This is a genomic window from Roseovarius salincola (assembly GCF_026891095.1).
Taxonomy (GTDB): domain Bacteria; phylum Pseudomonadota; class Alphaproteobacteria; order Rhodobacterales; family Rhodobacteraceae; genus Roseovarius; species Roseovarius salincola.
On sequence record NZ_JAPTNL010000002.1, the window covers coordinates 451,831 to 505,038 of the forward strand.

A 53,208-nucleotide genomic window follows, 5' to 3' on the forward strand; every position below is an offset into this window, starting at 1 on the left:
CCCGAGATGATGCGCGACGGCATGGAGAACCTTGAAATGACCGAAGAGAAGATGGCCGGACTGGGCCTGCCCGGCTTTGGCCCCGAGTTCAAGGTCACCTGCGAGAACCACGGCGGCAACGGCTTTGGTGCGGTGTCGCAATGGGATGCAGAGGCTGGTGAGTTCAAGCTGATCACCGAGTATTTCCAGTCCGATGAGGAGATCCTCGGGCCGCTCATCGAAGCCGATTCCGAGGCCTATGCCGCGGAAAACGGCATCGAGATGCGCTGCCAGTAAGCGCCGCCACATGAAGCGGGCGCGGCGGTCGATCCGCCGCGCCCGGACCCGGCCCCGCGACGGGGCGAACGAGCGAGCGATTTGGAGAGACACATGCCCGACGCAGCAGCACGCACCGACGAGATGATTCTCGAGGTCAACAATATCGAGGTGATCTACAACCACGTGATCCTTGTGCTGAAAGGCGTCAGCCTCAGTGTGCCCAAGGGCGGGATCACCGCGCTTCTGGGCGGCAACGGGGCGGGCAAGACAACCACCCTCAAGGCAATTTCGAACCTGCTCAAATCCGAGCGCGGCGAGGTCACCAAGGGCTCGATCCATTATCGCGGCAAGCGGGTGCAGGACCTGATGCCCTCGGACCTGGTGAAGAAAGGCGTGATCCAGGTGATGGAGGGGCGCCATTGCTTCGAGCACCTGACCGTCGAGGAGAACCTTCTGACCGGCGCCTATACGCGCGGCTCCAGCCGGGGCGAGATAGATGCCGACCTGAACATGGTCTACGACTATTTCCCCCGACTCAAGGAACGCCGCCGCAGCCAGGCGGGCTATACCTCGGGGGGCGAGCAGCAGATGGTCGCCATCGGGCGCGCCCTGATGAGCCGCCCGGAAACGATCCTGCTCGATGAACCCAGCATGGGGCTTGCACCGCAGTTGGTCGAACAGATTTTCAACATCGTGAAATCGCTCAACGAGAAGGAAGGCTACACCTTCCTTCTGGCCGAGCAGAACACCAATGTCGCGCTGCGCTTCGCGCATTACGGCTACATCCTGGAATCGGGGCGTGTGGTGATGGACGGCCCCGCCGACGCGCTGCGCGAGAACCCGGATGTGAAGGAATTCTACCTAGGCATGTCGGACGAGGGGCGCAAGAGTTTTCGCGATGTGCGCAGCTATCGCCGCCGCAAGCGCTGGCTGAGCTGATTTTCGACCCCGTTTCGGGGACATTTGACAGGGGCCGCGCGAGGCGGCTTTCAGAGGGATACGGGATGTCCGAATATTTCGACGAACTGGAAACGCGCAGCAGCGATGAACGGCAGGCGGCGATCGCCCGCGCCCTGCCCGAACAGATCGCCCGCGCCAAGGCGCTGCCCGGCTATGCGGGCCGCCTCGACGATGTGGACAGCGCGGCAATCCGCGCGGTCGCGGACCTGGCGGCATTGCCGGTGCTGCGCAAGTCCGATCTGGGGCGCGCGCAGGCGGGGGCGGCGCCCTTTGGCGGGCTGACCACGCGCAACGCCGCGCAGTTCGCGCATATCTTCCAGAGCCCCGGCCCGATCTACGAGCCGGGCAGCGACAGCCACGACTGGTGGCGCATGGGCCGGTTTCTCCATGCCTGCGGCGTGGGCAGGGGTGATATCGTGCAGAACTGTTTCGGCTATCATCTGACGCCCGCCGGCATGATCTTCGAGAACGGCGCGCGCGCGGTGGGGGCGGCGGTGCTGCCCGCCGGCACGGGGCAAAGCGAGCTTCAGGCGCGCGCGGCGCATGATATCGGCGTCACCGCCTATGCGGGCACGCCCGACTTCCTCAAGGTGATCCTTGATAAGGCGGATGACATGGGCCTTGCGCTTTCGATCACGCGCGCCGCCGTGGGGGGCGGGGCGCTGTTCCCGTCGCTGCGCCAGGAATACGCCGATCGCGGCATCGCCTGCCTGCAATGCTACGCCACCGCGGACCTGGGCAATATCGCCTATGAATCCCCGGCCCAGGAGGGGATGATCGTGGATGAGGGCGTGATCGTCGAGATCGTGACCCCCGGCACCGGCAACCCGGTCGCCCCCGGCGAAGTGGGCGAGGTCGTTGTGACCACGCTCAACCCCGATTATCCGCTGATCCGCTTCGCCACCGGCGATCTGAGCGCCGTGATGGAGGGCATCAGCCCCTGCGGGCGCTCGAACCTGCGCATCAAGGGCTGGATGGGGCGCGCCGACCAGACCACCAAGATCAAGGGCATGTTCGTGCGCCCCGAACAGGTGGCGGCGCTGGTCGCGGGCCATGACGGGATCGCCCGCGCCCGCGTCATCGCCAGCCGCGAGGGTGAAATGGACGTGATGACGGTGCAGATCGAAGCGAATGGCGGCGACGCGGACGCCTTTGCCGGGTCCGTCGCCGACGTGCTGAAGCTGAAAGGCAGGATCGAGATCGTCGCCCCCGGCAGCCTGCCCAATGACGGCAAGGTGATCGAGGACCAGCGCAGCTACGACTGATCGCGGCGTGAACCGGGCGGCCACCCCGGCGCGCGATTGGCGGGCCGGGGTGCTGGTGGCTGGCCGGGGATGCCTCCGGCGGGGATATTTCAGAACAGAAGAAGCCCCGGTCAGTCCGGAAAGGCGGCGGCGAGGGCGATTTCGACCATGTCGGCAAAGCCGGTTTCGCGCGCGTTGCTGTCGAGTGCCTCGCCGGTTTGCAGATGGTCGCTGACCGTCAGGACGGAGAGGGCGCGCGCGCCGTGGCGGGCGGCGAGGGTGTAGAGCTAGGCGGTTTCCATCTCGACCGCCAGCGTGCCGTGGCGGGTCATCTCTTCGTTGAGGTCGGGGCGTTCGTCATAGAAGGTATCGCTGGAATAGATGCCGCCCACATGCGGGGCGATACCGCGCGCATCGGCGGCGCGGGCGGCGGCGGAAAGCAGGCCCCAATCGGCGCAGGGCGCGAAATTCAGATCGCGCATGATCGTTGAGGAGGGCGTCGAGACCGCGCTGGCCGTCATGGCGAGGACCACGTCGCGCAGTTTCACATGCGGCTGCATCCCGCCGCAGGAGCCGATACGGATCAGGGTGGTGACGCCGAAATCGCGGATCAGCTCATTGGCGTAGATCGACAGGCTGGCCATGCCCATGCCGCTGCCGTGGATGGTCACGCGCTGGCCGCGCCATGTGCCGGTATAGCCAAGCATCCCGCGGGTTTCGTTGATGCAGCGCGGCGCGTCGAGGAACTGCCCGGCGGCCCACCTGGCGCGCAGGGGATCGCCCGGCATCAGCACGGTGTCGGCGATATCGCCCGGCTGGGCCGAGATATGGATGGTCATGGGGCGCGGCCCTCAGCGTTGATACTTGATGAAGGGGGTGAGGGTGGCGATCCGGTCATAGAGCCGGCGCGCCTCGGCGTTGAAATCCTGTGTCAGCCAATAGACCGAGGGCGTGCCATTGGCGTCGGCGGCGGCATAGACCGCCTCGATCAGCGCGCGGCCCACGCCCTTGCCGCGCATGTCCGGCGCGGCATAGAGATCCTGAAGATAGCAGACATCCTCGATCCGCCAGTTATGCGGGTGATAGATGTAATGCACGAGCCCGACCGCGCGCGTGCCATCGACTGCGAGCAGGCCGTTCTGATTGCTGCGCGCGGGGTCCACAAGGCGCTGGAACGTGGTGTCATAGACCTGATCCGGGACGGCGGTTTCGTAGAAGTCCAGATAGGCGGTCCAAAGCGCGCGCCAGTCTTCCTTGTCGTCCGGTTCGATGGGGCGGATGGTGATGCTCATGGGGCCTCCTTGACGCTTGCGGCCAGTCTGGACCGAAATGGCGGCCAAGCGCCAGAGGGTTGTCGCGCCCTTGGCGCGGCGCGTTCCGGCATTTTTCCGCCGACCCGATTGCACGCGGGTGCGCCTTGCCCCATGTGCTCTTGGTGGCCCGGGCGCAGGATCCGGGTGAAATGCACTGAAACGGAGATTCCGATTGACCTTTAAAACCATGATTGCCCCCGTCATGACCGCGGCACTGGCGCTGGCCGCACCTCTGGCCACACCTCTGGCCGCGCAAGAGAGCGATGCACCGGCGCAGACCGAGGCGCCGCAGGTTTCTGCCGACTCGCTGAGCGAAGAGCAGATCGACGCCTTCGTCGAAGCCCTGGTCGCGATCGAGGCGGTGCGGGCGGACTACCTGCCGCGCATCCAGGAGCAGGAAAGCGAAGCGGAACAGAAAGCCGTGATCGAAGAGGCCAATACCGCCGCCATCGCGGCTGTTTCGGATGTCGATAACATGACGCCCGAGGAATATATGGCGATCGGCAAGGTCGCGCAGCAGGACGAAGAGCTGAACGCGCGGATCCTCGCCAAGCTGGAAGACGCCCAGGGCGAACAGTGATCCGAAACCGATGAAACCGCTGCTCGGGGCCCGTCTGTTGCAGGCGGGCCCTTTTGCTATTCGGCGGCAACGGCCTTGGGATCGGCGAGCGCGACGATATCCGTCATGATCGTGTTGAGCTCGAAATCCTTGGGCGTGTAGACGCGCGCGACACCCATGTCGCGCAGGCGCCTGGCGTCGTCTTCGGGGATGATGCCGCCGACGATGACCGGCACCGCGCCAAGCCCGGCGGCGCGCATCCGCTCCATCAGGTCCTCGACCAGCGGGATATGGCTGCCCGACAGGATCGAAAGGCCCACCACATGCGCCTCATCCTCGAGCGCGGCGGCGACGATTTCCGCGGGCGTCAGGCGGATACCCTCATAGCTGATATCCATCCCGCAGTCGCGCGCCCTGAAGGCGATCTGCTCGGCGCCATTGGAATGGCCATCCAGCCCCGGCTTGCCCACCAGGAACTTTAGGCGCCGGCCCAGCTTGTCGCTGACCGCGTTCACCGCGTCGCGGATATCGTCCAGCCCTTCGGTCTTGTTCGACGGGCTGCCCGAAACGCCGGTGGGGCCGCGGTATTCACCATGCACGGCACGCATCTCGGCGGCCCATTCGCCGGTGGTGACCCCGGCGCGCGCGGCGGTGATCGAGGCGGGCATGATGTTGCGCCCCTCGCTCGCGGCAGCGCGCAGATCCGCCAGCGCCGCCTTGACGGCGGCGTCATCGCGCTGCGCGCGCCAATCGTTCAGGCGGCCGATCTGTTCGGCCTCGACGGCGTGATCCACCACCATGATGCCGCCATCCTCGCCCATCAGGGGGCTGGGCTCGCCTTCGGTCCATTTGTTCACGCCCACGACGATCGTCTCGTTGCGCTCGATCCGGTTGAGGCGCTCGGCATTGCTGTCGACCAGGCGGGACTTCATGTATTCGATCGCCTCGACCGCGCCGCCCATGCTGTCGATATTGGCCAGCTCGTGGCGCGCGCCGTCCTTCAGCGCCTCGACCCGCGCATCGACCGCCGGGTTGTGATCGAAAAGGTCGTCATATTCCAGAAGGTCGGTTTCATAGGCCAGGATCTGCTGCATGCGCATCGACCATTGCTGGTCCCAGGGGCGGGGCAGGCCAAGCGCCTCGTTCCAGGCGGGCAGCTGGACCGCCCGCGCACGGGCCTTTTTCGACAGGGTCACCGCCAGCATCTCGATCAGGATGCGGTAGACGTTGTTTTCGGGCTGCTGTTCGGTAAGCCCCAGCGAATTCACCTGCACGCCATAGCGAAAGCGGCGATACTTGGGATCCTCGACGCCGTAACGCTCGCGGCAGATCTCGTCCCAAAGATCGACGAAGGCGCGCATCTTGCACATCTCGGTGACAAAGCGGATGCCCGCATTCACGAAAAAGCTGATGCGCCCGACAAGGCGGGGGAAATCCTCGGGCGGGACGCGCGGCTTCAGCTCGTCCAGGACGGCGGTGGCGGTGGCAAGGGCAAAGGCCAGCTCCTGTTCGGGCGTCGCGCCGGCCTCTTGCAGGTGATAGGAACAGACGTTCATCGGGTTCCATTTGGGGATGTTGGTATAGCAATATTCGGCCACGTCGCCGATCAGCTTGAGGCTGGGGGCGGGCGGGCAGATATAGGTGCCCCGGCTCAGGTATTCCTTGATCAGGTCGTTTTGCACCGTGCCCTGAAGCTGGCTGATATCGGCGCCCTGTTCCTCGGCGACGGCGATGTAAAGCGCCAGCAGCCAGGGGGCCGTGGCGTTGATCGTCATCGAGGTGTTCATCTGCTCCAGCGGGATCTGGTCGAACAGGTGGCGCATGTCGCCCAGATGGCAGACCGGCACGCCGACCTTGCCCACCTCGCCCTTGGCCAGCACGTGATCGCTGTCATAGCCGGTCTGGGTCGGCAGGTCGAACGCCACGCTCAGCCCGGTCTGACCGCGCGCCAGGTTCGAGCGGTAAAGCGCGTTCGAGGCCTGGGCGGTGGAATGGCCCGCATAGGTGCGGATCAGCCAGGGGCGATCGGCGCTGCGGGCGGGCGTGGTCGGGTCATTCTGCGTCTGCGACATGGGCGGACCTCGTGAATCAGGATGCGCAATTTTGTTACGTCCCGGCATTTTTATCTGGAATAATGTGGCGCTGTCAATTCGCTGCGTCGCGGCATGAGGGCATTTACCGTACCGTCAAACCCTGTATTGCTTGGACGATGGGTAAGATGATCGAAATGCCGCTTTGGGTACTGCTGCTGTTGATCGCCTTTGCGGCGGTGACCTTTGCGTCGCATTTCCTGTTTCCCTCGGTGCGCTGGTTCTTTCGCCGCCGGATGGAGCGCGTCGTCGCCAAGCTCAACCAGCGGCTCGAGCGCCCGATCCAGCCGTTCAAGCTGGCGCGGCGTTACGACATGATCCAGCGGCTGATCTATGATCCCGAGGTCAGCCGCGCCATAGCCGACCATGCCAGCGCCGAAGGCATCCCCGAAAATGTCGCCTTCGAGAAAGCCAGGCGCTATGCGCGCGAGATCGTACCGGGTTTCTCGGCGACCGCCTATTTCGGCTTCGCGATCCGTGCGGCGAAATGGTTGTCGCGCGCGCTTTACCAGGTGCGGCTGGGGCATTTCGACGAGGCCGCACTGGCCAATGTGGACCGCGACGCGACCATCGTCTTCGTGATGAACCACCGCTCGAACATGGATTACGTGTTGGTGACATGGCTTGCCGCCGAACGCTCGGCGCTCAGCTATGCGGTGGGGGAATGGGCGCGGGTCTGGCCGTTGTCGCGGCTGATCAAGGCGATGGGCGCCTATTTCATCCGCCGCAAATCGCGCAACGATCTCTATCGCCGGGTGCTGGCGCGCTACGTGCGCATGGCGACGGATGCGGGCGTGACGCAGGCCGTGTTCCCCGAAGGCGGGCTGAGCCTTGACGGGGGGCTGACGCTGCCCAAGCTGGGAATCCTGAAATACATCGTCGAAGGTCGGGCGCGCGATGCGCGCGATGTGGTCTTCGTGCCGGTGGCGATCAATTACGACCGTGTTTTCGAGGACCGCATCCTTGTCGCCGCCGATCAGCGCGGCGAGCGCCGTTTTCGCGCCCGTATCAGCGTGGTGGGGCGCTTCATCCTGCATCAGTGTTGGCTCTGGCTGACGCGGCGCTATCATCGCCACGGCTACGCCGCCGTCAGTTTCGGCGCGCCCCTGTCGCTGACCGGTTTTCAGCAGGACCACCCCGGTGCCCCGGTCGAGGCTCTGGGCCAGCAACTGATAAAGCGCATCGGCGAAGAGGTGCCGGTGGTGCCGGTGCCGCTGGTGGCGCGGGCGCTCCTGTCGGGTGGTGCGATGTCGCGCGACGACCTCGAAAAGGCGGTGGCTCAGATGGTCGCGCAGCTGCCGCGCGCCGATATCTGCCTGCCGCGCGCCGACATGGCCGATGCGGTCGACTCCGGCTTGCGCAGCCTGTTGGGCCGCGGGCTGGTCAGCGACAGCGGCGGAATGATCGCGCCGGTGGCTGAACATGAGGCGATTCTGGCCTTTTATGCCCGCTCGATTGCGCATCTTTTCTGCGCGCGCAGCGTGTAGACGCGGAATTTCTGCACCTGCGGGGTCATAAAATTACAAAAAACATCACCTTGGGATTGCATTGTTGCGTGATGGATTATATCCCCATGGTCGGCACCGTGATTCTGCATCGCGGCAATATGGATCGACAAGGAGGCTGGGAATGGCTCTGGATACCGAAACGGGCATCGCGCCCTACGACGCGCCGGAAAAGGATCTCTACGAGATCGGTGAAATGCCCCCGTTGGGCTATGTCCCCCGGCAGATGTATGCTTGGGCCATCCGCCGCGAGCGTCACGGCACCCCCGACAAGTCCTTTCAGGTCGAAGTGGTCGATACCCCGACCCCGGACAGCCACGAGGTGCTTGTCCTGGTGATGGCCGCGGGCGTCAACTATAACGGCATCTGGGCGGGTCTTGGCCAGCCGATCAGCCCCTTTGACAGCCACGGTGCCGATTATCATATCGCCGGCTCGGATGCTGCGGGCATCGTCTGGGCCGTGGGCGACAAGGTCAAAAGCTGGAAGGTCGGCGACGAGGTCGTCGTGCATTGCAACCAGGACGATGGCGACGACGAGGAATGCAATGGCGGCGACCCGATGTATTCGCCCAGCCAGCGCATCTGGGGCTATGAAACGCCCGACGGGTCCTTCGCTCAGTTCACCAACGTTCAGGCTCAGCAGCTTCTGCCGCGCCCGCGTCACCTGACATGGGAGGAAAGCGCCTGTTACACGCTGACGCTGGCCACCGCCTACCGGATGCTGTTCGGCCATCACCCGCATGAACTCAAGCCCGGCCAGAACGTGCTGGTCTGGGGTGCCTCGGGCGGGCTCGGGTCCTTCGCGATCCAGCTGATCAATGCGGCGGGCGGCAACGCGATCGGCGTGATCTCGGAAGAGGACAAACGCCAGTTCGTCATGGATCTCGGCGCCAAGGGCGTCATCAACCGCAAGGATTTCAGCTGCTGGGGCCAGCTGCCCACGGTGAACACCCCCGAATATGCCGAATGGTTCAAGGAAGTGCGCAAGTTCGGCAAGGCAATCTGGGACATCACCGGCAAGGGCAACAATGTCGATATCGTCTTCGAACATCCCGGCGAGGCGACCTTCCCGGTCTCGACCTTCGTGTGCAAGAAGGGCGGCATGGTCGTGATCTGCGCGGGCACCACCGGCTTCAACTGCACCTTCGACGTGCGCTACATGTGGATGCACCAGAAGCGCCTGCAAGGCAGCCATTTCGCCCATCTCAAACAGGCTGCCTCCGCCAACCGCCTGATGGTCGAGCGCCGTATCGACCCCTGCATGTCCGAGGTCTTCCCTTGGGAACAGATCCCCGACGCGCATACGAAAATGCTCAACAACCAGCACAAGCCGGGCAACATGGCCGTGCTGGTCCAGTCCCCGAAAACCGGCCTTCGCACCGTCGAGGACGTGCTGGAAGCCGGCAAGTAAGCCACAGAACCCTCGGGGAGGAGGGGGAGCGCCCGCGAACCGGTATGGCCGGTCGCGGGCGATCTGCTTTTTTCGCCGCGCCTTCTGCCGATGCACTACCCCGGCTGGCGGCCCCTGTCTTGCAGGGCCGGAAAAGGAGGATTCACTGACAACCAATTCGTGCTAAGATTGTATTTTAAAGCCCCTTAACCCGTTAAGCGGAGTTCCGGCATGAAGAATGAATGGATCCTCGACGTGCTCGCCGATCTGGAGGCATTCGCCCGCCAGAACGGGTTGGCCGCTCTTGCCACGCAACTGCACGATACACGGCTTCTGGCGGTGCTTGAACTGGCGCGCGACAGTGAACAGGGCGACACGGATGAGGGCAGCGCGCGCCTCAATGCCGGCACTGGCCTCCCTGCGATCGGCAAGCGCGTCTGAAGGCGCAAGCCCCGGCATCCGGGCGATGCGCCCTGCTGGCGCCCTGTTGCTGTCTCTGCCTCTGGTGCTGCCCGCGCTGCTTGGATAATGTCGCGCCATGTCCGGCAGCGCACTCACATTTTCCCACGATCAGGCCGAAGCCCATGACCGCATCGCCGAGATGCTGCGCGGCGCGGGGGTCGATCTCGACAGCGGGCAGCTCACGCCGCCGCGCGAAGGCGGTTCCAAGGTCATGGCGGTGATCGGCAAGGCGGGTTCGGGCAAGACCCTGCTGCTTGCGGCGCTGTTTCGCGCGCTCGAGGAGGCGGGGGTCGATGTGGTCTCCGGCGACTGGGAGGGGCGGCGGCGGCGCGACCGGCGCACGCTGGCGATCCTCGCGCCCACCAACAAGGCGGCCAGCGTGCTCAGGATGCGCGGCGTGCCTGCCACTACCATTCACCGCATTCTCTATACGCCCGTCTATCACCCCGAATACGCAAAGATCGCCGAATGGCTGGCCGGCAACGGCGAGCGCCCCGATATCGAGGGCCTCAGCGAAGAGGCGCTGAACCGCGCGCTGGCCTTCTTCCAGTCGAACCGCTCGATCCCCGGCGCGCTGGCGGCGGCGGGCCTGCGCGGCAGCGATTTCATCACCGGCTGGACCCGGCGCGAGGAACCGCTCGATATCGGTTTCGTCGACGAGGCCTCGATGCTCGATGACCGGCAGTTCGAGGACCTCAAGGAGATATTCCCCAACCTGCTTCTGTTCGGCGACCCCGCGCAGCTTGCGCCGGTCAAGCAATCGGGCTCGATGGTGTTCGATGCCTTGCCTGCGCCTGCCAAGCTTGAACTGCACCGCATCCACCGTCAGGATGCCGATAATCCGATCCTCGATCTCGCCCATGCGCTGGGCGATCCCGAGGTGGATTTCCACCGCTTCGAGACCCTGGTGCAGGAGGCCGCCCGGCGTGACGACCGCGTGCAATGGGCGCAGCGCGTCGAGGTGGACCTGATGGCGCGCTCGCCGGTCCTCGTCTGGCGCAACGCCACCCGCATCCGCCTGATCCACGCCTTTCGCGCGGTCCACGGCGCGCCCGACGATGCGCTTCTGGAAGGCGAGCCGCTGATCTGCGACGGGATCGAACTGCCCATCAAGCACCGCAAGAAGCGCCTCGACCTCGAGGCGCGCGGGCTGATCAAGGGCGCGCAGGTGATCTATCTCGGGCCGGGCAACAAGCCGGGCTTCTCGCGCCTGCATGTGATCGGCGCCGAAGACCCCCGCGTCAGCGCCGCCAGCATCGTCAAGATCGAGAAACCCGACGAGAAGGAACCCTTCATCCCCTTCGCCGCGCGCATGGGGGCGACCTTCCTGCATGGCGCGGCGGTGACGATCCACAAGGCACAGGGCAGCCAGTGGCGCGACGTTCAGGTCTTCGCGCCTGATCTCGCGATTGCCGCCCGGATGGGGCGCAGCGAGGCGGGACAGCCCCTCTGGAAGCGCCTCGCCTATGTGGCCATCACCCGCGCCGAGGAACGCCTGCACTGGGTCGTGCGCAACCGCCTCGCAAAGCCGACAGGCCCCTTGCGGGTGGATGACCTGCGCAGCGCGCCCGTGCCACTGGAACTGGAGGCCGAAACATGAAGACCATCCTGGTCACCGGCGCCAGCGCCGGAATTGGCGCCGCCACGGCGCGTGCATGTCTCGATGCGGGCTGGCGCGTCGGCTGCCTTGCGCGGCGCGCGCCGGCACTTCACCACATGGCGGATGGCCACCCCAACGCGGTGATCCTGCCCTGCGACGTGACGGACGGACCCGCCGTCGAAACCGCTTTCGATGCTTTCATGGCAAAGGCCGGGCGGCTCGATGTGCTCTTCAACAATGCCGGCACTTTCGGGCGCGCCGCCCTGATCGACGAACTCGATCACGACGAATGGCGACAGGTGATCGATGTGAACCTGCATGGCATGTTCAACGCTGCGCGCGCCGCTTTCGCCCGGATGCGCGCCCAAGAGCCCCAGGGCGGGCGGATCATCAATAACGGCTCGCTCAGCGCCCATGCCCCGCGCCCGCTGTCGGTGGCCTATACCACCAGCAAACACGCGATCACCGGGCTTACCAAAAGCCTGTCGCTTGATGGCCGCCCGCATGATATCGCCTGCGGGCAGATCGACATCGGCAATGCGCGCACCGAACTTCTCGACGGGGTCATCGCCGCCAATCCCGATACGCCGCCCCCCACCATGGACGTGGCCGATGTGGCCCGCGCGGTGCTCTCCATGGCCAGCCTGCCGCCCGAGGCTAACATGCAGTTCATGACCCTGATGGCAACGAAAATGCCCTATATCGGCCGCGGCTGACCGGGGGGCGAAACAGCTCCCCCTTCATCTGGCCTCAAATACCTCGGGGGGTCCGGGGGGCTGGCCCCCCGGCCTTGTCTTCAAAAACCCTCACCCGGCCTTCTGTATTTCCACCGAATGCGGATAGGGGATCGAGACACCGCCCTTGTCGAAGGCCTCCTTCACCGCCTTGGTCATGTCGAACTTGAGGTTCCAGTAATCCGCCGCATCGCACCACAGCCGCGCGGTCAGATCGACGCTGCTGTCGCCCAGATTGGTGACCCTCACCCAGGGCGCGGGATCGTCATGCACCCGCTCATCGGCGCGCGCGAGGTCCAGGATCAGCCCCATCGCCTTGTCGGCATCGTCACCGTAATCGATCCCGAAGGTCAGATCGCAGCGCCGCGTCTGGTAATGCGAGAGATTGGTGATGATCTTGCCCCAGGCCTGCCCGTTGGGCACGATGATCTGCACATTGTCCGGCGTCACCAGTTCGGTGAAGAACAGGTTCAGGTCCTTCACCGTGCCCGCCGTGCCGCCGATATCGACATATTGGCCCAGCTTGTAGGGCCGGAACAGGATCAACATGAACCCCGCCGCCAGATCGCTCAGCGTGCCCTGAAGCGCCAGCCCGATCGCCAGCGTCGCCGCACCCAGCATCGCCACCAGCGATGTCGCCTCGATCCCGAACAGTCCCAGCACCGCGATCAGGACTATCAGCAGGATGACCCATTTGACCATCGAGGCGACGAAACCGCCCAGCGTGTCGTCGATCCTGGGGTTGCTGGTGACCCGGCTGCGGATCACGCTGCTGATGATCCCCGCCGCGATCCAGCCAACAATCAGCACCACGGCGGCCTTCGCCGCGCTGATCACCAGCGGCGCATAGCCGCCCAGCTGCTCCATCAAACCTTCCATCCCGCTTCGCTCCCGTTAACTGTTGCGCATCTCCAAAATGTCTCATGAAAAAAGGGGCCCGCGCAACCGCCAAGCCTCTTACCAGAAGTGTTGAGGAACCACGTAGGATCCCGAGTGCCAAAGGACCCTAACTGGCGAATGCTCTCGCAGAAACCTGCGAGCGCAGTTTCGTCGTCTCGGATATCGGCTTTGCAGACGAAGTGAGCTTTCGCTGCAGCTGCGCTGATGGTTGCGTTCAGGAATCTTCCAAACAGCCATCGTTTTGAATAGTCTGGCCAAGATTGAGACAAAACCGCACGACTTTGCCTCTAACGACAACCTCGAAGCGGCAGTCACTAAAGCGGATCAGCATCAAGCTGCCAGAACAACATTCCACCCGATATCATCAAGCGACCAATCGAGACCGTGATCCGGAAGTCCATAAGCATGCGTTAAAAAAGGCTCTGGATAAGGAGGGCAATAGGCACTCGGTCTTTGCTTGAAGAATTCATACCAAGCACACAATAGTTCGAGCCTTCCGGGTAAGGGAACACCGTAGCCGTCCGCTGCAAACTGCACGGTCGCCATCGCGATACAGTCTGCAATGGTAATTTGAGAGCCCGTCAGGAAGGGCCCTTGGTTTTCAGCCAGTATCAGATCTAGGCGTTCCAGCTGCTTTAGGTAGGCCTTCGCACCGAAACGCGCTGTGGTCGGATTCTGCTCTTCCATACCAGCGAAGACGGGGCTGGCCTTATGAGCCCATATCCCGAACTGAAGCGCGGTCTCATCTGCGATGCTCATGGCTTCTCGTGTTCGGGCCTGCTCGGCAGACGACCGCCCGATCATGTTCGGCTGCGGATACCGATCCTCTAGGTATTCTAGGATTGCGATTGAGGAACGAATCTTGAGGCCATCTTCGGTTTGCAACATTGGGACGGTTCCCAAGGAACTCACTGCCTTCAACTTGCCGATGCTTTCCGCATCCATCGCATCGAGAGCCACCCGGTCTATGTCGGTGATCTCCTTTTCGGAGAGGTAGATTCCGATGCGACGTGGGTAGAGCGCCCAGTTCAGTTCGTAGAGCTTCATGATGTTTCCTTTCAAGAGTCTCAGCTCAGCGCGTTGGCCAAACAAGTGATCTATGCACCTGGGCACCTGCCCAAGCGCCATCGGCCACAGCAAGTGACACCGAGTGCGGAACGCGCGCGACATCACCGCATGCAAATGCGCCGCCAATGGATGTCTCCTTTTCCTCAGAGGTGCGCAGTTGAGAGCCCATGGGCGTTTCCATCACGTCGCAGCCCATGGTTTCTGCCACCGGACTGGTCGGCGAACAGCGAGACGCCGTAAACAACCCGGCGAAGTGAAGGCGGCGACCGTCGGTCAGGACCACGTCGGCCTCGCCTTCGATCCGATCGATTGGCGTTTGCTCCACATCGACACCCCGGCGATTCAGATCGGCAAGAGCGTCGTCGTCCAGAGAAAATGTGGCATTGGTCATAAATGTGATTTTGCCCCAATCCGTCAGCAACTGCGCCTGATGCAAAGACATGGGCCCGGTTGCAATCACGCCGATATTGCCCTGATCCAACTCGTAGCCATGACAGTATGGACAATGAAACACCGATTGCCCCCACCGCTCTGCCAGACCAGGCACCTGAGGCAGCTCATCCGCCACGCCTGTGGCGAACAGCAGGCGGCGCGCGGCGAAGCTTTCGCCAGCGGCCAGTGTGATCTTGAACGCATCGTTTGCCCCGGTTGCGGTGGCGACCTCGCCCACTTTCCATGTCAGCGTCGGATATGCCTCCAGTTGGGTTCTGGCGGTGCGGGCCAGTTCTGCAGGATCGACGCCATCCTGTCCCAGAAAACCATAGGAATGGCTGGCTGTCCTGTTGCGCCGCAACCCGGCGTCGATGACCATCACCGATCTGCGCGCGCGCACCAGCTGCAGGGTGGCTGCCATTCCGGCATAGCCACCCCCGATTACGATAACATCCTGCATTTTCAGTCTTTCTGTTTAAGCGTTTCCGCGTGGCGGCGTTTGAAGTCGGCCACCAGATCGGCAAGGGCGACATGGGCGAAACGGTCCAGCAACAACGCTTCGGCGTCGGCAAACGCATCTTCCATCGCGGCGTTGACCGACTGCTCCACCAGGCAGGAGGGGTTCTCGGTCCGATTGCCGATCGCGAAAATGGCGGGTTCGCCAAGCGCTTCGTGCAACTGCTGCAAGGTCACAACCGTGAGATCGGCGGTGATGCGCCATCCCCCAGCATGGCCACGACCGGACGAAACGATCCCTGCCTCGCGCAAAAATCCCATGGTGCGCCGGACGACAACGGGATTGGTGCCCAAGCACTGCGCAATGGCTTCGGAGGTCATGGGCCCCTCATGCTCTGCCATGTGCAAAAGCGCGTGAAGGACGGAGGAAAGGCGGCTGTCCCTTTTCATGTAACAATAGATGTTATGATTCGACGTGACTGTCAAGCTATAGCGCAGCCATTCTAAGAACGCGCATTTTCACTTCGGAAGCAGCGATCTCTTCGGATGCTCCGCCGAAAATAACCTTTCGTGCCCATCAGCTATTGGACCTTTTTGGTGGACTGTTGAGAGCAGCCATAAGCTGCACAGCAAAATATCGACAAAAAGGGCTCGAAGCCGACAAACGCCCGCGTGATAGTAGCGACGGACCTGATCGCGATTATCAACATAGCTGGTAAGGGGCCCGCGCAACCGCAGGCCCCCGATCCTTGTGCCGCTGACGCGGATTACTTCTTGAGCGCGTCGCGGATTTCCATCAGCAGATCGATCTCGCTCGGCCCGGCGGGCGCGGCCTCGGCTTCTGCCTCTTCCTTCTTGGCGGCATTCTCCTTGGCGCGGTTCACCGCCTTGACCAGCAGGAAGACCACGAAGGCGATGATCACGAAGTTCAGGATCGCCATCACGAAGCGCCCCCATGCGAAAACCGCCGCCCCGGCCTCTTCCGCCTCGCCGATCGAGCCGAATTCGCCTTCGCCCAGCAGGACATACTGACCCGCGAAATCGACGCCACCCATGAACAGGCTGATGATCGGGTTGATCAGATCGCCCACCAATGAGGTGACAATAGCCGTGAAGGCCGCGCCGATGATGATGCCGACGGCCATGTCCATGACATTGCCCTTGGCGATGAAGTCCTTGAATTCCTGAATCATGTCTGTGTTCCCCGATCCCTGTGTCACTCACACGCGCGGCCCTGATGGCGCGCGCTCCAAGCGTGACCCGTTATCCCGGAGAAAAGCCAGCGTTTTGATGGGAAATCGCGGCGCGCCTTCCCATGCCGTTCAGGGCGTTCAGCCCTCCAGCGTGCCCTCCAGCACATAGCGCAGGATCGCGACCACCTGCTCGGGCGCGCGCGCCATCGCCAGCGCGGCGGCGTTCACCTCCTTGAGGGCGTGGTCATGCTCGGGCGGTTGCAGCACGATCAGCGATTTACCAAGCGCCGATGCATAGCCCGCGTCAAACGCCGCGTTCCACTGCTTGTACTTGTCGCCGAAACGCACCACGACCACATCGGCATCCTCGATCCCCTTGCGGGTGCGGATCGCGTTGATCATCGCGCCCTTGTGGTCGTGCCAGTACTTGTCCGCCTCGGCCCCCAGGATCGCCACACCGCAATCGTCGCTGGCGCCATGATCGGTCACGGGGCTGTTGAACCGCACATCCAGCCCCCTGGCGCCCTCGAGGATACGCTCGCGCCAATCGGTGTGAATTTCTCCGGACAGATAAACGTTCAGTGTCATGGCAGTCCCTGTTCCTTCATGTCTCCAACGCGGCGCTCACCCGCGCAGCGTGCCGCCCGTGGCCTTCTCGACCTTCTCGACGATCTTGCGGCTCACCGCCTCGATATCGGCCTCGTTGAGGGTCTTGTCGGTCGGCTGAAGCCGCACGGTCACGGCCAGCGATTTCTTGCCCTCGCCAAGGCTGCCGCCGATGAACTCGTCAAAGACGCGCACATCGTCGATCAGCGCCTTGTCGGCGCCCGCGGCGGCATTGACCAGCGTCAGCGCCTCGGTCCCGGCATCGACCACGAAGGCGAAATCGCGCTCCACCGCCTGCAGGTCGCGCAGCTCCAGCGCGGCGCGGCCCGTGGCCTTCCTGCGCGGCAGCGGGATCTCACCGGGGAACAGGGTGAAGGCCACGGCCGGCCCCTTCACGTCCATCTGCTCCAGCACGCGGGGATGCAATTCGCCGAAAATGCCCAGCACCTTCCTGGGACCAAGGCAGATGCGCCCGTGGCGACCGGGATGGAACCATGCCGGGCCGTCGCGCAGGATCTGCACCTTGTCGGGCGCGCCCATCGCCGCCAGCACCGCTTCGGCATCGGCCTTGGCATCGAACAGGTCGACCGCGCGCGCCGCGCCGTGCACATCCTTGGGGCCTGTCCGGCCAACCAGCAGCCCGGCGACCTGCACATGCTGCTCCTCGGGCTCGCCGCCCTGAAAGGCGTGGCCCACCTCGAACAGCGCCAGGTCCATATGCCCGCGCGCCTGGTTGCGCGCCGCCGCCTGCAACAGCCCCGCCAGCAGCTCGGGGCGCATATGGCTCATTTCCGAACTGATCGGATTGGCCAGCATCGTGGCGTCATCGCCGCCCCCGAACAGGATCGCGCTGGCATGGTCGATGAAACTGTAGGTCACGCATTCATTGTAACCCAGCGCGGCACTGGTGCGCCGCGCGATCTGCTCGCGCTTCTGCATCACCGACAGGATCGGCTTGGGAACACCGGGCTGCGCGCGCGGCAACGGCTTGCCCTCAAGCTTCGTGAGCGACGCGATGCGCGCCACCTCCTCGACAAGATCCGCCTCGCCCATCACGTCGGGCCGCCAGCTCGGCACATGCGCCATGTCGCCTTCCAGCTTGAAGCCCAGCGCCGTCAGCGTGCGGCGCTGCTCGGCCTCGGGAATATCCATGCCCACCAGGGACTGCACCCGCTCCGGGTCCAGCCGATAAGCGCGGCTCACTTTCGGAACCTCACCGGCGACCACGGCACTGGATGCCTCACCGCCGCACAGATCAAGGATCATCTGCGTCGCCAGTTCCAGCCCTTCCATGTTGAAACCCGGGTCGATGCCGCGCTCATTACGATAGCGCGCGTCCGAATTGATCTTGAGCCCGCGCCCCGTCGCCGCGATCTGGATATGGTCCCAGACCGCCGCCTCGAGGAACACGTTCACCGTCTCGTTGGTCGCGCCGGTGGCCAGTCCGCCCATGATGCCGCCGATGCTCTCGACGCCTGCATCGTCCGAGATCACCACCATGCCGGGGGCGAACTCATAGGTCTTCTCATCAAGCCCCACCAATGTCTCGCCGCCCTCGGCGCGATGCACCCGCAGATCGCCGCTCACCTTGTCGGCGTCGAACACATGCAGCGGGCGATTGCGGTCATAGGTGAAGAAATTGGTGATATCCACCAGCGCCGAAATCGGGCGCAGGCCGATGGCGCGCAGCCGGTCCTGCAACCATTGCGGCGAGGCGCCGTTGGCGACGCCCCGGATCACCCGCCCGGCAAAGACCTCGCAGCCGCCCTCGCGCGTGTCCTCGTCGATGGTGACATTGATGGGGCAGGGGAACTGGCCTTCCACATGGGCCTGCGTCGCGGGCTTCATGCGCCCCAGCCCGCGCGCCGCCAGATCCAGCGCAATGCCCCGCACGCCCAGCGCATCGGGACGGTTGGGGGTGATGGCGATCTCGATCACCGGATCGACCTTGGCGGGGTCATGCTCGGCCAGCCAGTCGGTAAACGCCTGCCCGACCTCGCCCGAAGGCAGTTCGATGATCCCGTCATGCTCTTCCGAAAGCTCCATCTCGCGCTCGGAACACATCATGCCATGGCTCTCGATGCCACGGATCTTGCCGACTCCGATCGTGGTGTCGATGCCCGGCACATAGACACCGGGGCTGGCGACGACCACGGTGATCCCCTCGCGCGCATTGGGCGCCCCGCAGATGATCTGCGTCTCGCCATCCGCCGTGGCCACCTGGCACACTTTCAGCTTGTCGGCATCGGGGTGCTTCTCGGCCTTCACCACCTTGCCGATCGTAAAGGCGCTCAGCCGCTCGGCGGGGTCCGAGATCTCCTCGACCTCCAGCCCCAGATCGGTCAGCGCCTCGGCGATCTCGGCCGGGCCGGCTTCGGTCTCAAGATGGTCTTTCAGCCAGGACAGGGTGAATTTCATCGGCTCTCATCCACGAAAGGAACATTGCTCAAAGCGCGTTTAGCCTATCCGGCGCAGGGGGAAAACCCCGCAGCTCGCAAAGCCCCCGCCTTCTTCTGTTTCAAAATATCCCGGGGAGCGCGAGGGGCTGGCCCCTCGCTCCCACCGCGCGCAACCGCGCGCCGCCTACCTGCTCAACCCGCCCCGCAATGTCGGCACGTCCAGCGCGCTGAATCCGTAATGGCGCAGCCAGCGCAGGTCGGAATCGAAGAACGCGCGCAGGTCGGGGATGCCGTATTTCAGCATCGCGATCCGGTCGATCCCCATGCCGAAGGCAAAGCCCTGCCAGGCCGCCGGGTCGATATTCCCCGCCATCAAGACCTTGGGATGCACCATGCCGCTGCCCAGGATCTCCAGCCAGTCATCGCCCTCGCCTACCTTGAGCGTGCCGCCTTCCCAGCTGCAACGGATATCCACTTCGGCCGAAGGTTCGGTGAAGGGGAAATGCGAGGCGCGGAAGCGCAGATCGACGCCATCGACCTCGAAATAGGCTTTCACGAACTCTTCCAGCACCCATTTCAGGTTGGCCATGGAAATGTCCTTGTCCACCGCCAGCCCCTCGACCTGGTGGAACATCGGCGTATGGGTCTGGTCGTAATCGGCGCGATAGACGCGGCCCGGGCAGATCACCCTGAGCGGCGCGCCCTGCAATTCCATCGAGCGGATCTGCACCGGGCTCGTATGGGTGCGCAGCACATGCGGCGGGCGCGTGTCGCCCGTGTCGCGATGCATGTAGAACGTGTCCATCTCGGCGCGCGCCGGATGGTGGCCCGGAATGTTGAGCGCGTCGAAATTGTGCCAGTCGCTTTCCACCTGCGGCCCCTCGGCCACGGCAAAGCCCATATCGGCGAAAATCGCGGTCACTTCCTCGCTGACCTGGCTGACCGGGTGGATCGTGCCGCTCCGGCGCGACCGGGCGGGCAGGGTGACATCCAGCCACTCACCGCGCAGGCGCTCGTCAAGGGCGGCATCCGCCAGCCCCTGTTTCTTGGCCGAGAGCGCCGAATTGATCTCGTCCTTCAGCGCGTTGAGCTTCGGCCCCATGACCTGCCGCTCCTCGGGCGTCATCTTGCCCAGCTCGCGCATCTTGAGGCTGATCTCGCCCTTCTTGCCGACGGCCTGCACGCGCAGGGTTTCCAGCGCGGCCTCGTCACCGGCATCGGCGATCGCGGTCAGGTACTTGTCTCTGAGGTCGTCCATCTGTCTCACCCGTTTGGAGTCACGGGCGGGTTACCGCGCCTGACGCGCCAGCGCAAGTGACTGGCGCGGGTCGTGGCGGCTGCTCAGACGGACGGCTCAGGGCTGACGGGCGCTGCGCACTTCCTGGTCATGCGCCGCCAGCAGGCGGCGGGCCTTCTCGCTCAAAAGCTTCAGAACGGGCTGTTGCGGGGTGCTTTGCATCTGCATCTCCATCCAACGAGCGGCCGGGCGGGCCGCGATCCAAGGGCAGGATGCCTGAAAAACGCGCCGGGATCAGGGCAGGGCCGTGGCCATTTCGGGCACGCCCGCAGGCGGCCCATCACGAAAAACGCCGCCGGCGCGGGGCCAGCGGCGTGTCTTGTCGTGTCTTGACGTTCTGTCCCTCGAACGCGGCTGGCTTATGTTGCCAATGCGCCTTTCGCCTGATCGACGATGGCGCCGAATGCCTCGGGCTCGCGCACGGCCAGATCGGCCAGAACCTTGCGGTCCACTTCGATACCGGCCAGCGACAGGCCGTTGATGAAGCGCGAATAGGTCAGGCCTTCGTCATGGGCGCGCACGGCGGCGTTGATCCGCTGGATCCACAGGGCGCGGAAATTGCGCTTGCGGTTCTTGCGGTCGCGCGTGGCGTATTGGTTGGCCTTGTCGACGGCCTGACGGGCCACCTTGAAGGTATTCTTGCGACGGCCGTAATAGCCTTTGGCGGCCTTGACGACTTTCTTGTGACGGGCGTGGGTAACGGTCCCACCTTTGACGCGTGACATGGTTCAGGTCTCCTTGGCCTTAGCGGGAATAGGGCATCATCGGGCGGACGATCCTGGCGTCTGCCTCGGACATGACCGTGGTACCACGGGCGTCACGGATGAATTTGGTGCTGCGCTTGATCATGCCGTGGCGTTTACCCGCCTGTCCGCATTTGATCTTGCCGCTGGCCGTCACCTTGAACCGCTTCTTGCAGCTCGACTTGGTCTTCATCTTGGGCATTTCCGGCTCCTCTTCAGGTTCGGTGGAACGCGCGACTCGGCATGCCACTTCGGCCGGCCACGCGGTATCAGAGCGCGCCGTATACGCCGACTCACTCTGTTTCGCAAGGGGGTGTCACCGTGAAAGACGGGTTCGTGGCCGCCGCGCCAGGAGCGGCCATCACACCGCCGCGCGCCCGCCGCTTGACCCCTCAGGGCAGATACCGTGCCACGACGCTCACGAAGGTGTCTGGCACCTCGCGGATCGTGTAGCCGCCCGGCTTGGCCGAGATCGCCCAGACCAACAGCGCTCCGCCCGCGATGATCGTGAAGGCGGCGACGCGCGGCGCGTGACCGTCGCTGAACGCCGCGATGATCGAGGGAATGGACAGGATGATCAGCACAAGGCCGACGATCAGCGCAAGATCAGGGTCCATTCGGCTCTCCGATGCGGGAAAAGGGCGGTTGGTGCGCCAGTTTAACCCGGATCGGTCGCGTATATCAAACTTTCCTGACAGGGCGCGACACGCAGGATGTTGGTGGTGCCCGGCACGTTGAAGGGCACACCGGCGGTCACCACGATCTGATCGAGCGGTTCGGCATAGCCTTCCTCGCGCGCCGCGCGCGCCGCGTTCAGCACCGCCTGCTTGAAGCGCTCAAGCTGGCCGGTCATCACGCAATGAACGCCCCATGTCAGCGCCAGCCGCCTTGCGGTGCCCAGGAGGTTGGTCATCGCGATGATCGGCACGCGCGGGCGCTCGCGCGCCGTCAGCAGCGCGGTTGTCCCCGACTGGGTGAAACAGCAGATCGCCTTGATATCCGTGGTCTCGGCGATCTCGCGCGCGGCGGCGACGATACCATCGGCCACCGATGTCCGGCTGACCCGGCGCGAGGCCTCGATCACCTCCTGATAGGTGGGGTCGTCCTCGACCTCGCGGGCGACATTGTCCATCGTCGTGACCGCCTCGACGGGGTAATCCCCGGCCGCCGACTCGGCCGACAGCATGATCGCATCCGCGCCCTCGTAAATCGCGGTGGCCACGTCGCTCACCTCGGCGCGCGTGGGCATCGGGCTCTCGATCATCGATTCCAGCATCTGCGTGGCGACGATCACCGGCTTGGCGGCGGCGCGGCACTTGCGCACCAGCCGCTTCTGGATGGGGGGCACGTTCTGCACCGGCAGCTCCACCCCCAGATCGCCGCGCGCCACCATGATCCCGTCCGAGGCCGCGAGGATCGCGTCGAACTGCGTCACCGCCGAGGGTTTCTCGATCTTGCTCAGGATCGCGGCCCGGCCCGCCGCCAGTTCGCGCGCCTCGGTCACGTCCTCGGCCCGCTGCACGAAACTCAGCGCCAGCCAGTCGATGCCCAGCTCACAGACGAATTCCAGGTCCGCGCGGTCCTTTTCCGACAGCGCCGCCAGCGGCAGCACCACGTCGGGCACATTGACGCCCTTGCGGTTTGAAATGGTGCCGCCGATGACCACCTCGGTCTGCGCGAAGTCCTTGCCGCATTCGACCACCTTGAGGCGGATCTTGCCGTCATTGACCAACAGGCTCGCGCCGGGCTCGAGCGCGGCAAAGATCTCGGGATGGGGCAGGCAGACGCGGCTGGCGTCGCCCTCGGTCTCGTCCAGGTCCAGCCGGAACGCCGCGCCCTCGACCAGCTCTTCCTCGCCATTGGCGAAACTGCCCACCCTCAGCTTCGGCCCCTGAAGGTCCGCCAGAATGGCGATCGGGCTGTTCAGCTCTTCTTCGATCCGGCGGATGATACGATGCTTTTCGGCGATCTCTTCATGGACGCCGTGGCTCATGTTCAGGCGGAACACATCCGCCCCCGCCTCATGCAGGGCGCGAATCGTGTCATAATCCGACGAGGCGGGGCCAAGCGTGGCCACGATCTTGACGTTGCGGTGGCGTTTCATCCGGGAGTTCCTGTCTTTATTCGCCGCCCGGTGTCTCTGTCCGGGCGCGTCCTGTCAATGGGCTGCCGGGTCCGGCGCGGTCCCTGGCTGTTCTGCTGCCCGCATGTTACCGCTAACAGCGCTCTGGCGTCCATTCCCAATTCACATCTTCTTTCATCTGTCCTAGAGGATGCGCAAAGGACATGACACAGCGATGACCTATCACCCCTTTTTCATCGAGGGCGCGGATCGCCCCGCCCGCTGGCTGGTCACCTGCGACCACGCCGCCAATACCGTGCCGCCCTTCGTCAATGGCGGCACGCTGGGCCTGCCCGAGGCCGACATGAACCGCCATATCGCCTATGATGTGGGTGCCGCAGGTGTGGCGCGCGAACTGGCGCGCCTGCTGGATGCCCCGGCGATCCTGTCGAATTTCTCGCGCCTCGTGATCGACCCCAACCGGGGCGAGGACGACCCGACCCTGCTGATGAAGCTTTATGACGGCACGATCATCCCCGGCAACCGCCATGCCGGGCACGAGGAGCTGCAACTGCGCCTCAACCGCTGCTACCGGCCCTATCACACGGGTTTGTCGGAACTGGCCGCGCGCCAGCCCGATACGGTGATCGTGTCGGTTCACAGCTTCACCCGCCAGCTTCGCGCGCGCCCGCCCCGGCCCTGGCATGTGGGCGTGCTCTATGCCGCCGACCGCCGCCTGTCGCGCCCGCTGGTCGATCTGCTGCATGGCGAAAGCGATCTGTGCATCGGTGAGAACGAACCCTACGGCGGCCATCTTCCCGGTGATGCCATCGCCCGCCACGCGATCGCCTATGAGCGGCCCAACACGCTTCTCGAACTGCGCAACGACCTGATCGAGACCCGCGATGCTCAGGCCGCATGGGCGCGCCGCCTTGCCCCGATCCTGCAAGAGGCCGCGCGCCGCGCCGGTATCTGACGCCCGCATCCGCGCCACCCTGACGCCTTGAACGCGCGTGCTCTCAAGCGCATGTTGAACCTGACACCAAGGAGGACGACCATGGACGACCAGACCCGCATCGAACTCGAGGCCGCCGCCTTTCGCACCCTGCGCGAACACCTGATGGAAAAACGCCCCGACGTGCAGAATATCGACATGATGAACCTGACCGGGTTCTGCCGCAACTGCCTCAGCCGCTGGTATCAGGAGGCAGCCAACGCCCGTGGCATCGACATGTCCAAGGATGAGGCCCGCGAGGTTTTCTACGGCATGCCCTATGACGACTGGAAAGCCGGCCATCAGACCGAGGCCAGCCCCGAGAAACAGGCCGAATTCAAACAGGCTTTCGCGCAGAACGTGGGCAACGCCGACAAGCCCGGCTGAACCGGCGCCTGCGCGTTCCTGAAACCCGGCCACTCGCCGCCGCTTGACTGTCCGTTCGCCGCGGCAACGGATCGTTTACCGCGCGCCGTGTTCGGGTGCGCTTTTCGCCTTCGGGGCGGGGTGCCCGGCGTTTTGTACGGAATATTCATGCGCCGGGGCGAAACATGTACGAAACCGCCGTACAAAACGGATGTTTCGTACAATCGCGATGCGGCTCAGATCGCCTTTTTCAGGCTCTCTTCAAGATAGATTTCACGCAGTCTTTTCGCCACCGGACCCGGCGTGCCATCGCCCAGACCCTCGCCGTCAATCTCCACCACCGGCATCACGAAGGCGCTGGCCGAGGTCACGAACGCCTCGTCCGCACCCTTCGCTTCCTCAATGGAAAAAGGCCTTTCCTCGACTTCCATCTGCGCCTCGCGCGCAAAGCGCAGCACCGCCGCGCGGGTGATCCCGTGCAGGATGTCATTGCTCAGTTCACGGGTGATGATCCGGTTGCCCCTGACGATATAGGCGTTGTTGCTGGTGCCCTCGGTGACATGCCCGTCCTCGATCATCCAGGCATCGTCGCAACCCGCCTTCTTGGCCATCATCTTGCCCATGGACGGATAGAGAAGCTGCACCGTCTTGATGTCGCGACGGCCCCAGCGAACGTCGTCTATGCTGATGATCTTCAATCCTTTTTCGGCCTGCGGGCTGTTCGCAAGGCCGGGCTTCGATTGGGTGAAAAGGACCAGTGTCGGGGCCGTGGTCGCAGGGTCGGGAAAGACGAAATCGCGGTCGCCATCGCTGCCGCGCGTGACCTGAAGATAGACCAGCCCGTCGCCGATCTCGTTGACGCGCACCAGTTCGCGGTGGATCTCGAGAAGGTCGTCAAAGGCTGCGGGCTTTTGCATGTCAAGCTCGTTGAGCGACCGCTCGAGGCGTTTCAGATGCCCCTCGAAATCGATCAGCTTGCCGCCCAGCACACTAGTCACCTCATAGACCCCGTCAGCCATCAGGAAGGCCCGGTCGAAGATCGAGACCCTGGCTTCGGTCTCGGGCAGGTATTCGCCATTCAGGTATACGGTGCGCATGTTCTTCATCCCCACAATGCGGCCTTGGGCGGATGCACCCCGGCCTCGTCAAACGTCAAAGCCTCATCCCGGTCTTCCGCCAACAACAGCGGCCCGTCAAGATCCGTTACCAGCGCGTCCTGTGCCACCAGAACCGCCGGTGCCATCGCCAGAGAACTTCCGACCATGCAGCCCACCATCACGTCGTAACCTTCGGCTTTCGCGGCGTCGCGCAAGGCCAGCGCCTCGGTCAGGCCGCCGGTCTTGTCGAGCTTTATATTGACCACGTCATATTTTCCCTTCAGCCCCGGCAGGCTGTCGCGGTCATGACAGGACTCATCGGCGCAGACCGGCAGAGGGCGGTCGATTCCGCGCAGCGCCTCGTCGTCGCCCGCGGGCAGGGGCTGTTCCACAAGGCTCACGCCAAGCCGCACCAGATGCGGCGCCAGTTCGGCGTAGGCCTCGGCGCTCCAGCCCTCGTTGGCATCCACGATGATGCGCGATTTCGACGCGCCTGCGCGCACCGCCTCGACGCGTTCCATGTCGTCCGGCGTGCCCAGCTTGATCTTCAGCAGCGGGCGATGCGCATGTTTCGCGGCCTGCGCGCGCATCGCGTCCGGCGTGTCCAGCGACAGGGTATAGGCGGTGATCTCGGGCTTGGGTTCGGGCAACCCGGCCAGCTCCCACACGCGCTTGCCCGCGCGCTTGGCCTCAAGGTCCCACAGCGCGCAATCCACCGCGTTGCGCGCCGCCCCGGCGGGCAGCAATTCCTGCAATGTGGCGCGGTCGAACGTGGCGGGCAGGCCCCCGATCTGCGCGGCTACGGAATCCAGCGTTTCGCCATAGCGGGCATAGGGCACGCATTCACCCCACCCGCTCACGCCGCCATCGCTCAGATGCACCGTCAGCACCTGCGCTTCACTGCGCGAACCACGGCTGATCGTGAAGACCTGCGCCAGCCGGAACACATCACGGGTCAGCGATATCTCCACGCTCTTCTCCTTCATCGTTCTTCAAATACTAATCTGCCCGGCCGCTGCATCGTGCCGCCGGGCTGGGCGATCAGATCACAGGGCGGCCAGCGCGTCCACCAGCTTGCCCGGCCCGAACCGATAGGGGTCGGTCGCGGGCAGATCCATGGAGCGTTCGATCTCGGCCAGATAGGCCTTTGCATCCTCTTCGCTCATATGCTGGGTGTTCACCGACACGCCGGCCACCACGCAGCCGGAATTGGCGATGCGCGCCAGCGGCAGCGCGGTGTCGCGCAACGCCTCGAGCGAAGGCGGTGTGTAATCCGGCAGGCCACGCATATGATCGCGCGTCGGCTCGTGGCACAGGATCAGCGCATCGGGCTGGCCGCCATGAATGAGCGCCATGGTCACCCCCGAATAGGAGACATGGAACAGGCTGCCCTGACCCTCGATCAGGTCCCAGTGATCCTCGTCATTGTCCGGCGTCAGCCATTCGATCGACCCGGCCATGAAATCCGCGATCACCGCGTCCAGCGGGACACCGTCGCCGGTGATCAGGATGCCGGTCTGCCCCGTGGCGCGGAAGGTCGCCTTCATCTTGCGCGCGTGCATTTCGCGCTCCATGGCGATCGCCGTATACATCTTGCCGACCGAACAATCGGTGCCCACCGGCAGGCAGCGCTTGCCGCGGCGTTTCTTGCCATCGGCGATCGGGTAGTCGACCTCGGGGACGCGCACATCATGCAGGCTGCGCCCGGTCGCCTCGGCCACGGCCACAAGGTCGGGTTCGTTGCGCAAGAGGTTGTGCAGCCCCGCGGCCAGGTCGAAACCCTCTTCCAGCGCGGCGACCAGCACCTTTTTCCATTCCTTCGAAATCACGCCGCCCCGGTTGGCGACACCGATCACCAGCGTCTTGGCACCGGCGGCGCGGGCCTCCTCCAGGGTCATGTCGCTCAGCCCCAGATCGGCACCGCAGCCCGGCAGGCGCAGCTGGCCGACGGCGTTGTCGGGGCGCCAGTCACGGATGCCGATGGCCACCTTCGCGGCCAGCATGTCGGGCGCATCGCCCAGGAACAACAGATAAGGGGTCTCGATCATGACGGCTCCTTTCGGGAATCACCTTTCGGGGGATTTTCCTACAGTTAGGGCGCGAAATCCTGTGGGAAATCAAAGTAAATCACCGCTAGCGCGCAAGAATATCCCGCCATTGCCGTGTTCTACAGAATATTCCTCAAAACGCAAAGGGCCTGCTCCCCCGCCGGTCCCCGCGATGCTGCTGTGCAGAAACCGGTTGCGGGCGAGGGCGCAATTTTATACCGGTTGACCGATCAAAAGTGAAACATTCGACAAAAGGCCGCGCATCATGAGCTTCCGCCTGCAACCGCCCGCCCCCGCCCGTCCCAACCGCTGCCAGCTCTTCGGCCCCGGCTCCAATACCAAGCTCTTCGAGAAGATGGCCGCCAGTGCGGCGGATGTCATAAATATCGACCTCGAGGATTCTGTCTCGCCGGGTGACAAGGACACGGCGCGCGCCAACACGATCCAGGCGATCAACGATGTGGACTGGGGGCAGAAAACCCTGTCGGTGCGCATCAACGGGCTGGATACGCCCTTCTGGTATCGCGATGTCGTGGACCTCTTGGAACAGGCGGGCGACCGGCTGGATCAGATCATGATCCCCAAGGCGGGCTGTGGCGCCGATATCTACGCCGTCGATGCGCTGGTCACCGGGGTCGAGGCCGCCAAGGGCCGCAAGAAGCGCATCAGCTTCGAGGCAATCATCGAATCCGCCGCCGGCATCGCCCATGTCGAAGAGATCGCCGCCGCCAGCCCCAGGATGCAGGCGCTCAGCCTCGGCGCGGCGGATTTCGCTGCCTCGATGGGCATGGCGACCACTGGAATCGGCGGCACGCAGGAAAGCTATTACATGCTGCGCGAGGGGCAGAAATACTGGGCCGATCCCTGGCACTGGGCGCAAACCGCCATCGTTGCGGCCTGCCGCACACATGGGCTTTTGCCGGTCGATGGCCCGTTCGGCGATTTTTCCGATGACGAGGGTTTTCGCGCACAGGCGCGCCGCTCGGCGACGTTGGGCATGGTCGGCAAATGGGCGATCCATCCCAAGCAGATCGCGCTGGCCAACGAGATCTTCACCCCCTCGGCCGAGGCCGTGCAGGAAGCCCGCGAAATTCTCAAGGCAATGGACGAGGCCAAGGCGCGTGGCGAAGGCGCGACCACCTACAAGGGCCGCCTTGTGGACATCGCCTCGATCAAGCAGGCCGAGGTGATCGTGCGCCAGGCCGAGATGATCGACGCCATGTAGCGCATCCCCCGGCACCGCCCGGATATGAAAAACCCCGGCAGGGTCTGAACCTTGCCGGGGTTTTGCCGTTCTTGGGTCGCCCGTGGCGCCGCGCGGTTAGGTCGCGTTCGGCAGGATCACGATCTCCACCCGGCGGTTCTGGGCGCGCCCGGAATCGGTCAGGTTGTCCGCAATCGGCTGGTTCTCGCCCCGGCCAAAGGTCTGGATGCGCCCGAAGGGCACGCCGCCCTGCATCAGCACATCGGCTACCGCATTGGCGCGCCGCTCAGAAAGCTGCTGGTTATAGGAGGCCGCGCCGGTGTTGTCGGTATGGCCCACCACCTGCACCGACGAATCGGGGTAATCGCGCAGGCTGTCCGCCACGGTCATCAGGTCGCTGCGCAGCCCCGACCGCACCGCGGCGCTGTCCACGTCGAACAGGATGTCCTGCGGCATCGTCACGATCAGCCGGTCGCCGGTATTGGTGATGCGGATGCGGTCATTGTCCAGCTCCTGGCGCAGCTGCGCTTCCTGCTTGTCCAGCATGTTGCCATAGGCCGCGCCGCCCGCCGCGCCAAGCGCGCCGCCGATGACGGCACCCTTGCCCTTGTCGCTACTCACTGCAGCGCCGACCCCGGCGCCCAGCAAGCCGCCCAGAAGCGCGCCCTGTTTGGTTTTCTGGCGCGGGTCATTGCCATTGACCGTGGCCGGGTCGGTGCAGGCCGTGGCCATCAGCAAGGATGTGCCCGCCAGAATGATAAGGGAATGTCTTGCTCGGATCATGGAATAGCCTTGTGTTGATCGCCCGATTGTCCGGGTCTGGCGCCAGAATAGGCAATGCAGGTCCGCGACCCAAGGAAAACCGGGGGGAAATCGGCGACAATCCGCGCATATCTGATATCCGGGCCTGCGGTCAGGCCTCGTTGCGTGCGCTTTCCCAGGCCAGCATCGCGCGCTTGACCGGCAAGCCCCAGTGATAACCGCCAAGCCCGCCCGATTTGCGCATCGCCCGATGGCACGGGATCAGGAAACTGACCGGATTGCGCCCTACGGCCGTGCCCACCGCGCGCACCGCGCGCGGGCTGCCGATGGCCTTCGCGATGTCGGAATATGTGGTGACATGACCGCTGGGGACGCGCAGCAATGCCTCCCAGACCTTGATCTGAAACGGTGCGCCAATCATGTGCAGCGCCGTTTCGCCGCGCCCGGCAAAGGCCGCCTCGACCCAGTGCGCGATGCTGCCCGGGTCATGTTCGAACTGCGCGGCGGGCCAGCGCCCCGCCATGTCCTGCCATGCGGCAACGCGGCCGCATTCATCGGCGAATGCCAGCCCGCACAGCCCCTTCTCGGTGCCCATTGCCAGCACCTCGCCAAAGGGGCTGGGAAACCAGCCGTGGCGAATCGTCAATCCCGCGCCACGCCGCGCGAATTCACCGGGGCTCATGGCGTCCCATCTGAGGAACAGATCGTGCAGCCGCCCGCTGCCCGACAGCCCGGCGGCGGCGGCGGTCTCCAGCACCGTGTGGCGCTCGGCCAGCAGCACCTTGGCATGTTCCAGCGTCAGGTATTGCTGATAGCGCTTGGGCGAGACCCCGACCCAGGCCGAGAACAGGCGCTGGAAATGGGCCGGGCTCATGTTCAACTCGGCCGCCAGCGATTCAAGCGACATCCGTTCGCCCGCCGCGTCGATCCTGTCCAGCGCGCGGCGCATCACGTTGTAATGATAGCCCTGCGCCTCTTTGGTCTCGGGCAGATTGTCGGGCAGGGCCTTTGCCGGGGTGTCTTGCATGGTTTCGCTCATGGCCTCGTCCTTGTATATGGCATCAGACTAAAGTGCCGCGCCCGCTGCGGCGACCCGAATGTTGCGCATTGGGTTCTTTCGGGGCAAAAGGCGTCGCATGGCAAGCCAGCTCGACTATCATACCATCCGCGAGATATTCACCCGCTTTCAGGCGGCCGAGCCCGAACCCAGGGGTGAGCTCGACCATGTCAACGCCTATACGCTGGTCGTTGCCGTGGCGCTTTCGGCGCAGGCCACCGATGCGGGGGTCAACCGCGCCACGCGCGACCTGTTTCAGATCGCCGACACCCCGCAAAAGATGCTGGACCTTGGCGAGGAGGGGCTGATCGACCACATCAAGACCATCGGCCTTTACCGCAACAAGGCCAAGAACGTGATCAAGCTGTCGCGCATCTTGGTCGATCAGTATGACGGCGAAGTCCCCAATTCGCGCGCCGCGCTTCAGGCGCTGCCGGGGGTTGGACGCAAGACCGCCAATGTGGTTCTCAACATGTGGTGGCACTACCCCGCGCAGGCGGTCGATACCCATATCTTCCGCGTCGGCAACCGCACCGGCATCTGCCCCGGCAAGGACGTGGTCGCCGTCGAACGCGCCATCGAAGACAACGTGCCGGTCGATTTCCAGCAATGCGCGCATCACTGGCTGATCCTGCATGGCCGCTACCATTGCAAGGCCCGCAAGCCGATGTGCCCCACCTGCATCATACGTGATCTCTGTCAGTACGAGGAAAAGACCATATGACCAGATACCAGGCCGTCGGCATCGGCAATGCCGTCGTCGATGTCATCACCCAATGCGATGACGATGTTCTGACGCGCCTTGGCATCGACAAGGGCGTGATGCAGCTTGTCGAGCAGCCGCGCGGCGAATTCCTGTTCGATCAGATGCGGAACCGCACGCAGATGCCCGGCGGCTCGGTCGCCAACAGCATCGCGGGGATGGGGGCGCTCGGGCTCAAGACCGGGTTCATCGGACGCGTGCATGACGACGTGCTGGGCCGGTTCTATGCCAATGCGATGACCGCCGAGGGGATCGACTTCGTAAATCCTCCGGTCCCCGAGGGCGAATTGCCGACCTCGCGCTCGATGATCTTCGTCTCACCCGATGGCGAGCGCTCGATGAACACCTATCTGGGCATCTCCGCCGAGCTTGGCCCCGACGACGTGGATGACGATGTCGCCGGTGGCGCGGCGCTCCTGTTCCTCGAGGGCTATCTCTTCGACAAGCCCAAGGGCAAGGATGCCTTTCTTGCCGCATCGCGTGCCTGCCGGGCCTCGGGCGGGGTGTCGGGCATCACGCTCTCCGATCCGTTCTGCGTCGATCGCCACCGCGGGGACTTCCGCAAGCTGGTGCAGGAGCTCGACTACGTGCTGGGCAATGAACATGAATGGTGCGCGCTCTACGAAACCGAGGATCTCGGCGCGGCGCTGGAACAGGCCGCCGCCGAAAGCGGGCTTGTGGTCTGCACCCGCTCGGGTCATGACGTGGTGATCGCGACAAAGGGCGATACGCTCACTGTGCCGGTGCGCGCGGTCCCGGCGCTCGACAGCACCGGCGCGGGCGATCAGTTCGCCGCCGGGTTCCTTTACGGCATGGCGACAGGCGCGCCGCTCGACGTGGCGGGGCGCATGGGCTGCATCGCCGCCGCCGAGGTGATCTCGCATTACGGCGCGCGCCCCGAAGCGGATGTCAAGGACATGTTCCGCGCCGAAGGCCTGATCTGACGCGGGATCGGTCGTGCCGCGCGGTTACGCCTCGCGCGACCGCGTCAGTTCCAGGAACACGTCCTGCAGATCGGCCTGCTCGGTCTTCACGTCGCGGATGCGGATGCCTGCGCCGCGCACCGCCTCCAGCACCGCCTCGGCGGGGGTCTCGTGCGACTGATAGCTGAACACCAGCGCCCCGTCGGCGCGTTTCTCCACAGCCAGTCCGGGGGCCTGCGGCAGCTCGGTCACATCGCTGTCGGGATGAATGATCATGGTCTTGGAATCCAGCCTTTCCAGCAGGTTGGCGGTGCTGTCACGCGCGACGACCTCGCCGAAATTGATGATCGCGATCTCGTCGCACATCTCTTCGGCCTCCTCAAGGTAATGGGTCGTCAGGATCACCGTCATGCCCTGCTCGTTCAGGCGGCGGACATTCTGCCACAGCATCTGGCGCAGCTCGATATCGACCCCCGCCGTCGGCTCGTCCAGCACCAGGACATGCGGGCGATGCACCAGCGCCTTGGCCAGCAACAGCCGCCGCCGCATCCCGCCCGAAAGGGTCCGGGCATAGGCCTCGGCCTTGTCCTCCAGCCCCACCAGCGCCAGGATCTCGTCGCTGCGGCGCTGCGATTTGGGAACACCGTAAAGCCCCGCCTGCACCTCCAGCGCGGCGCGCGGGGTAAAGAACGGATCGAGGTTCAGCTCCTGGGGCATGACCCCGATCGAGGCGCGGCTCTGGCGCGGGTTCACATCCTGGTCGAATCCCCAGATCGTGACGCGCCCGGCGGTCTTCACCACCAGCCCCGCCAGAATATTGATCAGCGTCGATTTGCCCGCGCCATTCGGCCCCAACAGGCCAAAGACCGATCCGGCGGGAATATCCAGGTCCACGCCCTTCAGTGCCGCTTTCGCCGGACTGCCCTTGCTCGCGCCGTAGGTCTTTTCCAATCCGCGGATTTCAATGGCGTTCTCGCCCATGGCTCCCCTTGCCCCTGCCTGCCTGATCGCTCATAATCGGACCTAGTGGAAATGTCGTCAAAAGGAAACGCCAGATGGTGACGAAACCTCCGGAAACCCGGATCGTCGACAGCTACCGCATCGCCTGCGATGGCGGCGAAGGCGCATTGGGCCACCCGCGCGTCTGGCTATCGATCCCGCCCGCAACGGGCTTCGTCGAATGCCCCTATTGCGACTGCAAATACATTCACCACGACTTCAAGGACAAGGTTTCCGCTGCCTGATCGACGCGACCTCCTGATGGCGGGCGCGGCCTCGGTCGTGCTGACGGCGCTGGGCGTTGCCGCGTGGCCGCGCCTTGCCGCCATGCTCGACCCCAAGGTGGCCTTTGACCCGATTCCCGGCCTGCCGGGCTTTCGCCGGGAACGGGGCGCGCCCACCGCGCCCGCCAATGCGCTGGCCGGCCTGGGCGGGCAGGGGGCGCTTGACGCGGCGCCCGGCCTTTCGGTCTGCGACCTCCTTTTCACTGAAACGCGCGGCGCGGGTGACGTGCCGCTGGCCTATTTCTCGGATTACCGCTGCACCTTCTGCCGCCGCCTCAGCCCCCGGCTCGCCGCGCTGACGCAGACATCTGGCATCTCGCTCACCTGGCATGAACTGCCGCTCCTCGGCCCGGATTCCACGCTTGGCGCGCGCGCCGCCCTGGCCGCGCGGCGCCAGGGGGCTTACGAGGCGTTCCATTCCCGGATGATGGACAGCTCCTTCGTGCCGAACCCCGCCTATCTGCGCCGCCTTGCGCAGGAGACGGGCATCGACCCCGACCTTCTCATCGTCGACATGGATCACCCCGGCGTGACCCGCCAGCTTGCCATCACCGCCGATCTTGCCCGCCGTTTCGGCTTCATCGGCACGCCGGCCCTCGTGATCGGGCGTACCGCCACCCTTGGCGCGCTCTCCGAGTCCCGCCTCGAGCGGCTGATCGCAATCGAACGCCAGGAATCCACGCCCCCCTGCGCCTGAGAGGGGCTTCATCTTGCCGAAAATACTCCGGGGGAGTCGCCGCTTGCGGCGACGGGGGCAGCGCCCCCATGCCGTCCCGGCAGGTTCGCGCTGGAAGCGCGCGGCACTTCATGGCAATACCGTCCCCGCAGGACATGTCAACGGGGGCGATCATGGGCAATTCATTCGGCAAGGGCTGCCATCTTCACCTGATCGACGGCTCGGCCTTCATCTTTCGCGCCTATCACGCGCTGCCGCCGCTGACCCGCAAATCCGACGGCATGCCGATCGGCGCGGTGTCGGGCTTTTGCAACATGCTGCAACGCTATATCGACGGCAACAGCGCCAGCGCCGACGCCCCGACCCATATCGCGGTGATCTTCGACAAGGGCAGTCACACCTTCCGCAACGACCTCTATGACCAGTACAAGGCCAACCGCGAAGCCATGCCCGAGGATCTGCGCCCGCAGATCCCGCTGACGCGACGCGCCACGGAAGCCTTCAACATCGCCTGCAAGGAGATCGAGGGTTTCGAGGCCGACGACATCATCGCCACGCTCACCTGCCAGGCGCGCGACGCGGGCGGCCGCGTGACGATCATCTCCTCGGACAAGGATCTCATGCAGCTTGTGGGCGGCGGGGTGGAAATGCTCGACGCCATGAAGAACCGCCTGATCGACGCCGAAGGCGTCGAAGAGAAATTCGGCGTCGGCCCCGATCGCGTGGTTGATGTGCAGGCGCTGGCGGGCGACAGCGTCGACAACGTGCCCGGCGCGCCGGGCATCGGGGTCAAGACGGCGGCCCTGCTGATCAATGAATTCGGCAGCCTCGATGCGCTGCTTGATCGCGCCGGGGAAATCCCCCAGCCCAAGCGCCGCCAGACCCTGATCGAGAACCGCGCCCAGATCGAACTCTCGCGCCAGCTTGTGCAACTCGATTGCCACATGCCGCTCGATTTCACGCTGGACGATCTCGAACTGCGCGACCCCGATCCCGACACGCTTCTGGGTTTCCTCGCTGAAATGGAATTCCGCACCCTGTCAAAGCGCATCGCCGACAGGCTGGGCGCCGAACCGCCGGTCATTCCCGATACCGACCCGGCGGGCGCCGATCCGTCCGCAACGGTGCCCGAATGGCCTGCCATCGCGCCCGACGCCTATGAATGCGTCTCGACCATGGCGGCGCTGGACACCTGGATCGCGCGCATCCGCGCTCATGGTCATGTGGCCGTCGATACCGAAACCACCTCACTCAACGAGATGCAGGCGGAACTGGTGGGCATCTCACTGGCCGTCGTGCCGGGCCAGGCCTGTTACATCCCGCTCCTGCATCGCGACGGGCAGGCCGAGGATCTCTTCAGCACCGATGCGCTGGCCGAAGGACAGCTGCCCTTCGATGCCGTGCTCGCGGCGCTCAAACCCGTGCTCGAGGACGATTCGATCCTCAAGATCGGGCAGAACATGAAATACGACGCCAAGATATTCGCGCGCCACGACATCACAGTGACCCCGTTCGACGACACGATGCTGATGTCCTATGCGCTCAACGCGGGCATTCATGGCCACGGCATGGATACGCTCAGCGAACGCTATCTCGGCCACACGCCGATCCCGATCAAGACGCTTCTGGGCAGCGGAAAATCCGCCATTACCTTCGACAGGGTGCCGGTCGGCGAGGCGGTGAAATACGCCGCCGAGGATGCCGACATCACCCTGCGCCTGTGGCTCTCGTTCAAGCCGCAGCTGCACCGCGAAAAGGTCACCACCGTCTACGAGACGCTGGAACGCCCGCTGTCGCCGGTGCTTGCGCGGATGGAGCGCCACGGCGTCAAGGTGGACCGCGACACGCTCAGCCGCATGTCGGGCAAGTTCGCCCAGAAAATGGCCCAGCTCGAAGAAGAGATCCACGAACTGGCCGGGCGCAAGTTCAATGTCGGCTCACCCAAGCAGCTGGGCGAGATCCTGTTCGATGAAATGGGCCTCGATGGCGGCAAGAAGGGCAAGACCGGCGCCTACGCCACCGGCGCTGACGTGCTCGAAGATCTGGCCACCGAACATGACCTTCCGGCGCGGGTGCTGGACTGGCGCGCGCTCAGCAAATTGAAATCGACCTATACCGACGCGCTTCAGGATCACATCGATCCGGCCACCGGACGTGTTCACACCTCTTATGTGCAGACCGGTGCCAATACCGGGCGTCTGGCATCGACCGACCCCAACCTTCAGAATATCCCCGTGCGCAGCGAGGAGGGCCGCCGCATCCGCGAAGCCTTCGTCGCCGAGCCGGGCAATGTGTTGGTCAGCCTCGATTATTCCCAGATCGAGCTGCGCATCCTCGCCCATGTCGCCGATATCGACGCGCTGAAACAAGCGTTCCGCGACGGTCTGGACATCCACGCCATGACGGCATCCGAAATGTTCGACGTGCCGCTCGACCAGATGACGCCCGAAATCCGCCGTCAGGCCAAGGCGATCAATTTCGGGGTGATCTACGGGATTTCCGGCTTCGGGCTGGCGCGCAACCTGCGCATTCCGCGCTCGGATGCGCAGGGCTTCATCGACCGCTATTTCGAACGCTTTCCCGGCATCAAGGCCTATATGGACGACACCGTCGCCTTCGCCAAGGAACACGGCTTTGTCCAGACCCTGTTCGGGCGCAAGATCCACACGCCCGAGATCGCCGCCAAGGGGCCGCGCGCGGGTTTCGCGCGCCGCGCCGCAATCAACGCGCCGATCCAGGGCGCAGCGGCCGACATCATCCGGCGTGCCATGATCCGCATGCCCGCCGCCATCGAAGACCTGCCCGCGAAGATGTTGCTTCAGGTCCATGACGAACTGATCTTCGAGGTTCACGAGGACTCCGCCGACACCCTCATCGCCACCGCCCGCGAGGTCATGCAGGGCGCCGCCGATCCGGCGGTCAGGATCGACGTGCCGCTGGTCGTGGATGCGGGGCAGGGGGCGAACTGGGCCGAGGCGCATTAGGCGCCTTGGGTTGACATCGCGCCCGCCTTATCCCTCGAAGCGGAATTCCGGCAGGCTGTCCAGCGCGTCCTTCAGCGCATCGCCCCAGCCTTTCGAGATCACCTGGAAATACGGGTCGTCCTGCGCGATGCGCCCGCGCGGTCCCGCCTGCAGGCTGTCGGTCGGGTAGAAATGATAATCGAAGGGCGCGCCCACGGTCAGATTGGTCTTCACGGTGGAATCGAAACTCACCAGCAGCAGTTTCATCGCCGCCTCGAACCCCAGCCCCCGGTCATAGGCCCGCACCAGGATGGGCCGGCCGTATTTGGTCTCGCCGATCTGGAAAAACGGCGTGTCCTCGCCGGCCTCGATGAAATTGCCCTCGGGATAGATCATGAACAGGCGAGGCGGGCTGCCGGCGATCTGTCCGCCGATAATCAGCGTCGCGCCAAACGGGCTGTCCGATTGCAGCCCGCCCTTGCCATGTTGTTCGATCACCTCGCGCAGGGTTTCGGCCACCACGCGCGCCGCCTGAAACAATGACGGCACCTGCAACAGCGACGGTTTTCTCTCCTCGGGGGATTTGCTGCGCTCATCCAGCAGGCTGACCACCGCCTGTGTCGTGGCCAGGTTGCCCGCCGCCATCAGGGTGATGACCCGCTCTCCGGGCTGTTCCCAAAGCGTCATCTTGCGGAAGGTCGAGATATTGTCGAGCCCGGCATTTGTCCGCGTGTCGGACATGAAAACCAGCCCCTCGTCCAGAATCATTCCCACGCAATATGTCATGCCGGGGCCTTTGCTCTTACTGCTGCGCCACGTCGATCTGCACCTCGAGCGTCTCGCCCGTGCCGCCGACCCTCGATCCCGATACCGGAGAAGCATCGCCATAGTCCAGCCCGGTCGCGACCCGCACATAGCGGGTATCGGGCGAGATGCCGTTCGACACGTCGAACCCGACCCAGCCCAGCCCCTCGATATGCACTTCGGACCAGGCATGCATCGCCTCCTGCACGGTCTTGTCGTCCAGCATGAGATACCCCGAGACATAGCGCGCAGGCGCCCCCAGTTCGCGGGCGCAGGCCAGAAAGATATGGGCGTGATCCTGACACACGCCGCGCCCCGCATCGAGCGCGTCCTCGGCGCTCCAGTCGGGATAGGACGCGCCGATCTCATAGGGCACCGCCGCGCGGATGCCCGCCGCCAGCGCGTGCAGCCCCTCCAAAGTCGGCGCCGCCGCCTCGATGCCGCGCAAAAGCGCGCGCGCACCTTTTCCGGCGCGGGTGCGTTCGGTCTCGCGTTGGTAAAGCCACAATGGCGCAGGCCCGCGATGCGCGCCAAGCACGCCATGGGTGTCGCTCAGCGCGACCTCGCCCTCGCTGATCACGCTCAGTTCCGTGGTGCCCGGCGCAAAGCTGATCAATTCGGTGGTATTGTGATGATAATCCTCGAATTCCAGCTCCTTGCGGCCATTCTTGACCCGTGTGCGCCAGCTGATGATCTGTTGCTGAGGCGAGGATTTCGGCGTCTTGCGCAATTGCTGAAGGCCGTATTTCACCGGCGTATCAAAGCGGTAATGCGTGCTGTGCAAAATCTTGAGTCGCATGGCCCCTCACTCGTAGAAGCGGAAATCTATTTCGATCTGCCGTGCAATCCCGGCCAGTTGCGTCAGCATCTGCTGAATGAACTCATGCAGGCCGAATTCGAAGACCGCGCCGATCTCATGCACCAGATACATCCGTTCCAGCTGATCGACCTGGCGCAGCGACGGCAGCGGCTTGCGCTTGCCCTTGTGCAGATAGCGCAGGTTGCAATGCAGCTTGTCCACACAAAACGCCAGGCTGCGCGGCATCCGCTTGTCGAGGATCAGGAACTCGGTGATTTCGGCGGGGCCTGCACCTGCGCCATAGGCCATGCGGAACCCGCCCCGCGCCGAAACCGACCGCAGGATGGTTTCCCACTGCACATTGTCCAGCGACGTGCCCACGGCGCTCGCGGTGGGCAGCAGCACGTAATATTTCACGTCCAGAATCCGCGCGGTATTGTCCGCGCGCTCCAGAAAGGTGCCGATCCGGGCGAAATCGTAGATCTCGTTGCGCAGCATCGTGCCATGGGTCATGCCGCGCACCAGCGCGGTATGCTGGCGGATCGCTCCCAGCACCTTGGGCAGGTCACGTTCCGACACCTTGCGCGCCAGCGTGCTGCGGGTGCGCATATAGGTGGCGTTGATCGCCTCCCAGACCTCGCCGGTCAGGGCGGTGCGCACCATGCGCGCATTCTGCCTTGCCGCCTCGACGCAGGACAGTACCGAACTGGTATTGGCGCGCGAGCGCAACAGCCAGTCGATTGCCGCCTCCTTCGTGACGGCTTCGTTCTCGGCCCGGAACGCATCCAGCACCCCGGCCGATTGCAGCACCGAGATCCATTCCTCGTCGCGCGCCTCCAGCCGGGTCAGCGCGATGCGCTGGCCCGCCTCGATCAGCCGCGCGGTGTTTTCCGCCCGTTCAAGGTAGCGATACATCCAGAACAGGCCGTTGGCCGTTTTTCCCAGCATTCCGATCAATCCCCCAGAACCCAGGTGTCCTTGGTGCCGCCCCCTTGCGAGGAATTGACCACCAACGATCCCTTCTTCAGCGCCACCCGCGTCAATCCCCCCGGCGTCACCCGGATGCCCTCGGGGCTGACCAGAACGAAGGGGCGCAAATCCACATGGCGCGGCGCCAGCCCCTGGCGCGAGAATATCGGCACGGTGGACAGGCTCAGCGTCGGCTGCGCGATGTAGTTTGCCGGTCGCGCCTTCAGCTTTTTGCGGAAACCCGCGATCTCGGCCTTTGTCGCGGTCGGTCCGATCAGCATTCCGTAACCGCCCGATCCATGCACTTCCTTGACCACCAGATCGCTCAGGTTCTCCAGCACATGCGCCAGGTCGTCACGGTCCGAGCAGCGCCATGTCGGCACGTTCTGCAACAAGGGCCGCTCGCCGGTGTAGAACTCGACGATCTCGGGCATGTAGGAATAGATCGCCTTGTCGTCGGCAATGCCCGTGCCCGGTGCATTGGCGATGGTGATGCCCCCGGCGCGGTAGACATCCATAATCCCCGGCACGCCAAGCTGGCTGTCGGGGTTGAAATTCATCGGATCGAGGAAATCGTCATCCACCCGCCGATAGAGCACATCCACCGGCTTGTAGCCCTGCGTCGTGCGCATCGCGACGCGCCCGTCCACGACCCTCAGATCATGCCCCTCGACCAGTTCGACGCCCATCTGGTCGGCCAGAAAGGCGTGCTCGAAATAGGCCGAGTTGTAGATCCCCGGCGTCAGCACCGCGACCACCGGCTGCGATCCCGCCCCGGTCGGCGCCGAGGCCGCCAGCGAGCGGCACAAGTCGGTGGGATAGTTCTGCACCGGCTGCACCCGGTTCTGGCTGAACAGCTCGGGGAACATCTGAAGCATCGTCTCGCGGTTCTCCAGCATGTAGCTGACACCCGACGGCGTGCGCGCGTTGTCCTCGAGCACATAGAAATCGCCCGGCCCCGTGCGCACAAGGTCGATGCCGACGATATGGGTGTAGATACCGCCCGGCGGCTCGACCCCGATCATATGCGGCAGGAAGGCTTCGTTGCGGCTGATCATCTCCTTGGGGATGCGCCCGGCGCGGATGATCTCCTGACGGTGATAGATGTCGTGCAGAAAGGCGTTGATCGCACGCACCCGCTGTTCGATGCCGCGCGACAGCTTGGTCCATTCGGCGCCCGAAATGATGCGCGGGATGATGTCGAAGGGGATCAGGCGCTCTTCGGCCTCGGTGCGGCCATAGACATTGAAGGTGATGCCGGTCAGGCGGAACAGCTCTTCGGCCTCGCGCTGCTTGGCGCGCAGGTCGGCAGGGTTCTCGCGATGAAGCCAGTCATGAAACTGCTGATACGGCTGGCGCAGGGTCTCGTCATGCCCCCACATCTCGTCGAAATATGGTGTTTCGCTCATGGGTCAGCCTTTCACGATCGATGCTTGATCGAAATTATCGCTCCGGGCTGCGCCATGACCCGCTTTTGTGCCGGTTCCCTGAGCGGAGCATGGATTATGCACATTTCGTGACAGGTTAGCACAATAATTGCGCATTCATGAAAGAATCGCGCGGCGCACTGTGCTATTGTGATGGGGGTGTCATGCGCTGTTTGCATGATGCCGCTTACAGGCGATGCCCTGCCGTTTCTGCGACGCAGCATAGACGCGAATCAGGTAGGGGCATGCATCCGCGCAACCTGTTTCTGTTGAAAGATGCTCCCATGGCCCGCGAAACCAAGCTGATCCTCTGCCCCGTCAACCTTCGCCACATCAAGCTGGAATACAACGCCTACGAAGAGGCCGTGGAAATGGCCCAGCGGCGTGGCGCCAAGCTGATCGTGGCCACCGTCGCCCCCGAGATCGAGCGCAATCTGAATATCTATGATTCCGACAAGTACTGGGGGGATGAGCTCAAGAAGTTCATCGCCGCCCACCCCGCCACCGGCGTCGAGGTGGAAACCGTCGTGCGCAAGGGCGCGGTGCATCGCCAGATCGTCAAGCTGGCGGACGAACGCGACGTCGATGTGATCGTGATGGAATCCGCCAACCCCAAGGTCAAGGATTACCTCCTGGGCACGACCTCCAGCCATGTCGTCACCCATGCCGAATGTTCGGTCTACGTGGTGCGCGGCTGAACGCCTTGCCGTGACGGGCGCGCGTCAATGCGCCCCGCCGCATTGGTCGTGATCGCCAAAGGCATGCAGGATGCGGCAGGGCGCGCCCTCGCGCGCGTCGCAGGCATCGGCGATCCGCAGCAACTCCGCTTCCAGACGCCTCAGCCGGGCGATCCTGTCGCTTATGTCCTTCAGGTGGTCCTGGGCGATGGCATGGATCTCGTCATGCGCCGCCGGGTCGTGATCCTCCAGCGCGGCCAGTTCGCGGATCGCATCCAGTGGCAGGCCCAGATCGCGGGCATGGCGGATGAAAGCCAGCCGTTTCAACCCGGCCAGATCATAGCGCCGCTGGTTGCCTTCGGTGCGCGTTTCCGGGGCGATCAGGCCCATATCCTCGTAATAGCGGATCGTCGTCACCTTGACCCCGGTGCGGCGTGACATTTCGCCGATGGAAAACATCGCATTTCCCCCTTGAACCTCTAGTCACTAGAGAGATTAGATTACATCGGTCACAGTTCAAAGGGCCATCGCCATGCCGCACGATCATCACCACCATCACCACAATCACGCCGCCGATCTTGGCGGCGACCGCCGTGTCGCCTGGGCGGTCGGGGTCAATATCGCGCTGACGCTGGTGCAGATGGTGGCGGGCGTGATCTCGGGCAGCCTCGCGCTGATCGCGGACGCGGTGCATAACCTCAGCGACGCGCTGTCGCTGGTCATCGCCTTCGCCGCGCGGCGCATCGGGCGCAGGCCCGCCGACGCGCGGATGACCTTCGGCTATCGCCGCGCCGAGGTGGTCGCCGCGCTGATCAACTACACCACGCTGATCGTCATCGCGCTTTATCTCGTGGCCGAAGGGGTCCAGCGGATGCTGAACCCGGTGGGGGTGGATGGCTGGATCGTGGTGATCGTCGCGGGGGTGGCGCTGGTGATCGACAGTCTGACCGCCTGGCTGATCCATGGCATGTCAAAGGACAGCATGAACATCCGCGCGGCCTTCCTGCATAACGTGGCCGATGCGATGGGGTCGGTCGCGGTGATCGTCGCGGGGACGCTGATCCTGCTTTATGACTGGCGGCTGGTGGACCCGCTGGTGACCTTCCTGATCGCGGGCTACATCCTTTGGCATGCCGCCCAGGGCATCCGCCCCACGATCCATGTGCTGATGCTGGGGAGCCCCGATGACCCCGCTCTGGGCGATCTGGTGGCGGCGCTTGACGACATTCCCGGCGTGCGCGACGTGCATGCGGTGCATCTGTGGCGGGTGCAGGAACACGAAACCGCCTTCCAGTGCCATGTGGCGATGGAGCCGGATACCGATGCCATCGCCCTGCGCGCCCGGATCAAGGAGATGCTGGTCGCGCGCTTCGGCATCCAGCACAGCGCGCTTGAAATGGAACCCGCCGGAACCGCCTGCGACACGCCCCGCCTGATCGGTTCGTAAGCGTCACGCCAGCCAGCCAAGCCCCTCATCGGTGCGTCCCGCCGGGGTGTATTCGCCGCTGACGAACCCGGCATAGCCATCAGATTCGAGCCGCGCGAAAAACGCCGGATAGTCAATCTCGCCGCCGGCGGGTTCATGGCGCCCCGGACAGCCCGCCACCTGCACATGCGCGGCGCGATGACCATGCGCGCCCCATGCGCCCGCGATGTCGCCGGTGATGCGCTGGGCGTGAAAGGCATCGAATTGCAGCGCCAGGTTGGGTGCGCCCACGGTATCCAGCACCTCTCCGGCCAGTTCGAAATCATTGAGGAAATAGCCCGGCATGTCATGCGGGTTGATCGGCTCGATGGTCAGCGACTGGTCGGGCGCGGTGGCGGCGGCCCAGGCCAGGTTGCGAATGAACCTGTCGCGCGCTTCCGGCCCCTCGGCCAGCCCCGCCATGATGTGGATATGCCCCGCACCCAGCACCTTGGCGACGCGCAGCGCGCGCCGGAACGCCTCTGCGAAGTCATCCTCTGCACCCGGCACCGCCGCAAGGCCCCGCCGCCCGGCCTTGTCCCGGCTCAGCGGCGTGTTGATCAGCACCAGGGGCAAGCCCGCCTGCGCCAGCCCCTCGCGGATACGATAGACCGGCTCATCATAGGGAAACAAAAGCTCGACCGCCTCGAAGCCGGCCTTGCGCGCCGCCATCGGGCGCGCGCTGAGGGGCAGTTCCTGAAACAGCATGGTGATATTGGCGGCAAATCTGGGCATGGCCCATTCTGACACAATGGCGCGGGCCGGTCAGCCCTCGGGAAGATCCGCCTGCGGAATCATGCGAAAGAACGCGCCGCCCGACCACAGCCCGAACCAGTCATCCTTTTGCGTGCCGATCCCGGCCAGCCGGTAAAAGCTCTTGCGGTCGATCAGCGCCTCCAGCCCGTCGCGCACCATCACATAGGGGCGCGGCTCTCCGGTCGCGTCGTCGCGCGCGACGCGGATCGGGTTGTCGGGGCCTGCGACCACCCGCTCGCCCATATTCGTCTCAAAGATCAGCTCCTGCGCCTCGCCTTTGCCCTCGGCCTCGACATCCACCGCCACGAAAGGCGCGTCATCGACGGTGATTCCCACCTTCTCGACCGGCGTCACAAGGAAATATCTGTCGCCTTCGCGCCGCAGGATGGTGGAAAACAGCCGCGCCATCTCGAAGCGGTTGATCGGCGTGCCCTGATAGAACCATGTCCCGTCCGCCGCGATCCGCATGTCCAGATCGCCGCTGAAGGCGGGGTTCCACTTGTGGACGGGGGGCAATCCCTTGCCTTGCGCGGCGCGCACGGCGTCTGCCAGGCCCTCCGCTGACGGGCTCGTGATCATGTCTTTGCTCATTGCTTTTGCCATTTCGGTCTTGCGCGATACACTCATGAGGAAGGATATAATCTCGACAGGAGTTTTGCCATGACCGATGACGCCGATCTGCTTGCCGGGATCGAGGCCCTCGAAGACAAGCTGGCCAAGGCCCGCAATTCGATCACCCGGCGCTTCATCGGCCAGGAACGTGTGGTGGACCTGTCGCTCTCGGCGCTCTTGTGCGGCGGGCACGGGCTGCTGATCGGCCTTCCCGGCCTTGGCAAGACCCGCCTGGTCGAAACCCTCAGCACCGTGATGGGCCTTGATGCCAACCGCGTTCAGTTCACGCCCGACCTGATGCCCGCCGACATTCTGGGGTCCGAAGTGCTGGAAACCGGCGCCGATGGCGGGCGCGCCTTCAAGTTCATTCCCGGCCCGGTCTTCTGTCAGCTCCTGATGGCCGACGAGATCAACCGCGCCAGCCCGCGCACCCAGTCGGCACTGTTGCAGGCGATGCAGGAACGCCAGGTCACCGTCGCGGGCGAAAACCGCCCGCTCACGCCGCCCTTCCACGTGCTCGCCACCCAGAACCCGATCGAACAGGAGGGCACATACCCCCTTCCCGAGGCCCAGCTTGACCGCTTCCTCGTGCAGATCGACGTGCCCTATCCCGACCGCGACACCGAGCGCGGCATCCTGCTGGCCACCACCGGGGCCGAGGAAACCGAATCCTTCCAGGTCTTCACCGCCGAGGAACTGATCGACGCGCAAACGCTGCTGCGCCGGATGCCGGTGGGGGATTCGGTGGTGGAAACCATCCTTGATCTGGTGCGCGCCTTCCGGCCCGAAGATTCGTCCGCATCCGAGGCGGTGCAAAAGGACGTCGCCTGGGGGCCAGGCCCGCGCGCCGCACAGGCGCTGATGCTGACGGTTAGGGCGCGCGCGATGTTGCAGGGCCGTCTTGCGCCCGATATCGGCGATGTGGCGGCCATGGCGCAGCCCGTGCTGGCGCATCGCATGGCGCTCAATTTCGCGGCGCGGGCGCGCGGCGAAAGCCTTGAGGGGCTGATCGCCGAGACCGTTTCGCAGATCACCCGCGCTGAGGCCGCCGCGTGACCCAGGCCGCCCGTCTTCGCGCCCGGTCCGAGGCCGAAGCCGCCCCGCTGCCGCCTCTTCTGGCACGGGCCGAGCAACTGGCGGGGACCGTCCTTCTGGGCGAACATGGCCGCAGGCGTTCGGGGATGGGCGATGATTTCTGGCAATACCGCCCGGTGATGCATGGCGACGCGCGGCGCGATATCGACTGGCGGCGCTCGGGCAAGTCGGATGCCGAATTCGTGCGCCAGCGCGAATGGCAGATCGCCCAGAGCGTGATGATCTGGGTCGATGACGCGGCCTCGATGCGCTTTGCCTCCGATGACAACCTGCCGCGCAAATCCGACCGCGCGCGGCTCCTGTCGCTGGCGGTGGCGATCCTGCTTGATCGCGCGGGCGAACGTGTCGGCCTCACCGGCCATGCGCTGCCGCCGCGGCGCGGGCAGGCCCAGATCTCCCGCCTCGCCGAGGCCCTGACCCAAGACAGCGAAGCCGATTACGGCACGCCCGATCTGCGCGGGCTTCTGGCGCATGGCCGCGCGCTCTTCGTGTCGGATTTCCTTGGCCCGCTCGATGGCGTTCAAAAGGCGCTGACCCAAGCGGCCGACCGTGGCGTGCGGGGCGCGATGCTGCATGTTCTGGACCCGGCCGAGGAGACCTTTCCCTATCGCGGCCGCACCATCTTCGAAAGTATGGGTGGCTCAATGGCGCATGAAACGCTCAAGGCGTCCGAGCTGCGCGACCGCTATCTCGAACGCCTCGCCACCCGCAAATCCGAACTGCAATCGCTTTGCGCCGTGACCGGCTGGCAATACGGGCTGCACCACACATCCGACAGTGCGCAATCGGCGCTGCTGTGGCTTTATGGCGCGTTTGACGGCGGGGGCTGGCGATGATGCTGGGCGCAATCGGCTTTACCACGCCTTGGCTCTTGCTGGCGCTCGCGGCGCTGCCCGCGCTGTGGATTCTGCTGCGCGCGGTGCCACCCGCGCCGATCCGGCGCCGGTTTCCGGGTGTGGCATTGCTTCTGGGGCTGCGCGACGACGACAGCGTGACCGACCGAACGCCATGGTGGCTGCTGCTGTTGCGGATGCTGGCGGTGGCGGCGGTGATCGTCGGGCTGGCTGGTCCGGTGCTCAACCCGCGCGCCGACGGGGCCGCGACGCCGCGCGGACCGCTGCTGATCGTGCAGGATGCCAGCTGGGCCAGTGCCCGCGACTGGCCCGCGCAGCTCGGCCTGCTCGACTCCCTGCTGGCCGAGGCGGGGCGCGCCTCGCGCCCGGTGGCGTTCCTGCGCCTCTCGCAGCCCGAACCGCCCGTTCTTCGCGCCGCCGAGGACTGGCGCAGCCGTCTCACCGGGCTTGAACCCGCGCCATGGTCGCCCACCCCCGCCATGAATGACGCCGCCCTTGCCGCGCTTGAAACCGCGCTTGACGGCGGATTGGGCGAGGCGCTTGACGCAGGCGCGCTTGAAACCCGCTGGTTCTCGGACGGCCTCTCGCGGCCCGGTCGCGATGATTTGCTCGGCGCGCTTGAACGCCTTGGCCCCGTCACCGCGCATGAAAGCCCCGCGCCCGTCATCGCGCTTGCCCCCGCCATGATCGAGGACGGCACCGTGCAACTGACTGCCCATCGCGCCCGCACCGGCGCTGCGCGCGACATCACCATCGAGGCCCATGGCCGCGACCCGCAGGGCAATGCCCGCCTTCTGGCGACCCTGCCGATGCGCTTTGACAGCGACGCCACCACCGCCGACGGCGCGCTGTCCCTGCCCGCCGAACTGCGTGCCCGCGTCACCCGGTTTCAGGTCGCCGGACAGGGCACCGCCGGGGCGGTCACGCTGACCGATGACAGCCTCAAGCGGCGCGAAGTGGCGCTGATCGCGGGGCGCGAGGACCGCGAGGGCCTCGAACTCCTTTCGCCGCTGCATTACCTCGAACAGGCGCTTCAGCCCGCGGCCGAACTCCTTGACGGCGCGTTGCTCGATATCCTGCCCGCCAATCCCGATGTGATCGTGCTTGCCGATGTCGCGAACCTCGCCTCCGGCGAGGAAGAGGCCCTGCTCGACTGGATGGATCAGGGCGGACTTCTGCTGCGTTTCGCCGGGCCGCGCCTTGCCGCGTCGGATGTGTCGCGCAGCAGCGAAAACCCCCTGATGCCGGTGCGCCTTCGCGCCGGTGGCCGCAGCGTCGGCGGCGCGATGAGCTGGGGCGAGCCCAAGACCCTCGCCCCCTTCCCCGAAGACAGCCCCTTCGCGGGGCTGGCGGTGCCCCCGGATGTGACCGTATCGGCGCAGGTCATGGCCCAGCCCGACCCGGTTCTGGCCGAGCGGGTGATCGCGGAGCTCTCCGACGGCACGCCGCTCGTCACCCGCAAACGGGTCGGTGCGGGGCAGGTGGTGCTGTTCCACGTCAGCGCCAATGCCGAATGGTCCAGCCTGCCGCTTTCGGGGCTCTTCGTGCAGATGCTCGAACGGCTTGCGGTCTCATCCGCGGTGGCCTTGCCCGACCTTGCGGAAATGGAGGGCACCACATGGCAGCCGGTTCAGGTGCTTGACGGCTTCGGTCAGCTTGATGATGCGGGCACCCTGCCGGGGATCGCGGGCGAACGCCTGATTTCCGACGCGCTTGGCCCCGAGCTGCCGCCGGGCCTTTACGAGGGGCCGGACAGGCGGCTGGCGCGCAACGTGATGCAGGCGGACGATACGCTTGCGCCCACCGCGTGGCCTGCCCGCATTCCCGTCGAAGGGCTGGCGCGTGCGCCCGAAGCGCCGCTGGGGGGGTGGCTCCTGGGGCTTGCGGCGCTGCTGTTGCTCGCTGACATCGTCGCGTCTCTGGCCCTGTCGGGTCGCCTGATGCCCGCCCGCGCCTCCAACGCTGCCGCCGCACTTGCGGCTGCCCTTCTCACGGGGGCGCTGATCCTGCCCCAGGGCGTGCAGGCCCAGACCACGCCCCCCGCCAGCGACAAGGAACTGCGCGCGGCCTCCGAAGTGGTGCTGGCGCATGTGCTGACCGGCGATGCCACGCTTGACGACACCGCCCGCGCCGGGCTCGAAGGGCTGTCCGAAACGCTCTTCTTCCGCACATCGGTCGAACCCGCATCGCCGATCGGCGTCGATCTGGAAGCCGACGATCTGGCGCTCTACCCGCTGCTTTACTGGCCCGTCACACCCGATCAGCCGCTCCCCTCGCAAGAGGCCTATGCCCGGCTCAACACCTATCTGCGCAGCGGCGGCATGATCCTCTTTGATACGCGCGACGCCAATGTCGCGGGCTTCGGCGCGTCCTCGCCCAACGGGCAGATGCTCCAACGCCTCGCCCAGCCCCTCGACATCCCGCCCCTCGAACCGGTGCCCGACGATCACGTGCTGACCCGCGCTTTCTACCTCCTCCAGGACTTTCCCGGCCGCCACTCGGGCCGCTCCGTCTGGGTCGAAGCCGCCCCGCCCGATGCCGAACAGATCGAAGGCATGCCGTTTCGCAACCTCAACGACAACGTCACCCCGGTGGTGATCGGCGGCAATGACTGGGCCGCCGCCTGGGCGATGGATTCGCGTGGCAACCCGATGCTGCCGGTGGGCCGCGGCTATGCGGGTGAACGCCAGCGCGAACTGGCCTATCGCTTCGGGGTCAACCTCGTGATGCATGTGCTGACCGGCAATTACAAATCCGACCAGGTGCATGTGCCCGCACTCCTCGACAGGCTGGGGCAATGACATGAGCTCGACCATCGTCTTCGACCCGCTCCTGCCCTGGTGGCTGATCGCGCTTCTGGCGCTGCTGACGGCCAGCGGCATCGCGCTTGCGCTCTTTCGGGGCCTCTCGGGCTGGCCGCTCCGGGCGCTTGCCGGCCTGGTGATCCTGGCCGCGCTCACCGGCCCCGCCTACCAGCAGGAAGACCGCAAGCCGCTCAGCGATATCGTGCTCCTGCTCGAAGACGAAAGCGCCAGCCAGCGCCTCGCCGAACGCCGCGAAACCACCGCCAGCGCCGCCGACACCCTGGCCGCCCGGATCGAGGCGCGCGACAATACCGAACTGCGCCGCATCACCGTGCCCGATGGTACCGACAATGCCGGAACCGAGGCCATGACCGCCCTCTCCGAAGCCCTGGCCGAGGAACCCCGTGGCCGCATCGCCGGGGCGATCCTCCTTTCGGATGGCCGCATCCACGACATGGAGCGCGCGCCAGACATGCCCGCGCCGCTGCACCTTCTGCATACCGGGCGCGCCGATGACTGGGACCGCCGCCTGCGCATCGACAACGCCCCCGCCTTCGCGATCCTCGGCGAAGAGGTCAGCATGACCCTCACCATCACCGATGAAGGCGCCGCCCCCGAAGGTATCGAGAATGTGCCGCTTGACATCTCGATCGACGGCGAGGAACCCCAGCGTTTCAACGTGCCGCTGGGGCGCGAAATCGAACTGCCCCTCAGCCTGCCGCATGGCGGGCGCAATGTGCTGCAATTCACGACGCCCTATGCGGATGGCGAACTGACCGACCGCAACAATACCGCGCTCGTGCAGATCAACGGCGTGCGCGACCGGCTCTCGGTCCTTCTGGTCTCGGGCGAACCGCATGCGGGCGGGCGCACATGGCGCAACCTTCTGAAATCCGACAGCTCGGTGGACCTTGTGCATTTCACCATCCTGCGCCCCCCCGAAAAACAGGACGGCGTGCCGGTGCGGGAATTGTCGCTGATCGCCTTTCCCACGCGCGAGCTGTTCCTCGAAAAGATCGACGATTTCGACCTGATCATTTTTGACCGCTACAAGCGGCGCGGCATCCTGCCCTCGATCTATCTCGAAAACGTGCGCAACTATGTCGAAAAGGGCGGCGCGGTGCTGATCGCGGCGGGGCCGGATTTCGCCAGCGCCGACAGCCTTTACCGCACGCCCATCGAACCCATCGTGCCCGCGCGCCCCACCGCCCGCGTGCTCGAGGAACGCTACCGCCCCGAAGTCAGCGAACTCGGGCAGCGCCACCCGGTCACCGCCGGGCTGGAACAGGAATTTGACGGCGAATGGGGCCGCTGGATGCGCCAGATCGACGTCGAACAGACCGCCGGCGACATGGTGATGACCGGCAAGGATGACCGCCCCCTCCTGGTGCTGGATCGCGTCGGCGAAGGGCGAATCGCGCTTCTCGCCTCGGATCATGCCTGGCTCTGGAACCGCGGCTACGAAGGCGGCGGCCCGCAGCTTGAATTGCTGCGGCGGCTGGCCCATTGGATGATGAAGGAACCCGAACTCGAGGAAGAGGCCCTCTGGGCCGAAGCCACCGGCCAGCGGATGCGCATCATCCGCCGCTCGCTTTCGGGCGATATCGGCGACGTGATCATCACCACCCCCTCGGGCGAGATATTCGAACGCGCCCTCGAAGAGGTCAGCCCGGGGCGCTTCGAAACCCAGTTCGACGGCCCCGAGATCGGACTTTACCGGCTCGAAAACGATGACCAGAGCGCGGTGATCGGCCTCGGCCCCGCCGCGCCGGTGGAATTCGAACAGACCATCGCCAGCGCCGATCCCGTCGCCCCGATGCTCGAACGCACCGGCGGCGGCGCGCTCGCCCTCGAAGACGGTCTGCCCCGTATCCGCGATGTGCGCCCCGGTCGTCCCGCCGCCGGGCGCGGCTGGATCGGCCTCACCCCGCGCGGCGCTTTTGAAACGGCCTCGGTCACCCAGACCGCGCTCCTGCCCGCCTGGGCGGTGCTGCTGCTCATCTCGGCCCTGATTATTGGCGGCTGGCTGCGCGAAGGCCGCCGCTAGACCCCGCACGCCCCTTCATCTGGCCCCCCGGCCTCGGCCAGGGACGCGTAAAGGGCGGCATGACCTGCCGGTCTGTCGCGCGCGGCGCACTTGGCGCGAACCGCCTTTTGCGGTTATCCGGTGCGCCCTGCGCAGGCGGGGTGAATTCGGGTCATGAACCCCGATGGACGTCGATCAGGGAAACATCCCGTCGCCGCAGATAGTGGCGCGCGGGTGAACCGTATTCGGCCATCGCCGCCTTTCCCCCGAACGCAACCTTTGCCAGCGCCGGGAACACCGCCAGAAGTTCGGCAAGTGCCGGTTTGTCAACCGAACCGAGCGCAACAGGCCCCGGATAGAACGCTTCCGTCAAGGCGCCTTCCGCATAGACCAGCTCGTGCTGTTCGAACATGAGATGAATATAGGTCACGCGTTCGCAGCGCTTGTCGATCCTGGCGACCTTGCCGCCGAATGTCTCCGCGGCATGTTTCGCCCTGACAAGGCATTCCGTCCCGCCGACGACCATCACCATTGCGCGCTGAGGCGATACCAACATTCTGCGCCGGTTCCCGAACGCATTCTTGCGGATCACGACAGGTCTCAGGTGTTCGTTTTCGGCCAGATCGGTCTGGGTCAATGTCCGCGCGCCGACCCACCGGATGGGCTGCAGGCCATTGTCGGCCGTCCAGACCAGATCGCCGGGACGGATATCCTCGACCGGTCTTTCGCCATGCTCCGTGGCGATCAGGGTGCCCGGAGTGAAACACGGAACCCCGATGGCATTCAACTCTTCTGGCGTATCCACCTGATCGACCGTGACGCCAACAAGGGTCACGCTCTCGCCGTTCGGGAAGGTCAGGATCGCGTCGCCGGTGCCATCGCCGTTCGTGTCGGTCACGACCACATCCCAGGCATCGACCGGATTGCCATCGGCATCCGTCATCCCGGAGACATCCAGCTGATCGACAGTGGTGCCGTCGCCACTGTCGGTCAGGTCGAAATCCGTGATGACGTCACTGCCCGACCCATCGGCCAGCACGAAGGTGTCGGCGCCCGCGCCGCCCTCCATGATGTCATCGCCCGCGCCACCGATCAGGGTGTCGTCATCACTGCCCGCAGGATCGACGGGGGTGACGGCGATATTGTCGATGGTCAGGTCGGTGTCGACCGTCTCGGTCGACGTCGGGTTCGAGAACCGCGGGGTGACATTATCGGTGGTGGAGGTGAAGGGCAGCGTTATGGTCTGGCTGCTTTCATCGGCAATGACCTGGGTCTGGTTCGCGATGACGACGCCGTTGCTGTCGATCACCTCGACCACAAGCGTGTGATCACCGCTGGCGCCAAAAAAATCATTTTCGGCTGCGTCGAAGGTCAGTTCGTAATCCCGGCCCGCCTGCGTTGTGACCGTCTGTTCGGGAGTGTCCTGAACTCTGTGTATCTGTCCCGGTCCATGCGGTTTCAGATACTCAAGCGTCGAAGCGCTCGCCGAACATTATGGCAAACTGGTTGCGGG

General features: G+C 64.9%; 51 protein-coding genes and 1 pseudogene (1 of these 52 only partly in view). 23 read left to right on the forward strand and 29 right to left on the reverse strand.

The window, feature by feature from the left end:
• From N5A93_RS04740 to N5A93_RS04750, 3 genes are all read left to right on the forward strand, one after another.
• A protein-coding gene (locus N5A93_RS04740; RefSeq protein WP_268953906.1) for an ABC transporter substrate-binding protein crosses the window boundary here: on the forward strand, positions 1 to 276 show its end. Its footprint begins 1,008 nt before the window's first position; only the last 276 of its 1,284 coding nucleotides appear in the window; the start codon falls outside the window, past its left edge; it ends in the stop codon at positions 274 to 276.
• Between the two features lie 93 nt (positions 277 to 369).
• Positions 370 to 1,197: an ABC transporter ATP-binding protein gene (locus tag N5A93_RS04745; RefSeq protein ID WP_268953907.1), complete on the forward strand. Its 828-nt coding sequence runs from the start codon at positions 370 to 372 to the stop codon at positions 1,195 to 1,197.
• A 65-nt stretch (positions 1,198 to 1,262) separates the two neighbouring features.
• Positions 1,263 to 2,483, forward strand: coding sequence for a phenylacetate--CoA ligase family protein (locus N5A93_RS04750; RefSeq protein WP_268953908.1), 1,221 nt, complete (start codon positions 1,263 to 1,265; stop codon positions 2,481 to 2,483).
• A 110-nt stretch (positions 2,484 to 2,593) separates the two neighbouring features.
• Here N5A93_RS04750 and deoD read toward each other — a convergent pair.
• Together deoD and N5A93_RS04760 are read right to left on the reverse strand one after the other, a co-directional pair.
• Positions 2,594 to 3,301 (reverse strand): annotated as a pseudogene (gene deoD / locus N5A93_RS04755) (purine-nucleoside phosphorylase).
• 12 nt (positions 3,302 to 3,313) lie between these two features.
• Positions 3,314 to 3,754, reverse strand: coding sequence for a GNAT family N-acetyltransferase (locus N5A93_RS04760; RefSeq protein ID WP_268953909.1), 441 nt, complete (start codon positions 3,752 to 3,754; stop codon positions 3,314 to 3,316).
• A gap of 208 nt (positions 3,755 to 3,962) precedes the next feature.
• Between N5A93_RS04760 and N5A93_RS04765 the strand changes: the two genes are divergently transcribed.
• Positions 3,963 to 4,355, forward strand: coding sequence for a DUF4168 domain-containing protein (locus N5A93_RS04765; protein ID WP_268953910.1), 393 nt, complete (start codon positions 3,963 to 3,965; stop codon positions 4,353 to 4,355).
• A gap of 56 nt (positions 4,356 to 4,411) precedes the next feature.
• Here N5A93_RS04765 and N5A93_RS04770 read toward each other — a convergent pair whose 3' ends face one another.
• Entirely contained in the window at positions 4,412 to 6,406 is a 1,995-nt protein-coding gene (locus tag N5A93_RS04770) for a protein meaA (protein WP_268953911.1), read from the reverse strand.
• A 137-nt stretch (positions 6,407 to 6,543) separates the two neighbouring features.
• Here N5A93_RS04770 and N5A93_RS04775 point away from each other — a divergent pair, with 137 nt between their 5' ends.
• The 5 genes from N5A93_RS04775 to N5A93_RS04795 all read left to right on the forward strand — a co-directional run bounded on the left by N5A93_RS04775 (position 6,544) and on the right by N5A93_RS04795 (position 12,097).
• Positions 6,544 to 7,911, forward strand: coding sequence for a 1-acyl-sn-glycerol-3-phosphate acyltransferase (locus N5A93_RS04775; protein ID WP_268953912.1), 1,368 nt, complete (start codon positions 6,544 to 6,546; stop codon positions 7,909 to 7,911).
• Positions 7,912 to 8,053: 142 nt separating this feature from the next.
• Entirely contained in the window at positions 8,054 to 9,340 is a 1,287-nt protein-coding gene (gene ccrA, locus N5A93_RS04780; RefSeq protein ID WP_268953913.1) for a crotonyl-CoA carboxylase/reductase, read from the forward strand.
• 210 nt (positions 9,341 to 9,550) lie between these two features.
• A complete protein-coding gene (locus N5A93_RS04785; protein WP_268953914.1) occupies positions 9,551 to 9,760 on the forward strand; it encodes a hypothetical protein in 210 nt (69 codons plus the stop codon).
• A gap of 97 nt (positions 9,761 to 9,857) precedes the next feature.
• Entirely contained in the window at positions 9,858 to 11,381 is a 1,524-nt protein-coding gene (locus tag N5A93_RS04790; RefSeq protein ID WP_268953915.1) for an AAA family ATPase, read from the forward strand.
• Complete coding sequence (locus tag N5A93_RS04795) at positions 11,378 to 12,097, forward strand: SDR family oxidoreductase (RefSeq protein WP_268953916.1); 720 nt, start codon at positions 11,378 to 11,380, stop codon at positions 12,095 to 12,097. Before N5A93_RS04790 ends, N5A93_RS04795 begins: the two co-directional genes overlap by 4 nt.
• A 90-nt stretch (positions 12,098 to 12,187) precedes the next feature.
• On the opposite strand, the gene N5A93_RS04800 is transcribed toward N5A93_RS04795, so the two are convergent.
• The 12 genes from N5A93_RS04800 to pyk all read right to left on the reverse strand — a co-directional run bounded on the left by N5A93_RS04800 (position 12,188) and on the right by pyk (position 23,313).
• Positions 12,188 to 12,994: a mechanosensitive ion channel family protein gene (locus tag N5A93_RS04800; RefSeq protein WP_268953917.1), complete on the reverse strand. Its 807-nt coding sequence runs from the start codon at positions 12,992 to 12,994 to the stop codon at positions 12,188 to 12,190.
• A gap of 351 nt (positions 12,995 to 13,345) precedes the next feature.
• Positions 13,346 to 14,062: a glutathione S-transferase family protein gene (locus N5A93_RS04805; RefSeq protein WP_268953918.1), complete on the reverse strand. Its 717-nt coding sequence runs from the start codon at positions 14,060 to 14,062 to the stop codon at positions 13,346 to 13,348.
• Between the two features lie 25 nt (positions 14,063 to 14,087).
• On the reverse strand, positions 14,088 to 14,975 hold the full coding sequence (locus N5A93_RS04810) for an NAD(P)/FAD-dependent oxidoreductase (RefSeq protein WP_268953919.1): 888 nt from the start codon (positions 14,973 to 14,975) through the stop codon (positions 14,088 to 14,090).
• A gap of 2 nt (positions 14,976 to 14,977) precedes the next feature.
• Positions 14,978 to 15,421, reverse strand: coding sequence for an Rrf2 family transcriptional regulator (locus tag N5A93_RS04815; RefSeq protein ID WP_268953920.1), 444 nt, complete (start codon positions 15,419 to 15,421; stop codon positions 14,978 to 14,980).
• 317 nt (positions 15,422 to 15,738) lie between these two features.
• Positions 15,739 to 16,164: a large conductance mechanosensitive channel protein MscL gene (mscL, locus tag N5A93_RS04820; RefSeq protein ID WP_268953921.1), complete on the reverse strand. Its 426-nt coding sequence runs from the start codon at positions 16,162 to 16,164 to the stop codon at positions 15,739 to 15,741.
• Positions 16,165 to 16,302: 138 nt separating this feature from the next.
• Complete coding sequence (locus tag N5A93_RS04825) at positions 16,303 to 16,752, reverse strand: YtoQ family protein (RefSeq protein WP_268953922.1); 450 nt, start codon at positions 16,750 to 16,752, stop codon at positions 16,303 to 16,305.
• Between the two features lie 36 nt (positions 16,753 to 16,788).
• Complete coding sequence (gene pheT / locus N5A93_RS04830; RefSeq protein ID WP_268953923.1) at positions 16,789 to 19,188, reverse strand: phenylalanine--tRNA ligase subunit beta; 2,400 nt, start codon at positions 19,186 to 19,188, stop codon at positions 16,789 to 16,791.
• A 165-nt stretch (positions 19,189 to 19,353) separates the two neighbouring features.
• Positions 19,354 to 20,427, reverse strand: a complete 1,074-nt coding sequence (gene pheS / locus N5A93_RS04835) for a phenylalanine--tRNA ligase subunit alpha (RefSeq protein ID WP_268953924.1) — start codon at positions 20,425 to 20,427, stop codon at positions 19,354 to 19,356.
• Between the two features lie 398 nt (positions 20,428 to 20,825).
• On the reverse strand, positions 20,826 to 21,191 hold the full coding sequence (gene rplT, locus N5A93_RS04840; RefSeq protein WP_268953925.1) for a 50S ribosomal protein L20: 366 nt from the start codon (positions 21,189 to 21,191) through the stop codon (positions 20,826 to 20,828).
• A gap of 19 nt (positions 21,192 to 21,210) precedes the next feature.
• On the reverse strand, positions 21,211 to 21,411 hold the full coding sequence (rpmI, locus tag N5A93_RS04845; protein WP_268953926.1) for a 50S ribosomal protein L35: 201 nt from the start codon (positions 21,409 to 21,411) through the stop codon (positions 21,211 to 21,213).
• Between the two features lie 190 nt (positions 21,412 to 21,601).
• Positions 21,602 to 21,826 (reverse strand): hypothetical protein, encoded by a 225-nt coding sequence (locus N5A93_RS04850; RefSeq protein ID WP_268953927.1) that lies wholly within the window; start codon positions 21,824 to 21,826, stop codon positions 21,602 to 21,604.
• Positions 21,827 to 21,867: 41 nt separating this feature from the next.
• Positions 21,868 to 23,313 (reverse strand): pyruvate kinase, encoded by a 1,446-nt coding sequence (gene pyk / locus N5A93_RS04855; protein ID WP_268953928.1) that lies wholly within the window; start codon positions 23,311 to 23,313, stop codon positions 21,868 to 21,870.
• A gap of 193 nt (positions 23,314 to 23,506) precedes the next feature.
• On the opposite strand from pyk, the gene N5A93_RS04860 reads away from it, so the two are divergent.
• Both N5A93_RS04860 and N5A93_RS04865 read left to right on the forward strand, forming a co-directional pair.
• Positions 23,507 to 24,247: an N-formylglutamate amidohydrolase gene (locus N5A93_RS04860; RefSeq protein WP_268953929.1), complete on the forward strand. Its 741-nt coding sequence runs from the start codon at positions 23,507 to 23,509 to the stop codon at positions 24,245 to 24,247.
• A gap of 81 nt (positions 24,248 to 24,328) precedes the next feature.
• Positions 24,329 to 24,652, forward strand: a complete 324-nt coding sequence (locus N5A93_RS04865; protein WP_268953930.1) for a DUF1244 domain-containing protein — start codon at positions 24,329 to 24,331, stop codon at positions 24,650 to 24,652.
• A 215-nt stretch (positions 24,653 to 24,867) separates the two neighbouring features.
• Here the strand turns inward: N5A93_RS04865 and N5A93_RS04870 are convergent, their stop codons facing one another.
• The 3 genes from N5A93_RS04870 to dgcN are packed head-to-tail and all read right to left on the reverse strand — an operon-like array spanning position 24,868 to position 27,776.
• Entirely contained in the window at positions 24,868 to 25,728 is an 861-nt protein-coding gene (locus N5A93_RS04870) for a D-amino-acid transaminase (protein WP_268953931.1), read from the reverse strand.
• 5 nt (positions 25,729 to 25,733) lie between these two features.
• On the reverse strand, positions 25,734 to 26,714 hold the full coding sequence (dgcA, locus tag N5A93_RS04875; protein WP_372920718.1) for an N-acetyl-D-Glu racemase DgcA: 981 nt from the start codon (positions 26,712 to 26,714) through the stop codon (positions 25,734 to 25,736).
• 60 nt (positions 26,715 to 26,774) lie between these two features.
• Positions 26,775 to 27,776, reverse strand: coding sequence for an N-acetyltransferase DgcN (dgcN, locus tag N5A93_RS04880; protein ID WP_268953932.1), 1,002 nt, complete (start codon positions 27,774 to 27,776; stop codon positions 26,775 to 26,777).
• A gap of 265 nt (positions 27,777 to 28,041) precedes the next feature.
• Between dgcN and N5A93_RS04885 the strand changes: the two genes are divergently transcribed.
• A complete protein-coding gene (locus tag N5A93_RS04885) occupies positions 28,042 to 29,001 on the forward strand; it encodes an L-malyl-CoA/beta-methylmalyl-CoA lyase (protein ID WP_268953933.1) in 960 nt (319 codons plus the stop codon).
• 96 nt (positions 29,002 to 29,097) lie between these two features.
• Here the strand turns inward: N5A93_RS04885 and N5A93_RS04890 are convergent, their stop codons facing one another.
• A complete protein-coding gene (locus N5A93_RS04890) occupies positions 29,098 to 29,763 on the reverse strand; it encodes a YiaD family glycine zipper/OmpA-like lipoprotein (protein WP_268953934.1) in 666 nt (221 codons plus the stop codon).
• 130 nt (positions 29,764 to 29,893) lie between these two features.
• A complete protein-coding gene (locus N5A93_RS04895; RefSeq protein WP_268953975.1) occupies positions 29,894 to 30,691 on the reverse strand; it encodes a methylated-DNA--[protein]-cysteine S-methyltransferase in 798 nt (265 codons plus the stop codon).
• A 187-nt stretch (positions 30,692 to 30,878) separates the two neighbouring features.
• Here N5A93_RS04895 and nth point away from each other — a divergent pair, with 187 nt between their 5' ends.
• Both nth and N5A93_RS04905 read left to right on the forward strand, forming a co-directional pair.
• Positions 30,879 to 31,523, forward strand: coding sequence for an endonuclease III (gene nth / locus N5A93_RS04900; RefSeq protein ID WP_268953935.1), 645 nt, complete (start codon positions 30,879 to 30,881; stop codon positions 31,521 to 31,523).
• On the forward strand, positions 31,520 to 32,506 hold the full coding sequence (locus tag N5A93_RS04905; RefSeq protein WP_268953936.1) for an adenosine kinase: 987 nt from the start codon (positions 31,520 to 31,522) through the stop codon (positions 32,504 to 32,506). The genes nth and N5A93_RS04905 overlap by 4 nt, the downstream gene beginning before the upstream one ends.
• 24 nt (positions 32,507 to 32,530) lie before the next feature.
• Here the strand turns inward: N5A93_RS04905 and N5A93_RS04910 are convergent, their stop codons facing one another.
• Positions 32,531 to 33,466, reverse strand: coding sequence for an ABC transporter ATP-binding protein (locus N5A93_RS04910; protein WP_268953937.1), 936 nt, complete (start codon positions 33,464 to 33,466; stop codon positions 32,531 to 32,533).
• Positions 33,467 to 33,540: 74 nt separating this feature from the next.
• Here N5A93_RS04910 and N5A93_RS04915 point away from each other — a divergent pair, with 74 nt between their 5' ends.
• The 3 genes from N5A93_RS04915 to polA all read left to right on the forward strand — a co-directional run bounded on the left by N5A93_RS04915 (position 33,541) and on the right by polA (position 37,428).
• Positions 33,541 to 33,729, forward strand: a complete 189-nt coding sequence (locus tag N5A93_RS04915) for a zinc-finger domain-containing protein (RefSeq protein ID WP_268953938.1) — start codon at positions 33,541 to 33,543, stop codon at positions 33,727 to 33,729.
• Positions 33,730 to 33,745: 16 nt separating this feature from the next.
• Entirely contained in the window at positions 33,746 to 34,465 is a 720-nt protein-coding gene (locus N5A93_RS04920) for a DsbA family protein (protein ID WP_268953939.1), read from the forward strand.
• A gap of 152 nt (positions 34,466 to 34,617) precedes the next feature.
• Positions 34,618 to 37,428, forward strand: a complete 2,811-nt coding sequence (gene polA, locus N5A93_RS04925; RefSeq protein ID WP_268953940.1) for a DNA polymerase I — start codon at positions 34,618 to 34,620, stop codon at positions 37,426 to 37,428.
• A 27-nt stretch (positions 37,429 to 37,455) separates the two neighbouring features.
• Here polA and N5A93_RS04930 read toward each other — a convergent pair whose 3' ends face one another.
• Genes N5A93_RS04930 through N5A93_RS04945 form a run of 4 tightly spaced genes read right to left on the reverse strand, consistent with a single transcriptional unit; the run spans position 37,456 to position 41,388 of the window.
• Entirely contained in the window at positions 37,456 to 38,175 is a 720-nt protein-coding gene (locus N5A93_RS04930) for a proteasome-type protease (protein ID WP_268953976.1), read from the reverse strand.
• A gap of 34 nt (positions 38,176 to 38,209) precedes the next feature.
• Positions 38,210 to 39,010 (reverse strand): transglutaminase family protein, encoded by an 801-nt coding sequence (locus N5A93_RS04935; RefSeq protein WP_268953941.1) that lies wholly within the window; start codon positions 39,008 to 39,010, stop codon positions 38,210 to 38,212.
• 6 nt (positions 39,011 to 39,016) lie between these two features.
• Positions 39,017 to 39,958 carry an alpha-E domain-containing protein gene (locus N5A93_RS04940; RefSeq protein WP_268953942.1) on the reverse strand — a complete coding sequence of 314 codons (942 nt, stop codon included), beginning with the start codon at positions 39,956 to 39,958 and terminating at the stop codon, positions 39,017 to 39,019.
• Positions 39,959 to 39,963: 5 nt separating this feature from the next.
• Positions 39,964 to 41,388, reverse strand: a complete 1,425-nt coding sequence (locus tag N5A93_RS04945; RefSeq protein WP_268953943.1) for a circularly permuted type 2 ATP-grasp protein — start codon at positions 41,386 to 41,388, stop codon at positions 39,964 to 39,966.
• A gap of 302 nt (positions 41,389 to 41,690) precedes the next feature.
• Between N5A93_RS04945 and N5A93_RS04950 the strand changes: the two genes are divergently transcribed.
• Positions 41,691 to 42,104, forward strand: coding sequence for a universal stress protein (locus tag N5A93_RS04950; RefSeq protein WP_268953944.1), 414 nt, complete (start codon positions 41,691 to 41,693; stop codon positions 42,102 to 42,104).
• Between the two features lie 24 nt (positions 42,105 to 42,128).
• Here the strand turns inward: N5A93_RS04950 and N5A93_RS04955 are convergent, their stop codons facing one another.
• The gene (locus tag N5A93_RS04955; RefSeq protein WP_268953945.1) at positions 42,129 to 42,542 is read right to left on the reverse strand and encodes a MerR family transcriptional regulator; all 414 of its coding nucleotides are present in this window, start codon (positions 42,540 to 42,542) and stop codon (positions 42,129 to 42,131) included.
• Between the two features lie 73 nt (positions 42,543 to 42,615).
• Between N5A93_RS04955 and N5A93_RS04960 the strand changes: the two genes are divergently transcribed.
• Entirely contained in the window at positions 42,616 to 43,530 is a 915-nt protein-coding gene (locus tag N5A93_RS04960) for a cation diffusion facilitator family transporter (protein WP_268953946.1), read from the forward strand.
• Between the two features lie 3 nt (positions 43,531 to 43,533).
• Here N5A93_RS04960 and N5A93_RS04965 read toward each other — a convergent pair whose 3' ends face one another.
• The gene (locus N5A93_RS04965) at positions 43,534 to 44,283 is read right to left on the reverse strand and encodes a hydroxypyruvate isomerase family protein (protein WP_268953947.1); all 750 of its coding nucleotides are present in this window, start codon (positions 44,281 to 44,283) and stop codon (positions 43,534 to 43,536) included.
• A gap of 30 nt (positions 44,284 to 44,313) precedes the next feature.
• Positions 44,314 to 44,895 carry a DUF1285 domain-containing protein gene (locus N5A93_RS04970; RefSeq protein WP_268953948.1) on the reverse strand — a complete coding sequence of 194 codons (582 nt, stop codon included), beginning with the start codon at positions 44,893 to 44,895 and terminating at the stop codon, positions 44,314 to 44,316.
• A 69-nt stretch (positions 44,896 to 44,964) separates the two neighbouring features.
• Here N5A93_RS04970 and N5A93_RS04975 point away from each other — a divergent pair, with 69 nt between their 5' ends.
• Genes N5A93_RS04975 through N5A93_RS04990 form a run of 4 tightly spaced genes read left to right on the forward strand, consistent with a single transcriptional unit; the run spans position 44,965 to position 51,716 of the window.
• Complete coding sequence (locus N5A93_RS04975) at positions 44,965 to 45,972, forward strand: AAA family ATPase (RefSeq protein ID WP_268953949.1); 1,008 nt, start codon at positions 44,965 to 44,967, stop codon at positions 45,970 to 45,972.
• Positions 45,969 to 46,847 (forward strand): DUF58 domain-containing protein, encoded by an 879-nt coding sequence (locus N5A93_RS04980; protein WP_268953950.1) that lies wholly within the window; start codon positions 45,969 to 45,971, stop codon positions 46,845 to 46,847. Before N5A93_RS04975 ends, N5A93_RS04980 begins: the two co-directional genes overlap by 4 nt.
• Complete coding sequence (locus N5A93_RS04985) at positions 46,844 to 49,666, forward strand: DUF4159 domain-containing protein (RefSeq protein ID WP_268953951.1); 2,823 nt, start codon at positions 46,844 to 46,846, stop codon at positions 49,664 to 49,666. The genes N5A93_RS04980 and N5A93_RS04985 overlap by 4 nt, the downstream gene beginning before the upstream one ends.
• Position 49,667: 1 nt before the next feature.
• The gene (locus tag N5A93_RS04990) at positions 49,668 to 51,716 is read left to right on the forward strand and encodes a hypothetical protein (protein WP_268953952.1); all 2,049 of its coding nucleotides are present in this window, start codon (positions 49,668 to 49,670) and stop codon (positions 51,714 to 51,716) included.
• A 151-nt stretch (positions 51,717 to 51,867) separates the two neighbouring features.
• On the opposite strand, the gene N5A93_RS04995 is transcribed toward N5A93_RS04990, so the two are convergent.
• Positions 51,868 to 53,004 carry a Hint domain-containing protein gene (locus N5A93_RS04995; RefSeq protein WP_328405120.1) on the reverse strand — a complete coding sequence of 379 codons (1,137 nt, stop codon included), beginning with the start codon at positions 53,002 to 53,004 and terminating at the stop codon, positions 51,868 to 51,870.
• Positions 53,005 to 53,208: the final 204 nt, after the last annotated feature.

Bases quoted from the DNA above. Each gene is read 5' to 3' on its own strand.
- N5A93_RS04865 (WP_268953930.1), top strand. From the start codon at position 24,329: ATGGACGACCAGACCCGCATCGAACTCGAGGCCGCCGCCTTTCGCACC.
- rplT (WP_268953925.1), bottom strand. From the start codon at position 21,191: ATGTCACGCGTCAAAGGTGGGACCGTTACCCACGCCCGTCACAAGAAA.
- N5A93_RS04955 (WP_268953945.1), bottom strand. From the start codon at position 42,542: ATGTTTTCCATCGGCGAAATGTCACGCCGCACCGGGGTCAAGGTGACG.
- N5A93_RS04985 (WP_268953951.1), top strand. From the start codon at position 46,844: ATGATGCTGGGCGCAATCGGCTTTACCACGCCTTGGCTCTTGCTGGCG.
- polA (WP_268953940.1), top strand. From the start codon at position 34,618: ATGGGCAATTCATTCGGCAAGGGCTGCCATCTTCACCTGATCGACGGC.
- mscL (WP_268953921.1), bottom strand. From the start codon at position 16,164: ATGATTCAGGAATTCAAGGACTTCATCGCCAAGGGCAATGTCATGGAC.
- N5A93_RS04945 (WP_268953943.1), bottom strand. From the start codon at position 41,388: ATGAGCGAAACACCATATTTCGACGAGATGTGGGGGCATGACGAGACC.
- N5A93_RS04895 (WP_268953975.1), bottom strand. From the start codon at position 30,691: ATGCGCCGCGCGCTGGACAGGATCGACGCGGCGGGCGAACGGATGTCG.
- N5A93_RS04765 (WP_268953910.1), top strand. From the start codon at position 3,963: ATGATTGCCCCCGTCATGACCGCGGCACTGGCGCTGGCCGCACCTCTG.
- nth (WP_268953935.1), top strand. From the start codon at position 30,879: ATGGCAAGCCAGCTCGACTATCATACCATCCGCGAGATATTCACCCGC.
- N5A93_RS04920 (WP_268953939.1), top strand. From the start codon at position 33,746: ATGGCGGGCGCGGCCTCGGTCGTGCTGACGGCGCTGGGCGTTGCCGCG.
- N5A93_RS04815 (WP_268953920.1), bottom strand. From the start codon at position 15,421: ATGAAAAGGGACAGCCGCCTTTCCTCCGTCCTTCACGCGCTTTTGCAC.
- ccrA (WP_268953913.1), top strand. From the start codon at position 8,054: ATGGCTCTGGATACCGAAACGGGCATCGCGCCCTACGACGCGCCGGAA.
- N5A93_RS04805 (WP_268953918.1), bottom strand. From the start codon at position 14,062: ATGAAGCTCTACGAACTGAACTGGGCGCTCTACCCACGTCGCATCGGA.
- N5A93_RS04960 (WP_268953946.1), top strand. From the start codon at position 42,616: ATGCCGCACGATCATCACCACCATCACCACAATCACGCCGCCGATCTT.
- pheS (WP_268953924.1), bottom strand. From the start codon at position 20,427: ATGGACGACCTCAGAGACAAGTACCTGACCGCGATCGCCGATGCCGGT.
- N5A93_RS04975 (WP_268953949.1), top strand. From the start codon at position 44,965: ATGACCGATGACGCCGATCTGCTTGCCGGGATCGAGGCCCTCGAAGAC.
- dgcA (WP_372920718.1), bottom strand. From the start codon at position 26,714: ATGAAGGAGAAGAGCGTGGAGATATCGCTGACCCGTGATGTGTTCCGG.
- N5A93_RS04930 (WP_268953976.1), bottom strand. From the start codon at position 38,175: ATGATTCTGGACGAGGGGCTGGTTTTCATGTCCGACACGCGGACAAAT.
- N5A93_RS04990 (WP_268953952.1), top strand. From the start codon at position 49,668: ATGAGCTCGACCATCGTCTTCGACCCGCTCCTGCCCTGGTGGCTGATC.
- N5A93_RS04775 (WP_268953912.1), top strand. From the start codon at position 6,544: ATGGGTAAGATGATCGAAATGCCGCTTTGGGTACTGCTGCTGTTGATC.
- dgcN (WP_268953932.1), bottom strand. From the start codon at position 27,776: ATGATCGAGACCCCTTATCTGTTGTTCCTGGGCGATGCGCCCGACATG.
- N5A93_RS04790 (WP_268953915.1), top strand. From the start codon at position 9,858: ATGTCCGGCAGCGCACTCACATTTTCCCACGATCAGGCCGAAGCCCAT.
- pyk (WP_268953928.1), bottom strand. From the start codon at position 23,313: ATGAAACGCCACCGCAACGTCAAGATCGTGGCCACGCTTGGCCCCGCC.
- N5A93_RS04745 (WP_268953907.1), top strand. From the start codon at position 370: ATGCCCGACGCAGCAGCACGCACCGACGAGATGATTCTCGAGGTCAAC.
- N5A93_RS04950 (WP_268953944.1), top strand. From the start codon at position 41,691: ATGGCCCGCGAAACCAAGCTGATCCTCTGCCCCGTCAACCTTCGCCAC.
- N5A93_RS04760 (WP_268953909.1), bottom strand. From the start codon at position 3,754: ATGAGCATCACCATCCGCCCCATCGAACCGGACGACAAGGAAGACTGG.
- N5A93_RS04915 (WP_268953938.1), top strand. From the start codon at position 33,541: ATGGTGACGAAACCTCCGGAAACCCGGATCGTCGACAGCTACCGCATC.
- N5A93_RS04770 (WP_268953911.1), bottom strand. From the start codon at position 6,406: ATGTCGCAGACGCAGAATGACCCGACCACGCCCGCCCGCAGCGCCGAT.
- N5A93_RS04795 (WP_268953916.1), top strand. From the start codon at position 11,378: ATGAAGACCATCCTGGTCACCGGCGCCAGCGCCGGAATTGGCGCCGCC.
- N5A93_RS04890 (WP_268953934.1), bottom strand. From the start codon at position 29,763: ATGATCCGAGCAAGACATTCCCTTATCATTCTGGCGGGCACATCCTTG.
- N5A93_RS04850 (WP_268953927.1), bottom strand. From the start codon at position 21,826: ATGGACCCTGATCTTGCGCTGATCGTCGGCCTTGTGCTGATCATCCTG.
- N5A93_RS04940 (WP_268953942.1), bottom strand. From the start codon at position 39,958: ATGCTGGGAAAAACGGCCAACGGCCTGTTCTGGATGTATCGCTACCTT.
- N5A93_RS04870 (WP_268953931.1), bottom strand. From the start codon at position 25,728: ATGCGCACCGTATACCTGAATGGCGAATACCTGCCCGAGACCGAAGCC.
- N5A93_RS04800 (WP_268953917.1), bottom strand. From the start codon at position 12,994: ATGGAAGGTTTGATGGAGCAGCTGGGCGGCTATGCGCCGCTGGTGATC.
- N5A93_RS04885 (WP_268953933.1), top strand. From the start codon at position 28,042: ATGAGCTTCCGCCTGCAACCGCCCGCCCCCGCCCGTCCCAACCGCTGC.
- pheT (WP_268953923.1), bottom strand. From the start codon at position 19,188: ATGAAATTCACCCTGTCCTGGCTGAAAGACCATCTTGAGACCGAAGCC.
- N5A93_RS04810 (WP_268953919.1), bottom strand. From the start codon at position 14,975: ATGCAGGATGTTATCGTAATCGGGGGTGGCTATGCCGGAATGGCAGCC.
- N5A93_RS04750 (WP_268953908.1), top strand. From the start codon at position 1,263: ATGTCCGAATATTTCGACGAACTGGAAACGCGCAGCAGCGATGAACGG.
- rpmI (WP_268953926.1), bottom strand. From the start codon at position 21,411: ATGCCCAAGATGAAGACCAAGTCGAGCTGCAAGAAGCGGTTCAAGGTG.
- N5A93_RS04935 (WP_268953941.1), bottom strand. From the start codon at position 39,010: ATGCGACTCAAGATTTTGCACAGCACGCATTACCGCTTTGATACGCCG.
- N5A93_RS04970 (WP_268953948.1), bottom strand. From the start codon at position 44,895: ATGAGCAAAGACATGATCACGAGCCCGTCAGCGGAGGGCCTGGCAGAC.
- N5A93_RS04910 (WP_268953937.1), bottom strand. From the start codon at position 33,466: ATGGGCGAGAACGCCATTGAAATCCGCGGATTGGAAAAGACCTACGGC.
- N5A93_RS04860 (WP_268953929.1), top strand. From the start codon at position 23,507: ATGACCTATCACCCCTTTTTCATCGAGGGCGCGGATCGCCCCGCCCGC.
- N5A93_RS04965 (WP_268953947.1), bottom strand. From the start codon at position 44,283: ATGCCCAGATTTGCCGCCAATATCACCATGCTGTTTCAGGAACTGCCC.
- N5A93_RS04825 (WP_268953922.1), bottom strand. From the start codon at position 16,752: ATGACACTGAACGTTTATCTGTCCGGAGAAATTCACACCGATTGGCGC.
- N5A93_RS04905 (WP_268953936.1), top strand. From the start codon at position 31,520: ATGACCAGATACCAGGCCGTCGGCATCGGCAATGCCGTCGTCGATGTC.
- N5A93_RS04785 (WP_268953914.1), top strand. From the start codon at position 9,551: ATGAAGAATGAATGGATCCTCGACGTGCTCGCCGATCTGGAGGCATTC.